Origin of the sequence: Paraburkholderia sp. RAU6.4a (assembly GCF_050435625.1) — a bacterium.
Taxonomy (GTDB): Bacteria; Pseudomonadota; Gammaproteobacteria; order Burkholderiales; family Burkholderiaceae; genus Paraburkholderia; species Paraburkholderia tuberum.
This window is the reverse complement of record NZ_JBNDKQ010000002.1, coordinates 3,840,648-3,898,318: the sequence shown is the minus strand read 5'-3', so window position 1 is coordinate 3,898,318 and position 57,671 is coordinate 3,840,648. Positions and strand designations below refer to the sequence as shown.

At 63.1% G+C, this 57,671-nt stretch carries 46 protein-coding genes and 4 pseudogenes (2 of these 50 cut by a window edge); 28 read left to right on the top strand and 22 right to left on the bottom strand.

Annotated features, from left to right (window positions below; translation table 11 throughout):
- Together OKW40_RS22850 and OKW40_RS22845 are read left to right on the top strand one after the other, a co-directional pair.
- Positions 1-208 carry the end of a PRC-barrel domain-containing protein gene (locus OKW40_RS22850; RefSeq protein WP_429491629.1) on the top strand. Its footprint begins 869 nt before the window's first position, so only the last 208 of its 1,077 coding nucleotides appear in the window; its start codon lies off the left edge, out of view; its stop codon occupies positions 206-208.
- On the top strand, positions 205-1,452 hold the full coding sequence (locus OKW40_RS22845; protein WP_184062097.1) for an MFS transporter: 1,248 nt from the start codon (positions 205-207) through the stop codon (positions 1,450-1,452). Before OKW40_RS22850 ends, OKW40_RS22845 begins: the two co-directional genes overlap by 4 nt.
- Before the next feature lie 105 nt (positions 1,453-1,557).
- Here the strand turns inward: OKW40_RS22845 and OKW40_RS22840 are convergent, their stop codons facing one another.
- Positions 1,558-2,697, bottom strand: coding sequence for a Gfo/Idh/MocA family protein (locus OKW40_RS22840; protein ID WP_429491627.1), 1,140 nt, complete (start codon positions 2,695-2,697; stop codon positions 1,558-1,560).
- Between the two features lie 3 nt (positions 2,698-2,700).
- The gene (locus OKW40_RS22835; protein ID WP_429491625.1) at positions 2,701-3,468 is read right to left on the bottom strand and encodes a sugar phosphate isomerase/epimerase family protein; all 768 of its coding nucleotides are present in this window, start codon (positions 3,466-3,468) and stop codon (positions 2,701-2,703) included.
- Between the two features lie 331 nt (positions 3,469-3,799).
- Here OKW40_RS22835 and OKW40_RS22830 point away from each other — a divergent pair, with 331 nt between their 5' ends.
- Positions 3,800-4,792 carry a LacI family DNA-binding transcriptional regulator gene (locus OKW40_RS22830; RefSeq protein ID WP_429491623.1) on the top strand — a complete coding sequence of 331 codons (993 nt, stop codon included), beginning with the start codon at positions 3,800-3,802 and terminating at the stop codon, positions 4,790-4,792.
- Positions 4,793-5,313: 521 nt separating this feature from the next.
- Here OKW40_RS22830 and OKW40_RS22825 read toward each other — a convergent pair.
- Positions 5,314-10,131, bottom strand: coding sequence for an autotransporter outer membrane beta-barrel domain-containing protein (locus OKW40_RS22825; protein WP_429491621.1), 4,818 nt, complete (start codon positions 10,129-10,131; stop codon positions 5,314-5,316).
- A gap of 568 nt (positions 10,132-10,699) precedes the next feature.
- On the opposite strand from OKW40_RS22825, the gene OKW40_RS22820 reads away from it, so the two are divergent.
- The 10 genes from OKW40_RS22820 (at position 10,700) to OKW40_RS22775 (ending at position 21,956) form a co-directional block, all read left to right on the top strand.
- Positions 10,700-12,280 (top strand): EAL domain-containing protein, encoded by a 1,581-nt coding sequence (locus OKW40_RS22820; protein WP_429491619.1) that lies wholly within the window; start codon positions 10,700-10,702, stop codon positions 12,278-12,280.
- 394 nt (positions 12,281-12,674) lie between these two features.
- A complete protein-coding gene (locus OKW40_RS22815) occupies positions 12,675-13,055 on the top strand; it encodes a DUF2946 domain-containing protein (protein WP_090803944.1) in 381 nt (126 codons plus the stop codon).
- 106 nt (positions 13,056-13,161) lie between these two features.
- Positions 13,162-14,055, top strand: a complete 894-nt coding sequence (locus OKW40_RS22810; protein WP_429491617.1) for a hypothetical protein — start codon at positions 13,162-13,164, stop codon at positions 14,053-14,055.
- Positions 14,056-14,073: 18 nt separating this feature from the next.
- Complete coding sequence (locus OKW40_RS22805; RefSeq protein ID WP_429491615.1) at positions 14,074-14,439, top strand: copper resistance CopC family protein; 366 nt, start codon at positions 14,074-14,076, stop codon at positions 14,437-14,439.
- A gap of 2 nt (positions 14,440-14,441) precedes the next feature.
- A complete protein-coding gene (locus tag OKW40_RS22800; RefSeq protein ID WP_429491614.1) occupies positions 14,442-15,347 on the top strand; it encodes a CopD family protein in 906 nt (301 codons plus the stop codon).
- 115 nt (positions 15,348-15,462) lie between these two features.
- Positions 15,463-15,909: a copper chaperone PCu(A)C gene (locus OKW40_RS22795; RefSeq protein ID WP_244145121.1), complete on the top strand. Its 447-nt coding sequence runs from the start codon at positions 15,463-15,465 to the stop codon at positions 15,907-15,909.
- Positions 15,910-16,491: 582 nt separating this feature from the next.
- Entirely contained in the window at positions 16,492-17,514 is a 1,023-nt protein-coding gene (locus OKW40_RS22790; RefSeq protein WP_429491612.1) for a hypothetical protein, read from the top strand.
- 971 nt (positions 17,515-18,485) lie between these two features.
- Complete coding sequence (locus tag OKW40_RS22785) at positions 18,486-19,943, top strand: NCS1 family nucleobase:cation symporter-1 (RefSeq protein WP_187611735.1); 1,458 nt, start codon at positions 18,486-18,488, stop codon at positions 19,941-19,943.
- 511 nt (positions 19,944-20,454) lie between these two features.
- Positions 20,455-20,724 (top strand): MoaD/ThiS family protein, encoded by a 270-nt coding sequence (locus OKW40_RS22780; protein ID WP_090803938.1) that lies wholly within the window; start codon positions 20,455-20,457, stop codon positions 20,722-20,724.
- A gap of 83 nt (positions 20,725-20,807) precedes the next feature.
- A complete protein-coding gene (locus OKW40_RS22775) occupies positions 20,808-21,956 on the top strand; it encodes a WD40/YVTN/BNR-like repeat-containing protein (RefSeq protein WP_429491610.1) in 1,149 nt (382 codons plus the stop codon).
- Positions 21,957-22,228: 272 nt separating this feature from the next.
- On the opposite strand, the gene OKW40_RS22770 is transcribed toward OKW40_RS22775, so the two are convergent.
- From OKW40_RS22770 to OKW40_RS22760, 3 genes and pseudogenes are all read right to left on the bottom strand, one after another.
- Positions 22,229-22,552: a hypothetical protein gene (locus tag OKW40_RS22770; protein ID WP_429491608.1), complete on the bottom strand. Its 324-nt coding sequence runs from the start codon at positions 22,550-22,552 to the stop codon at positions 22,229-22,231.
- A gap of 807 nt (positions 22,553-23,359) precedes the next feature.
- Positions 23,360-23,481: pseudogene (locus OKW40_RS22765) on the bottom strand (IS5/IS1182 family transposase); the annotation flags it as partial.
- Entirely contained in the window at positions 23,469-24,101 is a 633-nt protein-coding gene (locus tag OKW40_RS22760; RefSeq protein WP_429491606.1) for a TetR/AcrR family transcriptional regulator, read from the bottom strand. The pseudogene OKW40_RS22765 and the gene OKW40_RS22760, both read right to left, overlap by 13 nt.
- Before the next feature lie 285 nt (positions 24,102-24,386).
- On the opposite strand from OKW40_RS22760, the gene OKW40_RS22755 reads away from it, so the two are divergent.
- From OKW40_RS22755 to OKW40_RS22745, 3 genes are all read left to right on the top strand, one after another.
- Entirely contained in the window at positions 24,387-25,280 is an 894-nt protein-coding gene (locus OKW40_RS22755; protein WP_429491604.1) for an NAD(P)/FAD-dependent oxidoreductase, read from the top strand.
- Between the two features lie 95 nt (positions 25,281-25,375).
- Complete coding sequence (locus tag OKW40_RS22750; protein WP_429491602.1) at positions 25,376-26,239, top strand: class I SAM-dependent methyltransferase; 864 nt, start codon at positions 25,376-25,378, stop codon at positions 26,237-26,239.
- 282 nt (positions 26,240-26,521) lie between these two features.
- Positions 26,522-26,917 carry a VOC family protein gene (locus tag OKW40_RS22745; RefSeq protein WP_090803931.1) on the top strand — a complete coding sequence of 132 codons (396 nt, stop codon included), beginning with the start codon at positions 26,522-26,524 and terminating at the stop codon, positions 26,915-26,917.
- Between the two features lie 259 nt (positions 26,918-27,176).
- Here the strand turns inward: OKW40_RS22745 and OKW40_RS22740 are convergent, their stop codons facing one another.
- The 7 genes from OKW40_RS22740 to OKW40_RS22710 all read right to left on the bottom strand — a co-directional run bounded on the left by OKW40_RS22740 (position 27,177) and on the right by OKW40_RS22710 (position 34,466).
- Positions 27,177-27,551, bottom strand: coding sequence for a BON domain-containing protein (locus tag OKW40_RS22740; protein WP_429492027.1), 375 nt, complete (start codon positions 27,549-27,551; stop codon positions 27,177-27,179).
- A 124-nt stretch (positions 27,552-27,675) separates the two neighbouring features.
- Positions 27,676-28,800: a porin gene (locus OKW40_RS22735; protein WP_429491600.1), complete on the bottom strand. Its 1,125-nt coding sequence runs from the start codon at positions 28,798-28,800 to the stop codon at positions 27,676-27,678.
- A 91-nt stretch (positions 28,801-28,891) separates the two neighbouring features.
- A complete protein-coding gene (locus OKW40_RS22730) occupies positions 28,892-30,532 on the bottom strand; it encodes a 3-(methylthio)propionyl-CoA ligase (protein ID WP_429491598.1) in 1,641 nt (546 codons plus the stop codon).
- Between the two features lie 230 nt (positions 30,533-30,762).
- Positions 30,763-31,605: an SDR family NAD(P)-dependent oxidoreductase gene (locus tag OKW40_RS22725; protein WP_429491596.1), complete on the bottom strand. Its 843-nt coding sequence runs from the start codon at positions 31,603-31,605 to the stop codon at positions 30,763-30,765.
- Positions 31,605-32,879: an MFS transporter gene (locus OKW40_RS22720; RefSeq protein ID WP_429491594.1), complete on the bottom strand. Its 1,275-nt coding sequence runs from the start codon at positions 32,877-32,879 to the stop codon at positions 31,605-31,607. The genes OKW40_RS22725 and OKW40_RS22720 overlap by 1 nt, the downstream gene beginning before the upstream one ends.
- Positions 32,880-32,957: 78 nt before the next feature.
- On the bottom strand, positions 32,958-34,013 hold the full coding sequence (locus OKW40_RS22715) for a 3-keto-5-aminohexanoate cleavage protein (RefSeq protein ID WP_429491592.1): 1,056 nt from the start codon (positions 34,011-34,013) through the stop codon (positions 32,958-32,960).
- Positions 34,014-34,058: 45 nt separating this feature from the next.
- Positions 34,059-34,466, bottom strand: a complete 408-nt coding sequence (locus tag OKW40_RS22710; protein WP_429336093.1) for a carboxymuconolactone decarboxylase family protein — start codon at positions 34,464-34,466, stop codon at positions 34,059-34,061.
- 144 nt (positions 34,467-34,610) lie between these two features.
- On the opposite strand from OKW40_RS22710, the gene OKW40_RS22705 reads away from it, so the two are divergent.
- Positions 34,611-35,645 carry an AraC family transcriptional regulator gene (locus OKW40_RS22705; protein WP_429491590.1) on the top strand — a complete coding sequence of 345 codons (1,035 nt, stop codon included), beginning with the start codon at positions 34,611-34,613 and terminating at the stop codon, positions 35,643-35,645.
- A gap of 241 nt (positions 35,646-35,886) precedes the next feature.
- Here OKW40_RS22705 and OKW40_RS22700 read toward each other — a convergent pair whose 3' ends face one another.
- Complete coding sequence (locus OKW40_RS22700; protein ID WP_429491588.1) at positions 35,887-38,292, bottom strand: filamentous hemagglutinin N-terminal domain-containing protein; 2,406 nt, start codon at positions 38,290-38,292, stop codon at positions 35,887-35,889.
- Positions 38,293-38,708: 416 nt separating this feature from the next.
- Here OKW40_RS22700 and OKW40_RS22695 point away from each other — a divergent pair, with 416 nt between their 5' ends.
- The 4 genes and pseudogenes from OKW40_RS22695 (at position 38,709) to OKW40_RS22680 (ending at position 41,598) form a co-directional block, all read left to right on the top strand.
- Positions 38,709-39,530 (top strand): ATP-binding cassette domain-containing protein, encoded by an 822-nt coding sequence (locus OKW40_RS22695; RefSeq protein ID WP_221307813.1) that lies wholly within the window; start codon positions 38,709-38,711, stop codon positions 39,528-39,530.
- A 112-nt stretch (positions 39,531-39,642) separates the two neighbouring features.
- A pseudogene (locus OKW40_RS22690) lies at positions 39,643-39,774 on the top strand (ABC transporter permease); the annotation flags it as partial.
- Positions 39,775-39,847: 73 nt separating this feature from the next.
- Positions 39,848-40,564, top strand: coding sequence for an ABC transporter permease (locus OKW40_RS22685; RefSeq protein WP_429491586.1), 717 nt, complete (start codon positions 39,848-39,850; stop codon positions 40,562-40,564).
- A 29-nt stretch (positions 40,565-40,593) separates the two neighbouring features.
- Entirely contained in the window at positions 40,594-41,598 is a 1,005-nt protein-coding gene (locus OKW40_RS22680; protein WP_429491584.1) for a substrate-binding domain-containing protein, read from the top strand.
- A 50-nt stretch (positions 41,599-41,648) separates the two neighbouring features.
- Here OKW40_RS22680 and OKW40_RS22675 read toward each other — a convergent pair.
- Positions 41,649-43,095 (bottom strand): annotated as a pseudogene (locus OKW40_RS22675) (DEAD/DEAH box helicase).
- 92 nt (positions 43,096-43,187) lie between these two features.
- Here OKW40_RS22675 and OKW40_RS22670 point away from each other — a divergent pair.
- From OKW40_RS22670 to OKW40_RS22660, 3 genes are all read left to right on the top strand, one after another.
- Positions 43,188-43,796, top strand: a complete 609-nt coding sequence (locus tag OKW40_RS22670) for a TetR/AcrR family transcriptional regulator (RefSeq protein ID WP_429491583.1) — start codon at positions 43,188-43,190, stop codon at positions 43,794-43,796.
- Positions 43,797-43,905: 109 nt separating this feature from the next.
- On the top strand, positions 43,906-44,715 hold the full coding sequence (locus tag OKW40_RS22665) for an oxidoreductase (RefSeq protein ID WP_429491581.1): 810 nt from the start codon (positions 43,906-43,908) through the stop codon (positions 44,713-44,715).
- A gap of 95 nt (positions 44,716-44,810) precedes the next feature.
- On the top strand, positions 44,811-45,812 hold the full coding sequence (locus OKW40_RS22660; protein WP_429491579.1) for an NADP-dependent oxidoreductase: 1,002 nt from the start codon (positions 44,811-44,813) through the stop codon (positions 45,810-45,812).
- Positions 45,813-45,897: 85 nt separating this feature from the next.
- Here OKW40_RS22660 and OKW40_RS22655 read toward each other — a convergent pair whose 3' ends face one another.
- Together OKW40_RS22655 and OKW40_RS22650 are read right to left on the bottom strand one after the other, a co-directional pair.
- Positions 45,898-47,304: an MFS transporter gene (locus OKW40_RS22655; RefSeq protein ID WP_429491577.1), complete on the bottom strand. Its 1,407-nt coding sequence runs from the start codon at positions 47,302-47,304 to the stop codon at positions 45,898-45,900.
- Between the two features lie 60 nt (positions 47,305-47,364).
- Positions 47,365-48,537: a M20 aminoacylase family protein gene (locus OKW40_RS22650; protein WP_429491575.1), complete on the bottom strand. Its 1,173-nt coding sequence runs from the start codon at positions 48,535-48,537 to the stop codon at positions 47,365-47,367.
- A gap of 169 nt (positions 48,538-48,706) precedes the next feature.
- On the opposite strand from OKW40_RS22650, the gene OKW40_RS22645 reads away from it, so the two are divergent.
- The gene (locus OKW40_RS22645) at positions 48,707-49,657 is read left to right on the top strand and encodes a LysR substrate-binding domain-containing protein (RefSeq protein ID WP_429491573.1); all 951 of its coding nucleotides are present in this window, start codon (positions 48,707-48,709) and stop codon (positions 49,655-49,657) included.
- 37 nt (positions 49,658-49,694) lie between these two features.
- Here the strand turns inward: OKW40_RS22645 and OKW40_RS22640 are convergent, their stop codons facing one another.
- Positions 49,695-50,588, bottom strand: coding sequence for a LysR family transcriptional regulator ArgP (locus OKW40_RS22640; protein ID WP_429491571.1), 894 nt, complete (start codon positions 50,586-50,588; stop codon positions 49,695-49,697).
- Positions 50,589-50,705: 117 nt separating this feature from the next.
- On the opposite strand from OKW40_RS22640, the gene OKW40_RS22635 reads away from it, so the two are divergent.
- The 3 genes from OKW40_RS22635 (at position 50,706) to OKW40_RS22625 (ending at position 51,922) form a co-directional block, all read left to right on the top strand.
- Positions 50,706-51,335 (top strand): LysE/ArgO family amino acid transporter, encoded by a 630-nt coding sequence (locus OKW40_RS22635; RefSeq protein ID WP_184062125.1) that lies wholly within the window; start codon positions 50,706-50,708, stop codon positions 51,333-51,335.
- Positions 51,336-51,538: 203 nt separating this feature from the next.
- Positions 51,539-51,703 carry a hypothetical protein gene (locus tag OKW40_RS22630; RefSeq protein ID WP_184062126.1) on the top strand — a complete coding sequence of 55 codons (165 nt, stop codon included), beginning with the start codon at positions 51,539-51,541 and terminating at the stop codon, positions 51,701-51,703.
- Positions 51,704-51,760: 57 nt separating this feature from the next.
- Positions 51,761-51,922, top strand: a complete 162-nt coding sequence (locus OKW40_RS22625) for a DUF1328 domain-containing protein (RefSeq protein ID WP_013089029.1) — start codon at positions 51,761-51,763, stop codon at positions 51,920-51,922.
- Between the two features lie 216 nt (positions 51,923-52,138).
- On the opposite strand, the pseudogene OKW40_RS22620 reads toward OKW40_RS22625, so the two are convergent.
- The 4 genes and pseudogenes from OKW40_RS22620 to uvrA form a co-directional block, all read right to left on the bottom strand.
- Positions 52,139-52,477, bottom strand: a pseudogene (locus tag OKW40_RS22620) (GNAT family N-acetyltransferase); the annotation flags it as partial.
- 53 nt (positions 52,478-52,530) lie between these two features.
- Entirely contained in the window at positions 52,531-53,082 is a 552-nt protein-coding gene (rfbC, locus tag OKW40_RS22615) for a dTDP-4-dehydrorhamnose 3,5-epimerase (RefSeq protein WP_090803902.1), read from the bottom strand.
- Positions 53,083-53,198: 116 nt separating this feature from the next.
- Positions 53,199-54,191 (bottom strand): GlxA family transcriptional regulator, encoded by a 993-nt coding sequence (locus tag OKW40_RS22610; protein WP_187619734.1) that lies wholly within the window; start codon positions 54,189-54,191, stop codon positions 53,199-53,201.
- Between the two features lie 794 nt (positions 54,192-54,985).
- On the bottom strand, positions 54,986-57,671 hold the final stretch of the coding sequence (gene uvrA / locus OKW40_RS22605) for an excinuclease ABC subunit UvrA (RefSeq protein ID WP_429491568.1). The gene runs 3,263 nt beyond the window's last position; only the last 2,686 of its 5,949 coding nucleotides appear in the window; the start codon falls outside the window, past its right edge — the gene reads right to left on this strand; its stop codon occupies positions 54,986-54,988.

Sequence of the window (57,671 nt, the reverse complement as noted above, 5' to 3'; positions counted from 1 at the left end):
CGTCACGCGCGACAAGGAACTGCATCCGCAGATCGATCTGAGCGACGCGCAGATCAACGCGACGCCGCTCTACGCGAGCGACAAGCCGATTCGCGCGGTGTCGCCGGCGCCGCCCGCGCAGCCTGCCGCCAGCGCCGCGCCGGCGGCCTCGGCGCCGCCGGCCGCGTCGTCGGCCGTCGCGGTTTCCAACGCACGGGCGGTCCGATGACGGTCCGTACTATGGTCACGGCGCGAAGTCTGCGCGCGCTCGATTGGCTCAACTTCTTCGTCGCCAACGTGCAGACGGGCTTCGGGCCGTTCATCGCGTCCTACCTCGCATCGCACAAGTGGACCCAGGGCGAGATCGGCATGGTGCTGTCGGTCGGCACGATCAGCGCGATGGTCAGCCAGGTGCCCGGCGGCGCCGCGGTCGACGCGTTGCGCAACAAGAAAGCGGCGGCCGCGTGGGCGATCGGCGCGATCATCCTCAGCGCGATGCTGCTCGCGATCAGCCCGACCGTGCTGCCGGTGATCGCCGCCGAGGTGTTCCACGGCTTCGCGAGCTGCATGCTGACGCCGGCGCTCGCGGCGATCTCGTTCGCGCTGGTGGGTCGCGCGAATCTCGGCGACCGGCTCGGCCGCAATGCGCGCTGGGCGTCGATCGGCAGCGCGGTCGCGGCCGGTCTGATGGGACTGTTCGGCGAGTACTACTCGCCGCGCGCGGTGTTCGTCCTGACCGCGGGCCTCGCGGTTCCCGCGCTGATCGCGCTCGCGATGATCCAGCGCACCGACACGATCGAGCTGCCGCAAGCGGCGCCCACCCCCGAGCAGCTCGAGCGGCGCGAAAGCCTGCGCGAGCTGCTGCGCGACAAGCGCATGCTGCTGTTCGCCGCGTGCATCGTGCTGTTCCATCTGTCGAACGCGGCGATGCTGAACCTGGCCGCCGGCGAAGTGACGGCCGGCATGGGAGACAACGTGCAGCTCGTGATCGCGGCATGCATCATCGTGCCGCAGGCGATCGTCGCGATGATGTCGCCGTGGGTCGGGCGCTCGGCCGAACGCTGGGGCCGCCGGCCGATTCTGCTGCTCGGCTTCTCCGCGTTGCCGATCCGCGCGCTGCTGTTCGCGGGCATCAGCAGCCCCTATCTGCTCGTGCCGGTGCAGATGCTCGACGGCTTGAGCGCCGCGGTGTTCGGCGTGATGCTGCCGCTGATCGCCGCCGACGTCGCCGGCGACAAGGGCCGCTACAACCTGTGTATCGGCCTGTTCGGGCTCGCGGCCGGCATCGGCGCGACGTTGAGCACGACGGCGGCGGGCTTCGTCGCCGATCGTTTCGGCAACACGGTGAGCTTCTTCTGCCTCGCGGCGGCCGGTGCGCTCGCGGTGCTGCTGGTGTGGGCGGCGATGCCCGAGACGCGCGACGCGGCGACGGCCAGCAACGGCGACGGCGCGGCTGTGCCCGGTCGTGGGTAGTCGGCGGCGAGGTGAGTCGCGCGAGCTGTATGAGCCGAGGCGTGATCTGATGGTCGCAGTCGGATCACGTCGCAACCGGCTTGATCACTCCGGCAGTCAGGTGAGTCAGTCGGCGAGAAGCACCTCTTCGCCTCGACCCAATGGCACGACGACGGGTCGCTGCACGACGGTCTCGATATCGATGTGCCGCCCCTCGCGCGACGAGCGTTCGAAGGCATCCAGCACCTCCAGCACGTGTAACGCCAGTTCGCCGCTCGCGCGATGCGGCCGACCTCGACGCAACGCCATGGCCATGTCCAGCACGCCCACAGCGCGGTAATTGGCCACCCGCGCACCACTCCTCAACGTGAAGTTGTCGACGCCAAAAGCATGGACCTGTGTGTCGAGCGGCTTAAAGCCGCTATCACGTTCAGCCACGCGCGGACTCCCGCCAAAGAAATTGGGATCGACGCCCAACAGGCTACCTTCCGTGCCATAGATCTCGATAGGCGCACGCTGATGGGCCCACACGTCCCAGGAGGCGCTCATCACCACGTTGGCCCCACCCTCAAAATGCAGGATACCGTTGACCGTGGTGGGCACCTCGACCTCGATGACCTGGCCCCTCAGCGGCTCACTGGAGACGATGCGCTGGGAAAAACCGATGGTGGCGCAAGCAGACACGCGTGCCACCGGCCCAAGCAGGTTGACCAACTGCGTCACGTAATACGGGCCCATGTCGTGAATCGGGCCGCCGCCAGGCTTGAAAAAAAACTCAGGATTGGGATGCCAGGACTCCATGCCGCGGGACAACACGGCCACGGCCCCGCCAATGGCACGCCCAATGCGGCCCGCATCGAGCGCCGCGCGGCACGCCTGATGGGCCGCGCCGAAGAAGGTGTCCGGCGCGCAGCCCACGCGTAATCCCGAAGCCCCGGCTCGCGCCAGCATCGCGCGTGCGGACGCGAACTCGGTACCCAGGGGCTTTTCGAGGTAGACGTGCTTGCCCGCCTCCAGAATCTGCAGGCTTACCGGCACATGCGCGTGCGGCACCGTAAGGTTGATGACGATTTCGATGTCGGGGTCGGCCAGCAGCGCATCCACCGTCATCGCGGCAACGCCGTGCTGCGTGGCCTTGGCCCGGGCGGCCTCCGGACGCAAGTCGGCGCAGGCCTTGATGCGGACGAATTCCGAATTCGCCGCGCCGGTGAAATAGGCATCGCTGATGTTGCCGCAACCGATGATGCCGACCAAGACAGGTTTCATGGATCAGGCTCCGAGCTGGTGCAGATAGGCAAAGGCATTGCGGGCGAAGCGTTCGCCGTCGCTGGGATTGTCGTGCTCGGCGGCGAGGAAACGCGCGCCCGCTTCGCGGCAGGCGGCGGCCAGCGTGGGCCAATCCATGACGCCGTGACCGACGTCGGCCCAGCCGTCCTCGTCCAGTTTTTCACCCGCGGGCGCGAGGTCTTTCGCATGGGCCGAGACCACGCGGCCCGTATAACGACGAAGCCATGGCAGAGGATCGGCGCCGCCGCGCACGAGCCAGGCTACATCCACTTGCCAGCCGAGCGGGCTTGCCCCGGCGGACTCGAACAGCAGTTCCAGCGCCGTTGCGCCGTTCTCCTTGGCGCTGAGTTCCCAATCATGGTTGTGGTAAGCGAGGGCGATGCCCTGAGCGGCTAGCCGATGGGCGAGGCTGCCCAACTCGTTGCCGAGCGCCCGCCAGTATTCGGCGTCACTGTCGCGCTCGGCGGGCGGCACCGCGGGCATGACCAACTGGGTGATACCAAGGGTCTCGCACGCCGCGCTCACTTCGTGCAAACGCTCACGCAGCATGGCCATGCTCAGGTGGCTGGAGGAGGCGCTAAGGCCGCGCGCCTGAAGCTTGTTCCGGGTGTCGGCCGCATTTTCGAGCAAGGACCCGATCAGCTCCACCTGGCGAAATCCGGCTTGGGCGGCAATGTCGAACTGCCGGTCGAGTTCGCCCGCATTACGCAGGCTGTAAATCTGGATGGAAATGGGCAAGGCTTGATTCATGGTCGTCAATCCAAAGAGTCAAGGTGGATGCGGCACGGATGGCCTACGGAGCTGGGCGCAAGTCAAAAGGTAAGCGCTTTCCCATTTACCTGGAACAGGGGCTTTACCCTATGCAGCAGGGACCGGCACAAACAGGAGTACGCGAGAAGCTTCGGATAAGCGGATTGCATAACGCTGCGGTTTGCAGCAACACCATGGATCCCCGCAAGCCGAGTCTGAATCCCCACTCAGTTTCGAGGTTCGATGACGCATGAGGGGAAAACCTTTTCCCGTGATGCTAAAATTGTTACCTTCCTGCTGGCGACAAACGCGCCGCTGCCTGAACGAACCAATGCGAAGCAAACCCTCCATCGAAGCCGTTGCCCGCGAGGCTGACGTTTCCATTGCCACGGTGTCGCGTGTGCTCAACGGGACGAAGGCCGTGACGGCGGCCACGCGTGAGCGGGTCGAGGCAGCCGTACGGGCACTGAACTACCGGGCCAATCCGTTCGGCCGCAGCCTGAGTACCGGTCAGAGTCGCATTCTGCTGATGCTCATGCCGGATTTCGCCAACCCCTACTACGCCGAGATCGTGCGCGGGGCCGGCGCGGTCAGTCGCCAGGCCGGTTACACGCTGCTTCCGGCGGACCTGGAAGCCTGGACTGGCACGGCGGACGCCTCGCTGCCGACGCTGGCCGGCAGTCTGAGCGACGGCGTCATCAATCTCGTGCCCATGTCCGACCCGGCAGCCCGGCGCGAGGCGGCGAACGGCAAGCCATGGGTCAATTGCTCGGAATTCTTGCCCGGTAGTGACGTGCCTTATGTCAGCATCGACCACCGCCAGGCCGGTACGGATGCCGTGCAGTACCTCATCAACAAGGGCCATCGGCGCATCGGCTTCATCACCAGCGACGAGCGCTTCCTGTATGCGCGTCAGCGCCGCGAGGGCTATCACGCGGCACTACTGCGCGCCGGTCTCGCGCCTGCGCCCGAGCTTGTCTGCGTTACTGGCGACAATAGTTACGCCGCCGGAAGCCAGGCGGCGGCAAAGCTGCTGGCGGTGGTGGATCCACCGAGCGCCGTGTTCGCCGTGTCGGACACGTTGGCCATCGGCGCGATCAAGGGCTTTAGCAAAGCCGGCCGGCGGGTGCCGCACGACGTGGCGGTAATGGGCTTCGACGACGTGCCCATCGCTGGCATCTTCGAGCCGGGGCTGACGACCGTGGCCCAGCCCATGGTCGAGCTGGGCGCCACGGCGGCCGAAATGCTGCTGGCGCTGCTCGACGGCCAACGCCCAGCGTCGCGCATCCTGCAGCATCAGTTGGTGCTGCGGGAGTCGGTTTGAGCGGTCGATCGGGAGAAGTAGAGATCTGCTTCGCCCACCGAGGTGGTTTGTAGCTGGCTCAGTTTTGGTGAGGCTGCCGACGCCGATGCATGTCGGCCACCTTGCTCCCACGGCTCATGAAATCGTTCGTTGAAGCTTTCGTGGTCGCCGCGGCTGGCGCCGTCGCTGTGGCGGTTTTGCTCAGTCGAGCCAGCCGAAGACCCATCAGCAAATAGCAGGTGCGGGCGCACGCGAGCGAATGGCTGGAGATGGGCCGGCTACCACCCGATGCGCTCGGCTGTTGTCGACCCTGAACGGTCATCGGTCGGCCGATTGTGACCGTCCGTTCCACAGTCGACAGAAGACGCACGCGGCAAACCGCAGAGCCATCTCCCTGAGGAGGGCCCGCATCGAAACTGCCGGTCTTGATCGGAACCAGGATGGAAGGGAAGCACATATCGGAACCGGGGGAACGTTCACACCTTCAACGTCTGGCAGCAATGTCCGTTTGCGTCGTCAGCCGTGCACTACATCCTTGCGGCTTACCAGGTATATTTCACGCCACCGCGCGCAGCGAACTGATAATAACTTTGCGCGCCCCATTCGCCGGACACATTGGCCCAGCCCGTCCAACGCTTGCCAAGATCAACATTCAGGCCCAGCTTGAGCTCAAATCGGTTCGACGGATAGAGACTGCCAACCGCTATCTGATTGAACGAGATGCTGCTGTTGGCCGTCGTATGCCACCAGTTGACCGTTGCATAGGGCTGTATCTTCCGGCCGTCGTCGTGCTGAAACATCCGCTGGAACCGCACGCCCAGCCGCGTGACCAGTCCGTTCGAATCGGCTCCGGTCACGCGCGTGCCATTAGGTTCGCTGATGTCGCCTTCGTTGTAGCTCACGTAAATGATTTGCGCTTGCGGCTCGATCACCCAGTCGTGGGGCAAGGGAATCGCATAGCCACCTTCACCGGAAATGGCCCATCCCTGAGCGTTGTAATTCACGGCGGGCAGTTCGTTCCCTTCGACCTGGTTGCTGAACCAGCCATACTGGAACCATGTATCGACGTAGGCGCCAAGCTTGTTCCTGTCGTTCTGATACCACGTCCCATAGGCGCCGAGGCTGAAGCCTTCCACCGTGCCGTGTGCACGCGCCGGATTTCCCGCGGCTTCAGCATTACTGCTGGAATAACCGTAGGTGGCCATCAGACCCACGTGAATCCGGTCAGCGTCAGTGGCGAACTTCCATTTCGCCAGTTCGGCCCCGCCCTGAAGCTGGAAGGTGTTGCTGTCGATCTGGAAGTTGCCATCCTGGCTGTGGCTTCCCTCCCAGTTCCCGACCACCCGTACCCACGCCGATTGCGGCTTGTCCTGCTCCGGGTCGAAGCCCTGGCCTTCGACGTACTGGGGCTCGCCCAGCCGGTCATGCAGGCTGTGCACGAACATCTGGCCGGCCAGATTCTGGTTGGCCAGATAAGCGGCAACCTCCGGACGGAAAAGCGCCTGCGCCTGCGGCTGCGACGGCGCCTGCGCCTGCGGCTGCGACGGCGGCTGCGACGGCGGCTGCGGCTGTGTGGAGCCGCTCGATGCTGAAGGGGGCAGGGGCTGCTCCGAGCGCAAATACCAGTTGTCGTCGGCCGGGTCCGGACTGGAACCTCTGAATAGCCGATACTCATACGCGCCCGCCACTGCCCGTCCAACCAGCGTAAAGGCCGTGGGCGCAGTTGTGCCGCCATTGACCGCATCCACCACCAGAATGCCATTACCCGTCGTGAATGCCCCCGCACCGCCCGCATTCGTGATGTGCAGCTTTGAACTGCCGGTGGCGGCACCCCCGTCGATCACAAGCCTGTCAGATGGGGAACCATCTCCCGCCAGCACGGTATAAAGCCCGATCGTGCCGCCCTGGCCGACCCAGTTGCTGGCCGTCAGGGTTCGTCCCGCACTCAGGGGCAGCGCGGCAGGCGCGGCAAAATTGATCGCACCCACCAGATTGACGCTGTCGACCTGGGAACTGGCCGTCATGTTCCAGGTGCTGGTCGCGTCGATGCTGACGGCTGTCGGGTCAATCCAGCCAGTCAGGACCGCACCGTTTTGCAGGCTCAGGCTGGTGCCGCTGGTGCCCGTGATGTTGCTGACCAGCTGCGCACCACCCATCACGCCATCGAGCACGAGCTCACCGCCTTCCAGCAGAGTGGCGCCCGTCCAGCCAGTCTGGCCGGTCAGGCTCAGACGGCCGGCGCCGCCCTTGACGAACTCGCCGGCGCCGCTGATCGCATTGGCCAGCGTCCAGTCGGTCGTGGTGTCGACATTGAGGGTGCCGGCATTGCTGATCGCCGCCGTACCCAGGTTGCTGGCGCTCGAGACGCTCAGGCGGGTGCCCGCCGTCGTGTTCCAGTTGCCCGACAGGGTGTTGCTGCCCGTTGCCGTCACGTCGGCGCCCGTGGTCAGGTTGACCGCGCCCGTGCCGGCAATGGCGTTGCCCAGCATGCCGGTAGCGCCATTGAGCACCAATGCGCCGTTATCCATGATCGTGCCGCTGCCCAGGCCGCCCACGTTGTTCAGACTGATGGTGGCGCCGCTGGCGATAGTGGTGCTGGCGCTCAGGCCCGTGTTGGCCCCTTGCACATCCAGCGTGCCGCCGCCGAGGTTCAACTGGCCGGCACCGGTCAGCGTGCCCGCTGAGGTGCCGCCGTTGCTCACGCCCAGCGTGCCGCCATGCAGGTCCAGGGTCGAATCCGCTGCGCCATTGAGCGAACCCACCGTCTGGGTCTTGCCGTTCAGGTTGAACCCGGTGGCTCCGGCCAGGTTGAGCGCGCTCGTCTGGCCCAGGGCCTGGTCGCTGTCCGCCCGCAGCGTGCCCGAACTCACACTCGTCTGGCCGCTGTAGTCGTTGCCTGAGTTCGACAGGGACAACGACCCCATGCCTGCATCGATAGCCAGACTGCCCGTGCCCGTGATCCTGGCCGACATGTCCGCCGCAGTGCCGGTCGCTCCGCTATCCTGGGCCAGCACCAGAGTCTGGCCCGCTTGCAGTTCCAGTTGCTTGAGGCCGTAGTTCAGGTACAGGCCGTCCGCCGCCGCGCCCGTGGTCAGCCGGTAGTCGTAGCTTCCCTTGGCCACCGTGTTGCCGTTCTGGCTGATGTCGATCTGGCGCCCGGCCGTGATGGCATCGCCATTCTGGTCCACAGGAACGAGCGCTCCGGCGCTGCCGGTCACCGTGCCCGCACTGACCAGTCGTACGCCAACATTCGCGTCATCCTGCCTCAGCAGGTTGAGCGCGTTGTTCGTGTCCGGGGGGCTGGCGACATAAGGCATGGGCAGATTGATGCCCACCGCGCCGGCATGACTGACGTCCAGCGAGTCAGCCGTGATCAGGCTGGCCGCCGACGCCTGATCGGGCGCCGTGGCATTGAACTGCACCGTGCCGCCATTGATGTTCAGGCCACGAATCGCCTGATTGCCATCGCCCACCCTGGTCACGTTGCCCATGCCCACCTCCAGCGCGGCACCCGTCACGGCCGTCGTGTTAGTGCCCGACAGGGCGAAAGTGTTGTTCGTCAGTCTGAGCGTGCCGGCGAAGCTGCCGCCTGCACCGGGGCCGAACGAGAACGCCTGGTTGCCGCTGGATACGTTCAGCGTGCCGGCACCGGTCAGGGCGTTGGCGAAGCTGAAGGCGCCCGTCGTCTGCACATTGACGGTGCCGGCGACATTGACCCCGCCGGTGCCGAGGTTGGCGGTACTGGTCGTGGCCGTGTTCGACACTGCCAGGGTGCCCGTCGCGGTCACGTTCCACTGGCCCGTGTAGGCGGCGCTGGCGCCCGTGATCGTGGCCTGTGCCCCACTCACCGTGGTCGCGCCCGCGCCCGCCAGCACGTTGCCGAAGGTGCCGGCCGATGTAAAGGCCAGCTCCAGGCCGGTCGTGCCGGCCGGCCTGGTGATGCTTACTCGGCCCGTGCCGGCGCTGCTGGCGTTGGTCAGCACGATCGAGCCGTTCGTGATCGTGCTGCCGCCGCTGTAGGTGCTGGCGCCGCTCAGCGTGACACGGTTGTTGGCGATCTGCTGCACCGAGCCGGGGCCGGAAATCGCGCCGGCGATGCTGATATTGTTGTTGGTGCCGGTGTTGAAGATGACCGCGCTGCCGGCGTTGTTGATGAAGATATCGCCGGCGAACGTAGTCCCTGGCACACCGTTGCCGATCCGCAGGGTGCCCGCGTCGATGAAGGTGCCGCCGGTGTAGGTATTGGCGCCCGACAGCGCGAGGACGAGGCCGGCGTTCGTCAGGCGAAGCGAGCCGGCGCCGGAAGTCGGTCCGGCTCGGACGACGGCGCCGGACCGGTTGTAGACCAGCGTGCCGTTGTCGACGGCGGCGGCATTCGCGCCGCTGCCCAGCTGGCCTGTGGCGCCGCCATTGCCTACCTGCACGGTCGTACCGGCCGAGATCGTCGTCGCGCCCTGGTAGTTATTGTTGGCGGTCACCACCAGAGTGCCGGGGCCGCTGGCGGTGAGAGACGCGCCATCGCCAGCGCTAGCGCTTGTAATCAGGCCGCTGAAGGTGGCGGTGACACCCGCTGCCACGTCGATGCCACCGCCGCCGCCCGTACCCGGACCCAGCAAGACGTTGCGGTTCGTCGTGAAGCCAGCGCCCGTGATCGCCAGCGTGCCCCTGCTCGTAGCGTCGCCCAACTGCAGACCGTTGGCCGACGCTGTGGGCGCCGCACCCAGATTGCTGTCGTTCGCCACCCGCAGTGTGCTGCCCTGGGTGACGATGGTGCTGCGGGTGACGAGGGCGCTGGTGAAGCTGCCGCCTGTGTTGGCGTAGGTATTGACGCCGCCCAGCACCACGGTGCCGCCGCCGTTGACGATGAGGGGGTTGCCGCTGCCGGCGATGACCGGGTTGATCGTCGCTGTGCTGCCGCTGCCCACGCTGATTACCCGGCCGACTGTTGCGGACGATGCGCCGTTGTTGATCGTCCCGCCCGAGAGCGTATAGCCGCCGACACTGAAATTCAGGTTCTGCACTGTCACCGGGGCAAGCAGGTTCACGGTCCCCGCGGCACCGCCGAATGTGGCATTGCGTCCCGCCGCGTTAGTCCACGGCGCGAGCGTCACGCCGTTGTACCAGGAACTGCTGGTGAGATCCCAGTTCCCGCTCCCCCCGGAATTCGCCCCCGAGGGGGACCAGCTGAACGCCTGGGCGTGAGCCTGTCCACAGCAGGCCAGCGCGATCACCGGTGGCAGCAGGGCCGCGCCGCGGCCGGCCTTCTCCCGCGTCTTCCTGCCGCCCGCTTTTGCCAGTTCGGATACGACCACCCAGGCCTGCGTGGCAACGCTCCAGATGATCCTGTATAAGCGGTTCATTTCCCCCCCCCCCCGGCCTTGGCCAGCTTGGCCGCGAAGCGCGTGTAGCGCTGCGTAGTGGGCGGCGGCTAGCGTTGAAACTGATCCGCGAGCTGAGGATTTCTGAAGCGAATCGGCTCGAGCGACCTGTTAGCTATCTTTACCGCCCACGATTCGCGCATCAGGTGGGAGGACCAGAGCGATGGCCTGGCGATTAACGATGTATGTGCGGGCCGCAGCATTTCCTCAGCTAATCGCACTTGTTCCTGTTTTTCGAATTGCTGGTCCGCATCGGCATGCAAAGGTAGTCCGCCACCCAGATCAGGCAGCACAACGACAACTCAATATGCGCAAGGGAATGTAAGGATCACGATACGTAAACCAGCGGCAGTTGGCAAGGCGAGAGCACCATGGGGCCAACCCTCCAGCGGAATATGAGCGGAAGAAGAGTAGATGGACGATGCGCTCAGGGATGAGTTGAAAAATGGGCGCCAGATACTACTCTTTAGCGTGGCATCGCAATTCCGAGCGTTCGCCCCTCCCGTCGGTGCAGGTCTTCCATGCGGACAGTTACCACGGAACTTGCGAGATGATAAAACGGTTGTCGCTCATTTCAGCTTCTGTCGCGCTGGGCTGTATTGCGACAATCCTGCCCGTGCTGACCAGCATCTATGTCGCAGACGAAGATGCCGAACGTCGCGAGCAGGACGATCTGCAGCAATTGGCCGCGAAAGCCGTGATACGCACGGAGCTTGTCACCTACCAGGCATTCGCCGCGATCGCCGACATGGAGGCTGTACCCGGCGGACCCTGCTCGCCCGGCTACATCGCTCAGCTTGCGCGCGTGATTTTCAATTATCGCTACGTGCAGGATGCGGGCGCTTACGGCGGCGGACAATACCTGTGCTCGCCGCTTATGGGCGACGTTCGGGCGCAGCATCTGACAATGCCGCCGCCCAGTTGGCGAAGCAACGATGGCTATCTGGTTTGGTTCCGGCAGAAGAACCCGCTCAGTGATGTACGTCAGGACATTCAGATCGGTCGCAATGGAAACTATGTCTCGATCGATCCGCAGTCCTATGTTGATCTTATCGACCTCGCCCGAAGACCGATTGCCGCGATCAATGTCGAGACAAACACCATATTGGCCTTGTCGTCCGGCGCGGATGGCAACGACATGCTCAACGCATGGAAACTTGCCGGGCACGTGAACAGCGAACAATGGTATTACGCTGTCGCCCGTTCGGCGACCCGCCCGCTCGGCGTGGTAGTCAAATCCCCACGTAGTAGCCTTCTGGGCAACTGGACCGGTGTGCTTGTGATGTGGCTATCGGTTGGTGTCATCGTTGGAGGCTTGCTCGGTTGGCTTGCATTCAGGCAGATCTCGCGACAGCTCTCCTTCCCCGCAACACTCGAATGGGCTATCTCGCGAAGAAGGATTGACGTGTATTTTCAACCGATCGTGAGCCTCACAAATGGCGAATGCGTGGGCGTCGAAGCACTGGTCAGATGGAATCTGAACGGACGTTACATCTCGCCGGAGATCTTTGTCGCAGTTGCCGAGCAGAACCGCCTCATCCAGCCGTTGACGGACCTCGTACTGGACAAGACGATTGACGAACTGTCGAAGCTCCTGCGCTCGCGTCCTTCGTTCTATGTTTCTATCAATGTGAGCAGCGAAGACCTACGGACACACCGCTTCCTCAATGTCCTCACTGCCCGACTGGGCGGAACGGGCATCCGCCCTGCCCAGATCAGAATCGAAGCGACGGAGCGAAGCTTCATGGACGCCGACGCAACGCGAGAAACAATAGCGGCGTTCAGGAATGCCGGTCACCCGATCTATATTGACGATTTTGGAACTGGATATTCCAGCCTTTCGTATCTGCAAACCTTCACGGTCGACGTCCTGAAAATCGACAAGTCATTTATCGACACCATCGCACAGGACGCAGCGTCGAGCGTCGTCGCGCCTCATATCATCGAGATGGCACACGAACTGGGGGTGGAAATCGTGGCCGAGGGTGTCGAGCGCGATGTCCAGGTCGAATATCTGGTACAGAGAGGCGTCCAGTATGGGCAGGGCTGGCTGTTCGCGAAGGCAATGCGTGTGAACGAACTCATCCTCTGGCTTAGTGAAAGCAGATCGACGCTTCAGCCGACAAACTAATACCCCGCGTACGCAATGAAACAGTGCGGCGCCGCGTATGCCAATACACATACGAACGTCAACTGGCTAACAACAGCATCGACTTGTCGAGGCTTCAAAAGCGATCGTCGTGTATGCGTCGAGCTGCGGACGTCCGCGCAATTTGTCTGGATGTCCGGAACTGGCCGTGTTCCGACCCATTCAATTTGCATACACAACGTCAACCTCGGGAGGCTGGGATCGGCAGCACACGACCCTCCGGAGTCAGTCAGGCGCGGCCTGCGAGCGTCTCATTCCAGCCCTACTTGAGACTTCCGGCAACGCGGCAAGCTGTCACAGGTCGATGCCTGCAAGTAACACATGGCATAATGCGCCGCATTCACCTTCACCAGACCAATATCGAATCGTCGGCCTTATGCTGAGCTGCTTCTGCCGGAAATTGGGCTCCTATCTGGGATTGCTGGCAATCCTGATGGCAACGCTCGCGCCGACGGTTTCGCACGCACTGGCTGACCGCAACGAGGCTGGGCTTCCTTCAGCCTCGCTCTGCTCCGCACATTCGACTCCAGGCAATCCGCCGGGCAACGAGGACACCTCCCACTCGCTGGCTGCTCACTGGCATGCTTGCGGCTACTGCAACCTGATTGCGCACACGCCCGTACTGCCGAGCGTCCAGCCTGAATTTGCGGTCACGGTCTGGGCCATCCAGCATCGCGTTGCGACGCGGTTCGAGAGCATCCGTCGCGTCGAACCGCTGGCATCCGCACAGCCGCGCGCGCCCCCCGTTTCATCCTGAATTGAGCCCTGGTGGCGATGCCGTGCACGAACGCATCGCCAGGCGTCGTCGTGTCTCTTCACAGACTCGCGGCGGCGTGATGACGACCTCGATCAATGGATGAAACATGAATACCAATACCTTGCGCCATGGGAAACCCTTCTTCGCCATGGCAACGATCTCGTTCGCCGCAACCGCGCTCCTGCTCGCCTCAACGCCAGCCGCTGCCCATGCCATCGCGGGCGACCGCGTCTTTCCGTCAACGTTGGCTGTCGATGATCCAGGTGTCGGCGATGAAGCTAACTTCGAATACGGGCATCAGCGTGTTCCTGGAGACAACGGCGATCAAAGCATCAATACGTTCAGCTTCGAGTACGACAAGCTGATCACGTCAAGGCTTGCCCTGTCCGTCGACGGCGCTTACGTGATGCAGAACAATCCGACTGCGCACGGGTTCGATAACTTTGGAGTCGGCCTGAAGTATCTGCTGTATGTGAACGCCCCGCACGAATTCATGACTTCAGTCGGGGTGCATGCGGAATTGGGTGGAACCGGCAGCCACGCGATTGCGGACAGCTTTTCGACCATCTCGCCGACGATCTACGTGGGCAAGGGTATGGGCGATCTGCCCGACTCACTGGCCTATCTCCGACCCGTTGCCATTACCGCCGAAGCTGGGCCTTCGTTGACCACCGGGGCCGGTCAGCCCAATTCTTTCGACTACGGTTTCACGGTCCAGTACAGCCTGCCCTATCTGCAGCAGCAGGTGCATGATTTCGGCTTGCCGCAGCCGCTCTCGAACATTGTTCCCATCGTCGAGTTTCCGCTATCGAGAAGTCAGGGCCAAACCACTGGCACGATCAATCCAGGGTTCATCTGGATCAACCGCTATGGCCAGTTCGGTGTCGAAGCCCAGATACCAATCAACAGCGCGAGCGGTTCGCATGTGGGCATCCTGGTACAGGCCCATCTTTTCTTCGACGATATTGCGCCGAAAACGCTCGGCAAGCCGCTGTTCTAACGTGTAAGGAGTCCTCTCATGAAACTGCACACGATTGCACGCGCGGCCATCGCCGCGCTGATGATCGCCGGCTGCAATCTCGCGCAGGCGCACGCCTACCCGACCCAGGAGGCGCCGGGGGCCGGTGCGACCGTCACGACCTCGCAGAAGGACGTGGCGATCGACTTCGACGATGGTCTGGAGCCCGCCTTCAGCTCGATCGCCGTCACCGACTCGCAAGGCAAGTCCGTGACGAGCAGCAAAGCTGCGGTTGACCCGTCGAACAGGAAGCATATGTCGGTAGGGCTAAATCCCCTCGTGCCGGGCGCCTATACCGTCTCGTGGGTCGCCGTTGCCGACGACGGCCATCGCACCCAGGGGCATTACACGTTCACGGTGAAGTAACGGTGGATCCGCTCGTCGTCGCCCAGATTGCACTGGCCGCGATGCAGGACATTCTGTTTGCCGTCGCTACCGGCGCTCTTGCATGCGGCGTCCTGGGCGCACGTAGCGGATTGCCAGGGCAAGACACGACGCGAGTCTGGCGGACCGTCGCGTCAGTCGCACTCGCTCTCACCGCCCTGGCGTACCTCTGGCTTCAGGCCGCAATCATGAGCGGTTCGCCGCTCGGTGAAGCTGGTTCGGCTATCGCCCCAGTACTGACGCAGTCCCACTTCGGTAAGGCATGGTCGATCGGCGTTGCCGGCGCGCTGCTCGCGGCGTTGAGTGGCCTCAAGAAAGAGCGCGGCTCAGCGCTCTTTGCTGCGGGGTTCGTCCTGTGGGTCGCGGGCAAGGCAGCCGCGAGCCATGCGGCCGACTCCGGCGACTTCTCGTGGCGTGAGGCGATCCACGTCGTCCACCTTTCCGCGACTGCGCTTTGGGCCGGCAGTGTCATCGTCGCCGCGATCCTGCTGCGCCGGCTCGAACGCGAACCAGGCCGTCCGCCCGGCCGGAGGGCTGCGTTCTGCTCGGCGCTGTCTCATCTGGCGACGACTGCGCTCGTGTTTGTTCTCGTCACCGGTTTCTACAACGCCGTTCAGGACACGGCGCAGGCCAGCGCGCCGCTGCTGCGCACACACTGGGGCCGGTTGCTCGCCGCAAAGCTTGCATGTGTGGTCCTGGCGACATTGCTCGGCGGCTGGAACCGGATGGCGATTCTGCCCGATCTGCTCGTGCTTGCCGAGCGGAACGATCCGGATTACCCCGCCGCGCAACGCCGCTTCGACGGCGTTCTCTCTGTCGAAGCGCTCGTCATGCTAGCCGTACTTGCGCTGGCTGCGGTGCTGGGCCATACGTCGCCGACGGGCGGATAGCGGAGCGACCATGTAGACATGCGACCGATATGACGATCGAGCCTTGCCTCGGTGCCGCGACGTAGGTCCCACCGGCCCATCACATTTTCCTTAACGTAGAACAGGAGGTTATGCCATGCACCACCCCTTCTTCCGCCTGGCTATCGCGCTGCCGCTCGCGGCTGCTTCGCTAACCGCTTTCGCCGCTTCGTCGGGCGCCATGATGGTGTCCGACTGCTGGATCCGCTCGATGCCGGGCGACGTGCCGTCCGGCGGCTACTTCAAGCTGATGAACATGGGAGACAAGCCCGTCGATCTCGAAGGTGTTAGCACCGATGCGTTCGGGATGTCCATGCTGCATCAGACGCAGACTACCGGGAGCACGTCGAAGATGGTCATGGTCGACAAGGTGACCGTCCCGGCCAACGGGACACTCGCATTCGCGCCGGGCGGCTATCACGTGATGTTCGAGAAGGAAAAGAAGCCGCTGACGGTCGGTTCGACGGTTCCCGTCACGTTCAAATTCAGTGACGGGGAGAGTATCGTCGGGCAATGCGCGGTGAAGAGCGCAACAGGCCAGTAATGACGCTTGCAGCCCGCGCGAAATCGATCGCGAGACTTGAGAGCGCGGGCTGCAACGATTCGGGCAACCGGCGGACGTTTGTATCTGGTCAATGATGCTCGATGCGCTCGGCGATGTGAAATGATGCTGCGCCGTGGCGACGAGCGAAAAATGCGTGGTTTTTACGCATCGCCGCGTACGGAAATTGAACATCGCTGTCCGAGGCGGAAGCCGACCTTTGCGCGCTCTGTGGCAAGGGCGGCTGTTGGCCGCGTGCCGCCTCATGCATTGGGCTGCGCAGCTTGAACCTCGCAAGACTGCGTTCGGCGGCACGCGACCCGTCTCTGCCGCTCGACCCCACACGACTTTAACGGCCGCTTCGAACGAGCGACGGTCGTAAGGGCAGTTGGGTCGGCGGCCATGTGACTCGGCGGCCTGAGCGGTAATTTACTTAGCGCAAATCTGGTCGGCGAATGTCAAGCTGAAGATGGCAGCAAAAAATCTATCGTCGTGTTCGAAATGACTTGACCACTACAACTCAAAAACCTATCGTTTTTTCACATTTATCTGACCACCACATTATTCAGGCAGTGCGGGGGCAGCATGAGCAAGCTGACGGACAGCATCAACACTTTCGTGACGGGCGACCTGGTGTTTACGCGCTACCCGCCCACCACCCGGCAGCCGATCCACGTCACCGTGTTCCTCGAGCCGCGCCACGGCCTCGGCCGGAGCTACGTTCACGCGGGCGCGCAGCAGCTGGAGATCGCGGACGTCGCGACCTACGCGGATGACAAGGGCGCCGGCGGATACCTGCACGCCCATCCGACGGATAACGTGCTGCGCTCCCGCACGGCCGAAATCGCGCAGATGTTCGCGCAAAACGTCAAGCGCACGCCCTACGGCAACTACCCTTCGTCGGCGGACTTCCAGCGCTTGCAGCTCCTCGTCGAGAGCCCGCACGCGAGCCGTTTCACGGGCATGGTGCGCACGACCGACTTCGGCCAAATCCCGTTCGAGTTCCCGGCGCTCGTGCGGCTGCTCAAATGGACGCTGCGCGCGATCGACAACGCGCCGCTCAGCGAGAACCGCGGCATCACCTGCGCAGCCTTTGTATCGATATGCCACCAGGTGGCGCGAATGCTCATCTTCTTCGACGACGTTGGCCTCACGTGGCAGCCCGAGAAGATCCGTAACTGCTTGCAGAAGCTCAACGGGCTCGTCGAGTCCAAGGCCTCGCTGCGCGCTGAACTCGAGAAGATCGGCGAGGACCCCACGCGGAACAACAAGCCCATCTACCGCAATCAGGCCTATCGCGAGCACTCCAACCGCAAGCTCACGCCAGCCGGCAAGAGCGAGCTCGCTAGCAAAAGGGCGAACGTCGCCTACGACAGCGTGCCCGACGAGGCGCGCAAGCGATTGAAGAAGAACGCCCCGTCGTCCGAACTCGAGGGATATTGGCTCGTCATCCAGACCGAATGGCTCGGCATGAATGCGGCTATCACGAAATCGCTGCAAGACATCCTTGGCGACTTCTTCTTCGACGCCAAGTACGTGAGCTCGCCCATCCTGTCGCAACGCGTGCAGACCATCGGCTGGCGCACGGTGGCTTTCAACGCCTACTGATCTCCGGGGCTCAGGGCTCAGGGCGCGGCGATGCCGGACGGCGTCCTCAAACAAGGCAGATCCGTCCCTCGAAGCGGCAAACGCTCGAGCATCGCGGTGCCCGTTCGTCGAACCGACGACCTAAACCGTCGCGCACCATCCAGGTTCCCGAGCGGCGAGCGACATCGATCGGAGTCGCTTGACATAGGAGCGTCCACGCGTTTGCCGAACGGTTCTTCCTGAACCGGAAAGTGGAACGTGTTTGGCAGCGCGAAACGGGTGCATGTCCCGCCACTGTCAGACTGGCAGAACGCTCCCAGTCTGACAGTATCTATCTATCGATGAAAGACGGGACGGACTACCTATAAATGGCCGACGACGCCACCGGACATGATCCACGCACGAACGTCCGGTGTCGGAGGCGGAGCCGACATGCGAATGTCCTTGTGAAACCGCGGGCCAATGGCCGTAGATGGCCGAACCCGGTCCGACAGCAAACTTCGGTGAGGGGGCTGAGCACCGCCGGTTGCGTTCGGCGGCACCCGATCCACTTCTACCATTTGAGATCGCATCTGAACTGACGAACGCCAGCTGTCGCCCGATGCGGGACCATCGGAGGTCAATCAAACACGGCATTTGAATCGGGCTGCCCTCACATCGAACCCTTCGACGAGGGGGGCCTCCGGCCATCTCCACATCAACGGCCCCATAGATTGCGAGCGGGACGCAGCAACGGTAAGCATCGCGCAATTTTATTGATTTGCGCGGTCACAATGGACAACAACGACGAACTTGCGATTGCGCTCATTGTGCGTGGGATCGGATTGTTGGCTTGCGCCGACATGCCTCTCGATTAGGGTTAACCCATTCAGAGCTGTGCCGCACAGTACATACAGTTCTTGCATACGAGCTTGCTTCAGACGCGGGGGCATCGCCGCCCAGGGTCGTCTGGCGGTGGTTCCTCATTTCCACGAACTCAAAGGAGACGACAGATGGAAATCCGCAACCCTTCCCCCGGCCTCTACAACGAAGATCTCGCACCTGCCAGGGTGCGCAACTGGGGTGCCTTTAGCATTTTCAACGTCTGGACCTCGGACGTGCACAGCCTCTGGGGCTACTACCTCGCCGCCAGCCTGTTCCTGCTGTGCGGCAGCTTTACCAACTTTGTGCTGGCGATCGGGCTCGGCTCACTCGTGATCTTCGCGCTGATGAATCTGATCGGCTACGCCGGCGAGAAGACCGGCGTGCCATACCCGGTGCTTGCGCGCGCCTCTTTCGGCGTGTGGGGCGCCAACCTCGCGGCGCTGGTGCGCGCCGTGGTGGCCTGCTTCTGGTACGGCGCGCAGACAGCAGCGGCTTCGAGCGCGATAGTCGCGCTGTTGATCCGCAGCACCAGCCTGATGGAGTTCCACAAGGGCACGCACTTTCTCGGCCACTCGGGGCTGGAAGTGATCTGCTACTTCATCGTCTGGGCGCTGCAGCTGCTCATCATTCAGAAGGGCATGGAAACGGTGCGCAAATTCCAGGACCTGGCCGGTCCGGCGGTGTGGATCGCGATGCTGATCCTGGCGATCGGCCTGTGCGTCAAGGCGGGCGGCTTCTCGTTCGAGCATGGCATTCCGATGGACGCGCTGCTCGAGAAGACCAAGGACGCCGGCGTCAGCGGCGAGCCCGGCTCGTTCTGGGCCCTGATGGCCGTAGGCGCGACCTGGATCACCTACTTCGCGGCGCTGTACCTGAACTTTTGCGACTTCTCGCGCTACGCGAAAAACCGCGACGCAGTCAAGAAAGGAAATCTGTGGGGCCTGCCGGTCAACCTGATTGCGTTCTCGCTGGTCGCCGGCGTCACCACCATCGCCGCCTTCAAGGTGTACGGCGAAGTGCTGCTGCACCCCGAGCAGATCTCAGCCAAGTTCGATAGCTGGATACTGGCACTCATCGCGGCGGTGACTTTCGCAGTCGCCACGCTAGGCATCAACGTGGTGGCCAATTTCGTCTCGGCGGCGTTCGACATCTCCAACACGTTCCCCAGGCAGATCAGCTTCAAGAAGGGCGGTTTCATCGCCGCAGCCATCGCGCTGGCGCTCTACCCGTTTGCGCCGTGGGAAGGCAACGCCGCGCACTTCGTCAACGCCATCGGCGCCACGATGGGCCCGCTGCTGGGAATCATCCTGGTGGACTACTATCTGGTGGCCAAGGGCAACGTCAACGTCGCGGCGCTCTACCAGGAGCACGGCGAGTATCGCTACGAAAGCGGCTGGAACGTCAACGCGCTGGCCGCGGCGGCGGTCGGCAGCGTGTTTTCGACCTTCCTGCCCAACTTCACTAACCTGCTGCCGGCCTGGTGGAATACATATGGCTGGTTCTTCGGCGTAGCGATCGGCGGCGGCATGTACCTGGTCATGGCGACGCTGCGGCCGCGTACCGCAATCGCCACTACCCGCGTTTAAGGCTCTTTCCATCCCGATCAGGTAGGGTCAAGCACTGGCACGGCACCGCCGGGTGCCTCCCGGAAGCGGGCGGTCGGTCACGATAGCCGCGTGCGACTCGCGAATCGCAGATTTGGCCGACGATCCGCCTGATGGCATCGTTCAAAGAATGGCACTTTCGGCCACAACTTGCCGTTCAGCGAGCCGGGAAATCTGCCGTTGGAGCGGCCGCATTACTCCGGAACCTGACGGACTGGCTCAGGGCGTGTTGCCGTCATTCGAGAATCGGCTTTGGTCAGGCAGCTGAGCGTCACTTTGCGGACATTCGCACCTCGGCGGTCGCGAGTGATCAGCCTCACTGAGACCGAACGCGTGCTTACGACCCCGAGCCGCCTTTCGGACTCGCGACACCGCAACGGCCGCTTCGGAGGCGCAACCTGTCGTCTGTTGTATGGCGATACCCCGAAGCACCCGGCGGATCGTCTAAACTGCAGAATCGACGACCAGGCCATTCCCGCTCGGCTACCCCGCCATGGCGCACATCTTCTTCGCTGCTTCGATTCAACGGCATATCGCAACGCCCGAGCGCGAGATCGACGCGCGCACGCTCGGCGAAGCACTGAAGGCCGTCTTCGCCGCGCAACCTCGACTGCGCGGCTACATCCTTGACGATCAGGGCTCACTGCGAAGACATCTCGCCGTGTTTGTCGACGGCCGGCCGGTGCGCGACCGACAACATCTGTCCGATGCGCTCGGCGAGGAAAGCCGCGTTTACGTCATACAGGCGTTGTCGGGCGGATAAGAAGGTTCCACTCTTACTCGAGCTTTGCATGGGACCAGAGTAAGCGCTAAAGCGCCAACTCTGGTCGACAGGAGACACTCCACATGAGCGATCGATTGCTTGTTGCAACCCGCAAGGGATTGTTCGTTCTGCAAGCCGACGGCGAGGGCGGCTGGACGCTCGGTGAGCCGTATTTCGTCGGCGAGCCGGTGAGCATGGTGCTGCCTGATCCGCGCGACGGTTCGCTGTATGCCGCGCTCAATCTCGGCCACTTCGGCGTGAAGCTGCATCGCCGGCGCGCGGGCATAGAGGATTGGGAAGAGTGCGCGGTCCCCGTCTACCCGCCGCAGCCTGCCGACGAGACGCATGCCGGTGACGGCGCGGACACGAGCGCGGACAATGCGAGCGCGGCCGTGCCCAGCCCGCCGGCTCCTCCCTGGACGCTCCAGCAAATCTGGTCGCTTGAAACCGGCGGCCCGGACGAGCCGGGCGTCCTGTGGGCCGGCACGATTCCCGGCGGGCTCTTCCGTTCCGACGATGGCGGCGATACATGGCTGCTCAACCGGGCGCTGTGGGATCGCCCGGAGCGCCGAGAATGGTTCGGAGGCGGCTACGACGCGCCGGGCATCCATTCCGTGATGGTCGATCCGCGCGACAGCCGGCACGTGACGATCGGCGTGTCGTGTGGCGGCGTCTGGCAAACCGCCGACGGCGGCGCGACCTGGCGCGTTAGTGCCGAAGGCATGGAGGCCGACTACATGCCGCCGGAGCGACGCGGCGATGCCAACGTGCAAGACCCGCACCGCGTCGTGCAATGCGCCGCAAATCCAGATGCGCTGTGGGCGCAGCATCACTGCGCGATCTTCCGCTCGACCGACGGCGCGGCGCACTGGCAGCGGATCGAAGCGCAGCCGTCGAGCTTCGGCTTCGCGGTTGCCGTGCATCCGCGCGAGCCGGACACCGCGTGGTTTGTGCCCGCCGTGAAAGACCAGTGCCGGATCCCGGTGGACGGCCAGTTCGTCGTCACGCGCACACGCGACGGCGGCCGCACGTTCGAGCGTTTCTCGAACGGGTTGCCGCCTGCACCGGCGTATGACCTCGTGTATCGGCACGGGCTCGCTGTAGATGACTCCGGCACGCGCCTCGCAATGGCGTCGACCACCGGCGCGCTATGGACGTCCGACGACGGCGGCGAAAGCTGGCATTTGATTTCAGCGCATTTGCCGCCTGCTTATTGTGTTCGGTTTGGATGAGGGCGCGGGGCGGGCTGGTGAGACATGAAACGCCTACATTGCCTTCATGCGCCGGACATAGCCTGAATGCGTGCATCGGCGTGATGGATCGATACTTCGAGCCGTACGCGCCGGCGAACCGCTTTGTGTAGCTCGGCTTGTCGCAAGAGACCTTTTGACACTTCGCCGAACGTCTGATCAGCACTAGGAGTCACGCGGACGCCCCTGCGCGAGAGACAGCTTTTGGCGAAGGACGCAGCTACTACAGCGTCAAGGCGCGCGAGTCTTCAGTGCTACTTTTCCGCCTTTTTCCCCTCGTCTGCTGTACGTAGTGCTGCGTTGGCTGTGACCAGCAGTTTCGCATCGTGGTCCTGGACTGCAGCGTCAACCGTGTCGAACGCTTTCTTCAGATCCTTTTGTGCCAGCTTTGTCGCGCTTCCATTTTCCAAAATGGTTTCCGCTTCCTTTCTCAGGCGCTTAACTAGTTTCGCGGCGCATCTGGTGTCGAGCGTCCCATTGATGACGAACTCACTGATGTAATTCGCCAGCGCGGCCAGCGTCGCAGCGGTCGACTCATTCGCGCCGCTCTTACCGCTCGTTTCGGACTTCTTGCTCATCAGGACTCTCCCGTTAGGACACGCTTCCGCGATGCAGGACCAACGCTACGCTCACGGTCCGTGTCGCATGAAATGGTGACAGACTTCGAGCGAAAATAAGACGGTTTTTTTGGATGAAGAGGCGCTGTCATATCGCAACGTTCGGATATCGGTCGATTGTTGCCGCGTGGGGCTATGGGCGCGGTACTGCGGGGTGAATTTTGGTTTGCTACAGAATTGCTACAACTGGAGTGAGCGGGTATATCTGGCGGGCCTTGGGTTTGTCATTCCACCCTCTGAACTATCGCCCACCTGAAGGGGCAAAGCAACTTTGAACGTCCCAGTTCCACTGGCGGATTCAACCGGTCGATGCAATAGTTCGATGGAACCGCTTGCCGGCCCGCAGCGGAGGATCGTCGCAAGTCGACCCGTTGCAGCCGGTCGAGCAGTCTCTGTTCTAAGGGTAGGTATCGGAGTGGAACGGTCATTCCGTGCCGTCGCCTGGGGGGCAAGTCATCGGCCTCTGCGGACGCTTAGACCCGTGAGTTGGTGAGGCGGCTTACGCCGTGCAAGGATGACGTCTTGCTCGACCCTCGAATTGCTCTCGAACTTAAGTTTGATTTCTCTATAAGCAATCAGCTTGTCGTTCACCAGATCGAAAGGAAGCGCCCGCAAGGTTAGGGATGGTGTTCAGAACTCGTTTTGCCGCACTGAGCCATCCACATAGGGCCGATGCGGTGGAAGCGGTGCGGCACCTGGCTCGAATGCAGCGCTACGTTCGGCATAAGGAAGGCGCCGATTGCCTGCCCGCGCGGGCGGCTTTTGCGCTCATGCAGCGGCCTCGCGCATCAGTCGTTCGCGCGTCATCCACAGATTGCTTAGAGCGAACAGCGTGTGCAACTCTGCGGGTTCTTCATCAAGCCGCGATAGCGCACCTTTAGATGCCACCGTGCGCGGCGATGAACATGGCGACGGCCGACCGGCAATAGGATTCGATTTCGTTGTCATCCTCTGCTCTCGCCTCATCGAAGCGTGCGACAAGCAGAAGATCGGATCCTTTGAAAAGCGCGGCAAACAAGCGGGCGGATCGGAGAGCATCGGGTACGTTCAGAATCGCTTTCGCGTGCAACTGACGCAACACGGCCTCGATTTGGGCGATGACATGGGCGGGCCCGGCTTCGTAATGGAGCTTGCTTAACGACTTTTGATTCGTCTTGTCGGCCAAAACCATGGCTTCGACACTGCGGACGTCCGGGCTCAACAGCGTGCGAAGCAGGGATGATCCCACCGCCATGAGCTGATCTTCGGCTGAACCGTCGACGCTTTCAGAAAGGGCCTGGGGTGCAAATTGATGGCAGTGGGCCACCATGGCCGCGCTGAACAGCGCCTCCTTGTTCTCGAAGTGCCGATAGATGCTGAGCTTGGATATCTTCGCCCGCTGCGCGACCTTGTTCATGGTCGTCGCTTGAAAACCCAATTCCACAAAGAGTTCGCAGGCGGCGTCGACGATCGTTTGGCGAAGCGCCTCGTTGGCGGGCCGGCCGCGCCGGCTCTGGCTGTTTTCGGTCACAACAATTCCAGTACTTGACAGTATTCAAATTCTTGCACTACGATACCACGCAGTATCTTAAATGTGCAAGCCAAGGACAGGTTTCAACCAGTTGCCCAAATCAGGTTTCCCCGGGGCGCCTGGCGATATCGAATGCGGGATTGTGGGGCCGATCAATACAGCCATCAGCAACTTTCTCGCCAATGCCGAAGCCCTACTCGCTGACCGTCTCAAGCGCGTATCGCTGGACGATATTGCACACCACGCCCAGCCCACCCCTCCAATCGCAACACGGAGCCCATCACCATGGATGACGTCATCATCGTCGGCGGCAGCTTTGCCGGCCTCGCCGCCGCCCTGCAGCTCGGCCGTGCCCGCCGCAAGGTCACGGTTCTCGATACCGGCCGGCCGCGCAACCGCTTTGCAGGCCACTCGCATGGCTTGCTCGGCCACGATCACAAGCCACCGCTGGACATCCTGGTCGAGGCGCGGCAGCAGTTGACGCGCTATCCAACGATCAGGCTGGTCGTTGCCCGGGCCGAGAGCGTGTCTGGCGCCATCGACGATTTCTGCGTCGTCACTGACGATAACGAAAGCCTGAGGGCGCACCGCCTGATCCTGAGCTATGGCGTCGCCGACCAGATGCCTGATGTTCCGGGCTTTGCCGAAAGCTGGGGCACGTCCATCGTGCCCTGCCCCTATTGCGACGGCTTTGAAGTCGCCGGCCAGCATTGGGGCCTCGTCTGGTCCAGCCCGCAGTCGCACCAGTCTGCCAGGCTGTTCCGCGATTGGACGGACAAGCTGACTGTCTTCGCCGATGGTCATGACATTGCGCCCGATATCCAAGTCGATCTGGCGCGTCGCAACATACCTGTCGTCGATGGCCGGATCGTCGAGATCGCCCATCACAAGGGCCATATCAACACCGTCAATCTCGATACCCGCCGCAATGTCGCGGTCGACGTCCTGTTCGCCCATCCGCGCAACAAGCCGTCCGCACGCCTGCATGAATCACTGGGCCTCGCCACGGTCGATACGCCCACCGGCATCGTCCTCAAAGTCGACGAGCGCCGCCAAACCAGCATGCCCGGCATCTACGCCGCTGGCGACCTCGCCACGCCCTTCTTGCCCTCGGTCACCCAGGCTTCATCGCAGGGCGCGATGGCGGGTATCTTCGCCCAGCAGTCGATGGTGGTTTGAGAGCACAGATCCCTGCTCTTGTTGCGTCGTCGCCTTCGAAAAGGTTGGCGTAAATCGACGCGGCGAAAGGCGGATCGTCGAGTCAAGGAGATGACATGGCAAAGCAAAGTGCTGATCAGGTGGGTGACTGGAATGGTCAAAGCGGGGAGCGCTGGGTCGCCAACCAGGCCCGGCTCGACGCTCTGGTGGCGGTGTTCGGCCAGGCCGCGATCGAAGCCGCCGCGCCCGCGACGGGTGAGCGCGTGCTGGACATCGGCTGCGGCGCGGGTGCGTCAAGTCTGGCTCTGGCCGCTCGCGTCGGCGCGGGGGGCCAAGTGCTGGGCGTGGACATATCCGAACCGCTGATCGATCGAGCGCGCGCGCTTGCGCGCCACGATACGCCGGCCCTGTTTCAGGTGGCCGACGCCAGCAGCGCAGAGCTGCCCGAAGCCGCGTTCGACATTCTGTTCTCGCGTTTCGGCGTGATGTTTTTCCCCGATCCGACAGCGGCGTTCGCCCATATGCGACGCGCGCTCCGGCCGGGCGGCCGGGTCGCTTTCGTCTGCTGGCGCGGTGCGGCCGAGAACGATTGGATGCGACTGCCGGTGGGCGCGCTCAAGGACATCGTCCCGCCGAGCGCGCTCCCCGATCCCGAAGCGCCCGGCCCGTTTTCGTTCGGCGACCGGGAGCACGTGGCGCGCATCCTGACGGCGGCCGGTTTCACCGAAATCGTTATCTCGCCCTTCGACGCGGCCGTCCCATTCGGCGAGGGCGAAACGCGGGACGCGGCGATCGACGACGCAGTGAGGATGTCGCTTGAGGTCGGCCCGCTGTCGCGTGCGCTCGCTGGTCAGCCCGACGACATCCGCGCCCGTGCCTCCGCCGCAGTTCGTGCCGCCTTCGCGAGCCTCCCCGGCGAGGGGTCGGTGATGATCAACGGCGCGGCATGGGTCGTCATGGCACGAAATCCGGCAAGCTGACAGGGATTAACAGGGGAGATGCCTCCGCTCGGTGGAACAGGGCGTCTTTGGCCGGCCAGATTGATGTCCCTTCTGGCCGCTGAACGAGCGCTCGCCTTGCGACAATCAGATGGCCGGTTGCGAAGCAGAGCCGACGCCTGAGCGGCCTTCCGGCGGCGCATGTGACCGGCAGTTTGTGGCCGAACCGAGCCAGATGCCGATTCGCCCGAGTTCGCCCCCCTTTGCGGACATCCGGCGCCCGGAGGACAATGCCCTTGCGAATCTCTTCCGAGGCTGCCCAACATGGCTAAATTTCAGCCCGATGGATGGCATACCGTCACGCCCCGAATCGTCGCACGGGATCCGGAAAACCTGATCACATTCATCAAGATGGTGTTTCAGGCACAGGGCGAATTCCGTCACGGGCGGCCTGCCGAACTCATGATCGGCGATTCCGTCGTGATGGTTAGCGGCGCAGACGGCCTTCGCGATCCGATGCCGGCATTTCTGTATGTCTACGTCGAGGACGCCGATTCGACCTACCAGCGAGCGATTGCGGCGAATGCGATCTCACTCGAAGTTCCGACCGACATGCCATACGGCGACAGGCGAGCAATGGTAAGAGATCCGTGGGGAAACACATGGCAGATTGCCACACATCAGCGCGACCTCTGTACTGCCGAGATTCGTTCAAGGTAGGACGTTACCGACAGCAGCACTTTTCTGTCGGTTCGTCTATTCGCTAAAGCTCAAGAACGGTGCGGCACGCTCGGTCGACGTTGGGTGTTTTGCCTCCCGACGAATGCCGTCACCCCTTCGACGAAACCGGGCTCATCTGCGCAATCGATCCATTTGCGCCGTCCGCCAACCAGATGCGCCGGCGGACTGACGTCGTAGGCAGAGCGGTGTCGCTTCGGTGCAAGCCTGGCAGCGGTCCGGACTTACTTAGGATGACCACTTACTGGCCGAATACGCGTTTGAGTGTCAGATTGTTTTTCACGGTTGTCACGCCCGGCACGGCTTCGGCAACCCCGGCCGCCCTGTCGATCTGCGCTGCATCGGGCACCGTGCCAAACAGCGTCACCGCGCCACCTCTCGCACGGACACTGATGTTTGAAGCACTGATCTCCTTGTCCTTCATGAGCGCAGCGCGTACCTTCCTGCCGAGCGCGCGATCAGCCTGTCTGGAACTCGCCGAAGCGCTGCTGCCCGGCGACGCCATGACGGTTGACGCTGGCGCACTGCCCGATTCGCCAGGCTGGGACCATGCATTGATCCATGTCGTCACGATCAGTGCGCCGACCGCCAGTTTGAGTGCCCTGATTACCTTCATTGCTTTCTCCAATCTTCCTGAGTCTTGTGGGATCCCCGTTGGAATCGCTGTTCTGCTACCGCGGGGCGAGCCGGCACGCTTCACCGGCCAGAGGTCTTCATTTCGAGCTCAATACGGAGGATCCCTAGAAGTAGTGGCGTATCCCGAGCATGACCGCCGTCGTCCCGAGGCCAGGCGCGACGGGCTGGCCGTACGTAATCGTCTGCGTCATATCTCCGTGGTTGTTCACCCAACCCACCTGGCCATAGAGCAAAGTGGCCTTGGACAGACTGTATTCGGCGCCTCCGGCGACCTCGAGCGATTTGTTGGCCGAATTGTTCGCGTCCTTCAGGTAATACACGCCACTGGTGAGCTTGAATGCCGGTGAGAACTGATAGCCGAGGCCGGCCGAATACAGGTCGAGGTTGACCAGATTCGCGTGCGCCGGATTCCTGCCGTTGGAATATGACGCGGAAATGGAGAAGGCGTGATAGGTGTACAGCGCCCCGAGGTAGTAGAGGCGGTTGTTGGCGAGTCCGGTGGGCACCGTCGTCGGTCCGGGATTGGTGTCGTGACCGTTGTAGTAGACGGCTCTCAGATTGAGGCCATAGTTCGAGTATTTGAGCACGGCGGACTCGCGCGTGCCGCCCTGGAAGCTGCCTGCCACACCGCCGGGCGCATATTCGAGCGCTGCGGACACGCCGGCGAATGTCGGCGACTCGTAGACGATCGCATTGCTGTCGTACAGCGCGCCGATCGGTCCATTGGTGCTGGTGCCGGACCAGCCTGCGGCCTGGTTCATGCCCAGCCATGCCGTCAGGATGCTGCCGAAATACTGGCCCGCCCGCACGTCGGTATCGGCCATCGCGTAGGCCATCGGCACGATCTGGCGACCGAAGTTCACCGTACCGAACGGTCCCGACACGCCGAGCGTCGCGAACTGGTTGAACTGCGCCACCGCGCCCGGCGTATCCGCCAGGCCGAACTTGCCGGTGCCGCTGTCGAACGACCCCTGCAGCTTGAAGTTGACGTGATAGCCGCCGCCGATATCCTCGGTCCCCTTCATGCCCCAGATGCTCGCGTAGATCCCGCCGTCCTTGTAGCGATAGACCTTCCCCAGATTCTTCGCCGTCGGGCTGAACGAGGCCGCCGAGGTACTTTGATATAGCAGACCGGAATCCACGACGCCGTACAGCGTCACCGACGACTGCGCATAGGCCGGACTTCCAAGGACGGCCACCGCGGCCGCAGCTACCCATTTCAGTTTCATTGCGTCTCCAGTTTTGTTGCTTTAATCCACCCGTAACGACGTACGTTCAAGACGTACGTTCAATACTCAACACGCCAGGCCACCTGCTTCCTTAAGTCGGCAACAGATAGTCCTGAAACGCTTCGCGCAGCTGGTTCTTCAGCACCTTGCCGGTAGCGCCAAGCGGCACCGCATCGACAAATACGACTGCATCCGGCGTCCACCATTTCGCGATCTTTCCTTCGAAGAACGCCAGCAATTCTTCGGCTGTGACCTGTGCACCGGGCTGTTTCACGGCGACAAGCAGTGGCCGCTCGTCCCACTTCATATGCTTCGCCGCAATGCAGGCCGCGCTCGCTATCGCGGGATGCGCGGCTGCGAGGTTCTCGATCTCGATCGAGCTGATCCACTCGCCGCCGGACTTGATCACGTCCTTGCTGCGATCGGTGATCTGCATGAAGCCGTCGGCGTCGATGGTCGCGATATCGCCGGTCGGGAACCAGCCATGCGCGTCGGCATCGATCCGCAGCGGGTTGCCACCTTCATTGCGGAAGTAGTTGCGCACCACCCATGGGCCACGCACCAGCAGATCGCCCGAGCTCACGCCGTCCCATGGCAGTTCCTGGCCGTTCTCATCGAGGATCTTCATATCGACGCCAAATACCGCGCGCCCCTGTTTGGATTGCAGGGCGCAACGGTCTTCCGGACCCAGTGCGAGGTGCCTTGCTTTCAACGCGCCGATGGTCCCGAGCGGACTCAGTTCGGTCATGCCCCATGCGTGCAGGACCTCGACGCCGTACCCATCCTGGAACGTGTGAAGCATTGCGGGCGGGCAGGCTGCGCCGCCAATGACGGTGCGCTTCAGGGTCGAGAAGTTCAGGCCACCTTGCTCGAGCCAGGTCAGCAGGCCTTGCCATACTGTCGGCACGCCAGCCGCGAAGGTGACCTGCTCGGCTTCGACGAGCTCGTAGAGCGCTTGGCCGTCCAACCCGGGGCCGGGGAAAACCAGCTTGGCCCCGACCATGCACGCGACATACGGAATGCCCCACGCATTGACATGGAACATCGGCACGACCGGCAGGATCACGTCGCGCGCCGAGCAGTTCAGCGCATCCGGCAGTGCGGCAGCGAACGTGTGAAGCAGCGACGAGCGATGCGAGTAGAGGACGCCCTTCGGGTTGCCGGTGGTACCGGACGTGTAGCACAGCGCACAGGCGGTATCCTCGTCAAAATTCGGCCACACGTAGGTCGACGAGCTGCGCTCGAGCAGATCTTCGTAGCACAGCAGGTTGGTAATGCCGGTATCCAGCGGCATATGCGCGCGATCGGTCATCGCGATAAACGCCTTGACAGTCCTGCAGCGGCCGGCAATGGCCTTGACCAGCGGCAGGAACGTCAGATCGAAGAACAGGACCTGATCTTCCGCATGGTCGACGATGTAGGCGATCTGGTCTGCGTGCAGGCGCGGATTGATCGTATGCATCACTGCGCCCATGCCGGATATGCCGTAGTACAGCTCCATGTGGCGATAGCCGTTCCAGGCGAGGGTGCCGACACGGTCGGACGGCCTGATGCCCAGACTCGTGAGCGCATTGGCCATCTGTCGCGCGCGCCGGTGACAGTCGCGGAAGGTGTAGCGATGGATGTCACCCTCTACCCGCCGCGACACGATCTCCGTATCCCCATGATGGCGATCGGCATGCACGATCAGCGAGGAAATCAGCAACTGCTTTTGCAGCATCAAACCGTTCATTTCGTCCGTCCATTCTTTAATGCAAAGTCACGAGCCGACATCGCCCGCGGCAGCATTCGAGCCATTGGGCGCCTGCGGTCTTTTACCGCCGGTCAGTCGTCTTTTGTCAAAGACCGATCTCCAGAAGCGCTCACAATCCTATTCGCAGAACTGATCGTTATGGCAGATGCTGAAGAGGTCGATGCAAGGATTTGCAGGCGTGATCGCTTCAGGTCACGCGGCGCACCCGGTCATATCACCACGCCGCCATTCGGGCTGATCACCTGGCCGACCAGGTAGTGGTCGCCGGCCAGATAGGTCACCGTCGAGGCGTATTCTTCCATCGTGCCCAGGCGTCCGGCCGGCACCACTTGCCAGAACTGGTTGCGCTTTTCCTCACCGGCGGCCTCGAAGTATTCCGTGAATTCGGGAGTGGCCACACCCCCAGGCGCCATCGCGTTGACGAAGATATTGGCGCCCGCGACTTCGGCTGCGACCGACTTCGTGAAGGCAACCACCGCGCCCTTGGTGGCGCTGTAGTGCGGGCTATGGGCGCTCATGGCCGAGATGCCCGCAATCGACGCGATGTTGATGATCCTGCCGTCGCGCTGCGGCTGCATCAGCCTGAGCGCTTCGCGGGTGCAGTAAAAGAGGCCGTGCACGTTGACGTCCCAGTAACGATGCCACTCCTCGTCGCTGATGCTGCTGGTGAAAGCCAGCGATTGGCGCTGCACGGGCGTGGTGAGATAGGCGTAATGCCTGTTGCGGCGTCCCGTATCGATCGGCGTGTTCGGCACGAGCGCGGCGTTGTTGACGAGAATGTGCAACGTCCCGAAACGCTCGACGATCGCGGCGAACAGGTTGGCGACTTCGCTGCTGGACGAGACGTCGCAGCGCAGCGCCAGACACGGCGCGCCGGCCGCTTGCACGGCAGCGCGCGTTTCTTCGAGAGCCGGCATGTCGATATCGCAGATCGCGACCCGTGCACCGGCGCGGGCCAGATCCACGGCGATGGCACCGCCCATCCCGCGACCGGCACCGGTGACGAGGGCGACACGCCCTTCCAGATTCCGACGTTGGTCTTGCATGTCCATTACCTCGCAGGTTGTATGTTTTGCAGCGCGAGCGCACGCTGCCTGCGCGAGGCGCGCGCCGCGAGGGCGAAAAACAGCGCCGAACTGATCGTCAGCACGTCAGTGGCGATCAGGACACCCGTCAGCGGAGCGGTGGCGCCAGCCTTGATGAAATGGTCGGCGGCCATCCCGATGACCACGGTGCCGATGGCAAGGGCGAATACGTTGATCGACAGCATCGTGAAACCGAAGATCGTCGAGCGCATCTTCTGGGGTGCCATGCTCATGATCGCCGCCGCCCCCGGGCCGTACACCGCCAGCGGCAGGAAGAATCCCGCGCACATGCCGATGTAGAACAGCGGCGAACTGACCGGGACGAAACGGCAGGCCAGCATCAACGGCGCGCAGATCACGACAAGGAGCGCCATGAAGCTGGCGTGTCCGCCGCGCAGTTTGCTCGCCACACGATCGCCCATGACGCCACCCATCACCGCGCCCAGCGTGCCGAACACCAGTTGTAGCGCGCCGATCCTGGTGGCAATGCCAGCCGCGTTCATGCCGCGTTCGTTGACGAGCCACAACTGCGAGAAGGAAAAGCTGGCAAAAACGAGGTGCACCAGTACGAAACCAACGATCACGAAGCCCAGCGCACGGTTGCTGCCGACGGTGCGCAACACCGCCAGCGCTTGCGGCAGGAACGGTGCGCCGCGTTCCTGCGGTGCGAGCTGGCTACGGTCTTCCTTGAGCAGCGCCAGCGGCAAGGCAACGGCGACGCCGACGATGCCAAGGACATAGAACGTGGTCCGCCAGCCATGCGTGGCGCCAAAGCTGCCGGCGAGCAGGAAACTGCAGCCGACGCCCATGGGTATCCCCATGAAGAACAGCCCCATTGCCGTGCCTCGTCGCTTCTCCGAGAAGAGTTCAGCCAGCAGGGCCACCGCGGCAGGTACCAGCGCCGCCTCGCCGCTGGCAACGAAAAAGCGCGCCACCACCATCTGCTCAAAGCTCTGGGCATGGCCCGAGGCCAGCGTGCAGGCGCTCCAGATCAGCACGCCGGCGGCGATGACCCGGGTGCGGCTGAAGCGGTCCGCAAGGGTGCCCATGAACATCGCCATCACGCCGAAGCTCAGCACCCATACCGCGCCGACCAGAAAGCCGTATTGCGTGTTGCTGAGCGCCAGATCTTTAATGATCTGCGGCGAGAAACCGAGCAGCATATTGCGGTCGATGTGGGCCAGCAGGTGGATCACCAGTAGCGATGCCAGAACCGCAGAGGGGCTTTTCTTCCAGAACATCATCTGTCTCCATGCCTGAGAGGGTTCAGAGCGAGGCGCAACGCCATACGCTGCCGCGTTGCGCCCCGTTATCCCCGCTCAGGCGACCTTGCGTGCCGGCACGTCGCGCCGGCCGGACGTGCGATTAGGTACCATGCGCAGGTTGTCCAGCGTCTCGTCGACCGAACCCCACCGGGTGCCGATCTGGTAGATGCGGTGGGCATCCTCGCCGCTCGCGATGTCGCGATTGAGCTCGCGCGCAATGCGCACCATCTGCTCGATCTGCTGCACTGAAGTCGCCCGCTCGCCGTTCGGGCCGAACAGCGTGTCTTCGATACCGACCCGTACATGCAGGCCCAGCGCAATCGCCAGCGTATTCATCGGCACCACGTTCCGGTTCAGCGTTTCGAACGTAAGCACCGCGCCCTCCGGGGTGCGGCGGGCAAACTCGATCATGTCGGCGGGATGCAACCCGGCCGCGCCGCCGCCAATTGCCACGTAATTGATATTCAGCGGACCGCTATACGCACCGTTGCGAATCAGACGCTCGACCGTTTCGAGTTGCGTCAGATTCCCCAGCATGAACTGCGGCTGGATGCCGTTGGCGACGAGACGCCTGATGTGTTCGACGTGCCATGAGGGATTGGACGGCACGATCATGTCGCGATAGGCAGCCTGCAGCGCCGGGTTCATGAGCGAGGTACCCGCGATGTCGGCCTCGGTCATCAACTCCATCACGTTCATCTGGCTGGTGTTGATTGCGACGGTGACCTGATCCGGACGGGGGTTCAACTCCGCGAGCATGTGACGTGTGTCATCGTTTTGCCATTGGGCCGCTTCGCCTTCATTCTCCGGCGCGAATGAGATCGAGCCGCCGACCTGCAGCACCATCTTCGGCACCGCATCGCGCAGACGGGCAAGCATGTCGTTGAACTTCGACAGGCGCTTGCTGCCCTTGCCGTCCTCCTCGCGCACGTGCACGTGCAGCACAGTCGCGCCTGCGTTGTAGCAGTCGACGGCTTTCTGGACCTGCTCGTCCAACGTGACCGGGATGTCGTCCGAATCGCTCGGGATCCATTGCGGCCCATAGGGCGCCACCTGGATCACGAGTTTTTCCTGGTTTTCAGGCAGCAGGGAGTCGTCCATGAAATGCATGGTCTGTGTTCCTCTTTGAAAATTAATGAAGTGACGGCGCTGACGTCAGGCAACGGCCTGCGCAGCGTCGACGTTTGCCTTCCCGAAGTCGGCCAGTTCTTCCAGCAGGATCGGCGCGCCGAGACTGGAGGAATGAATGCCAAGGACGCTAACCGCCTGTAAGACCGCAGCGATTTCTTCCCTGGTGGCGCCCAGTTCGAGCGCGCGGCGGATGTGACGGCGTGTGCCCGGCGCATACATATGAGTGCAGGACGCGTCGACCGCGATGGCGAGGAACTCGAACACCTTCGGTTCCAGCACACCCGACATCACGGTGTGCATGCCCATCGCCATGAATTTCTCGGCCCAGACAGGATCGAGTTCTGCAATCGCATCCCAGGCGGGATTCCAGTTGCCGGTTGCGCGCAGCTGATCGCAGACCGGGGTCGCGCTGCGGCTCGTCTCATTGCTCATTGTTTCGCCTCCTCTCGAACTTCTCGAATTTCCGTACGCGTTGGTCATTACGCGTCTCTGGAGGCAAGTATCGGACTACTGGCAAATAGCGGTTTGACAAATTGAGGCAAAAAATTTACATTTTGATGCACGAGGGAAAACCATATGTCCTATCTGCTTCGCAGTGCCTCCCTGACCAGTTACGTCGAAGTGGCCCGATCGGTGGGCCTTGATCCTTACCAGCAGTTAAGTGATGCCGGCATTGACCGTTCCGCGTTGCTGAACCCCGACATCATGATTCCGGCCGAGGCAGTGGCGCGGTTGCTGGAAACCTCCGCCCGGGCCGCTGCCGTCGAGGATTTCGCGCTGCGCATGGCCGAGACCCGCCACCTGTCCAACCTTGGCCCTCTCGGTTTTGCGATGCGGGAACAGCCGACACTGCGCCGCGCGCTCGAATCGATGGCGCACTATCTGCGCCTGCAGAACGAGGCGGTGGTGATGCGCGTCGAGGAGACGGCAGGACTCGCCATCATCCGCGAAGACCTCATGGGCGGCATGCCTGGCTCGATGCGCCAGGCAACGGAGTTGATACTGGGCGTCCTGTACCGGACACTGGGCCTGGTGCTGGGCGCCGCCTGGAAGCCGCGCACCATCTGTCTCACGTACAGCGCTCCAGCCAGCCTCGCCATGCATGCGCGTGTATTTGGCGCGCCCGTTGAGTTCAACCAGGATTTCGACGGCATCGTGTGCCTCGCAGCGGATCTCGACGCCGCGATTCCAGCTTACGATCCGGTCATGGCGCAGCAGGTGCGCCAGTATCTGGATTCGATGCTGCTTCAGTCCAACGCAACCATGTCCGACAAGGTCAGGAAACTGGTCATTGCGCTTTTGCCGTCTGGCACCTGCTCGGCCGACCGGATCGCGCAGCATCTGGGCGTGGATCGCACGACCGTGAATCGCCACCTCGCCCGTCGGGGTGACAGCTTTCTGTCGATTGTCGATGCGGTGCGGGTTGAACAGGTGATGCGGTATGTCAGTAGCGGCGACCGGCCGCTGTCTGAAGTGGCCACGCTGGTAGGCTTCTCATCGCTGAGCGCGTTTTCCCGCTGGTTCAACGGCCGCTTCGGCTGCAGCGTTTCGACGTGGCGCCGCAAAAATGCACAACGAAGTGCTGGGGCCCGCGATGCATCGCCTGGCTAGCCATCGCGTTGGGCCGCTGATTCTCTACCCTTGCGCCCCAGTGCCAGCGATCGTGACTATCGTTTGCGATTGCGCCCATGCCGCACAGGGCACGGCCAGAAGGATGATCCAGGCAGACTGGATAAGCCTCGCGCGAATGGAGCAATTGATCGCCGACCTCCCGGAGTTGTCCCGCCCAAATGATTTTCACGACAGCATCTGCGTCGTGTCGAGTTCCACCCTGTCGACAAGCCTTCGCCATCTACTGACCCAGTTGCCACCGCAGCACGGGGTGCGTTGCTCCGGCGGGCATGGCCCATACCCCGCCAGGTCCGAAGTCGTATGTGGGACCGAAGCTGACGGGGTTGCTCATCTGAGCGGTGGTCAGGCCCTGGGCGTTGCCAACCTGGGCGCCATGAGCCACACTCACTACAGCGACGGTGGCGCCGGTCGTCTGTGTATTCCAGAACACGTCGCTGCTTATGGTCACTGGCCCGTAGTTGAAGCCCGCGATGCCACCTCCGCCTCCCTGCCCTTGAACGCTGCCAGTGGCAAATGATTGCTCAACACTGCTATATAGATTCACTCCCACTAGCGCTCCCGCGGCTGCATCAGTCGCGCTGACTGCACCCGTCGCGTACGACTGCGTGATCGTTCCTGCGTTTTGACCGGCCAGCCCGCCGGCATAGGCCGAAGTGCCCACAACGCTCCCCGATGCGAAAGACTGCCTGATGACTCCCCCGTTGTAGCCGACGAGTCCACCATCGGAGAAACCTTGAGACGACGACACGTCAGCATTGCTGGAGGACCGTGTGATAGTGCCATCGGACCAGCCGACGAGGCCGCCCGCCTCTTGAGCGTTCTCGACCGCGACCGTACCACTGGTGTGGACGGACGCAATGGTGCTGGTGTTGAGCCCAGTTTCCAACAGGCCGGCCAGAATCCCATAGTAGCCGGCGTTAGCCGTGCCACTGACCTCGCCTTGCACCGTCAGGTCGCGTACGACACCGCCAGATCCTATGGCGGAAAACAAACCTACGCCCGGGTCGATGTCCGACGGTGATGCCTGAATCTTGAGGTTGGATATCGTATGGCCCATGCCATCGAACTGTCCGGTGAAAGGACTCGCTGGGAAAGCGCCAATCGGCGCATTGAACGTGCCCGACGGCGGCGTTGCATCCACGTCCTTGCCTAGCGCGTAGATGCCCGAAAGGTCCTGGTTGATTTTCTGGAGATCGGCGAGCGAGTTGATAAGTTCATAGGCGGTCGACTGCGTGACGAGACCGCTGTCAGGTGGCGCCGTCCACGCCTGATTCAACAGAATGGTTCCCGCGCTGTAGTTGCCCCCGATGTCGTACAGCGCACTGACGATACCCGTGCTTGCCGACCAGTCGATGATGCCGTTATTCGCGATGCTGCCTCCATTGTCGCTGCCCGTTGCGTCGGCGCGCACGGTCAGATTGCCGGTACCGCGGTTCGCTATCGTCGTGCCAGTCGTCACGGAGACGTTGTGGTACGCGGCAAGCGTCAGCGAAGCCGCTCCCTCCCAGATAAGGCTGGATGCAATGCTCAGGTCGCCCGTTGCGCCATTGACGCCCGTCGTCGTGACCGCGACCGATGTGCCCGAATTCAGGCTCTGCTGCAACGCCCGGGTGGCCGCACTATCGATTGTGAATGTGGGTGTCAACAGGTTCCATTGGCCCGCGTGAACGGCTGCATGCCTGCCGAATGCGAGTTGTGCCGCTTGCGTGTCGACCGTTCCGCCGCTGCCGTCGGCGTTGCTTGCGGCGACCTTGCCGAGTTGACTGACACGGCCGCCATCGGCGACGAGCCACACGTGACCGTCACGATCCGCCGTGCCCGTCGCGCGGATGCGCGTGCCGCCGCCAGCAAGCGCATAGACGTTCCCATCGGCGGCCTGCAGGCTGATCTGCGCGGCGTTTATGCGCCCTTTGTTGACCACGGTACCCTGGCCGCCCGTCTGCACGAACACCTGTCTGCTGCTGCCCGAATCCTGTAACAACACCTGTTCGCCTGCAGCCAGTTCGGCCGTACCGTTGGGCGCTGTGATAGTGCCCGCGTTGATCACGGCGTGTCGCGCAATCAGGAACACATCGCCGCTGCTCGAACTGATCTTGCCGAGGTTGATCACGCTTGCGTTCGGGTCGCCCGACAACGTGAGGGAACCACCGCCCTGCATGAACGCGTCGTTGCAGACATCGAGCGTTGACGCGACGAAACGGCCACCGGTGCTGATCACGCCCGATGGCCCCACGACGATGCCTTGCGGATTGATCACATACAGGCTGCCCGTTGCACTGAGCCTGCCGAAGATGGCGGACGGCGAGCCGCCCGTCACGCGGTTCAGCGTCGCGCCCGAGCCGTTGTCGAACGTCACGCTGTTGTTCCTGCCGATCGAAAAACTGTTCCACTCGATCACGCCGCGCGTCGACCCCGGTTGCGTGATCACGAGGCCGTTGGCCTGGCTTGCTATCGCGCCCGTGCCGGCCACGTAAGTGCCGCCTTGTGGAAGAGTGCCCGCCGCGAGCGTCGCATGGGCAAAGCACAGTCCGGTGAGCGCGCTGCCGATGACGAGCCACCGGCGTCCGGCTGACTGCCGACGACGCAGCGCGCGTCGCGCGGGCCGAGGTAGTTCTGGACGTGACATACCCCCCCTTTCCGCGTGGGGCGCGGAATGGCTGACGACGACCCGCAGAGCCGGCCTGAACCGCGTTAGTCGTAGCGTCTGAAGAATAGCCGCTGGAGTGGCGGATGCATGCCGATACCTCTGCTTTTTGCGCCTTTTTGACCGGGCGTTTGTGGCCGCTCGTCCTGTGGGGGCCCTTCTGACGCGCTTCTTCTATCCCTCAGGCTGTGCGTTGTTCAAGTGCCCAAGACTAATATTTTCCCGATGAAATATAAGCGCTCTCGTAAGCGATTCTTGAACTGGACTCTAAGGCTTGCTAAATTTCAGGGACATTTCCAATGTAAGTTGATGCGGCGATCGATAAGCAAAGGGGAAAGATCTATGGCTGTCGTCGTTCACAACATCGCTGTGGGTCATTCGAGCTGGAGCGTGGCGTGATGCCGAACCAGGCAGCGCCCGGTACGTGCGCCTATCAGCATATCGTGCGCGCCCAAGGTATCAGCCTGTCCTACGGCAAGATACGGGCGCTGTCCGGCATCGATCTGGCCATTGGGCGGAACGAGATCGTCGGCCTGATCGGTGATAACGGCGCGGGTAAGTCGACGCTCATCAAGGTACTGACTGGTGTCGTGCGGCCGAGCACGGGCAAGCTGTTCATCCGCGACGAGGAGGTCGACTGGAACCGCTTTTCGGTGCGCGAGGCGCACCGACTGCGCTTCGAGACGGTCTATCAGGAAAAATCGCTGGGCGAGAAGCAGCCGCTGTGGCGTAATTTTTTTGTCGGCCGGCAGATCACCAACCGGTTCGGCTTCATCAAAGTTGCCGAACAGCGGCGCATTGCCAACGATATTTTGAAGCGCCAGCTCGGTTTCCGCGGCGTGGGGATCGACGCGGATTCGCTGATTGCGAAACTCTCCGGTGGCGAGCGCCAGGGCATCGCGATCGGACGGGCGATGTATTTCGACAGCGATCTGATCATTCTCGATGAACCCACGGTTGCGCTTGCCATTAGCGAGGTACGTAAGGTTCTCGACTTCGTACGGTCGATCAAGGAGTCCGGCCGCGCCTGCATCTACATCGAACATAACCTCGCCCATGTGCACGAGCTCGCCGATCGGCTCGTCGTGCTCGATCGTGGCCGGATCGTCGCGGATATGAAGTCGGGTGAGATGAGCCTCGAGGAACTCACCCGGTTCCTGATTTCGCTACAGCAGAGCGGGCACGGGCCGGCGCTGGCTGCGGGGCAAGGACGTGAGTGATCCGATAAAAGACGAACAGCCGGCGCGGCTGGTGCGTTTTCGCCTGCCGGATTTCGCACGCATCGAGGGAGTGCCGAGCCTGGTCGTGTTCGCGTTGGTGGTCGGCCTGTTCATGGCAACCGCACCGCGCGTCTTTTTAGGCTGGCCAATCTACTTCTCGTTCCTGACCACCGTGCCACCGCTGGCGGTGTTGGCGATCGGGCTCACTCTGGTGGTTGCGGCGGGGGAAATTGATCTGTCCTTCCCCTCCGTGATGGCATTCTCGGGCTTCCTGTTCGCCTGGTGCGTGAACACCACCGGATCAGCCTGGCGTAGCCGTGATCGCGGCATTGGCGGGCGGCGCGCTGGTCGGCGTGGTGAACGGGGTGCTGGTCGCGGTGGTCGGAGTGCCTTCGATCATCGTGACAATCGGCACGCAGTTCCTCTGGGCTGGGGTTGCTTCGATCCTGTCCGGCGGGCTCTCCAATGCGCTACAGGAGCTCGCCAACGGTTCAGCCTATGCAGTATTCGCGGGCACGTTGTTCGGTGTGGTCCCGATGCAAGCGCTCTGGGCGCTCGGGCTCGCAGTGTTCATGTGGTTCATCCTCAATCGTCACCGTTTTGGCGAGCACCTGCTGTTCATCGGAGACAACCGAAACGTGGCGAAGGTCGTGGGCATCAATGTCGTGCGTGAGACGGTGAAATTGTTCACGCTGATGGGTGTGCTGGCCGGTTTCGCCACGGTGCTGCTCACGCTCGAGAATTTGAACTATTTTTCGACCCAGGGGCAGGGCTATCTGCTGCCGGCGCTGGCCGGCGTGTTCATCGGCGGAACCTCGGTGTTTGGTGGCACGGCGACGATCGTGGGTACCTTCTTCGGCACTTTCGTGATAGGCATGCTGGAGGCCGGAATCGTTGCGACAGGTATCGCCGGCTTCTGGGTACAGGCGATCGAAGGGGTGGTGTTCATCGTCGCTGTGACGCTGCATCTGTTGGTAGAGAATCCCGCCAAGCTGCGCGTGTTGCGCGAAAGATTCAGGCTTGGGGGGCGATAAAGCCGTTAAATCAGGAGAAAGGAGCAGAAATGATCAAGATCATGACGGGATCCCTCCTGGGGGCGAGTATTCTCGCGTTTGGCCTCGCGCAGACGGCCGGTGCCACTGAGCCGACCACGACGGGGCCGCTCGGCGCCGGTATGACAATGTATATGCAGATGGGCGGAAACCCTGGCGACGGCGCGACGCTGCCACGTCAGACCGGGGCTGCGGACGCGGCGCATGCCTTAGGCATCAAGGTGATCGAGCAGTTCTCGGCCTGGAGCCCGGAGACAATGCTTGCGCAGTTTCGCCAGGCGATGGCGGCGCATCCGACGTGCATCGGCATCATGGGCCATCCGGGCGATCCAGCCTTCGCGCCACTGATCAAGCAGGCGGTAGACCAGGGCATCATCGTTACCGTCGGCAACACGCCGCTACCCGAGAACCAGAAACTTTACGACGCGAAGGGCTTCGGCTACGCCGGCGTCGAACTCTACGTCGGCGGGCAGATCACCGCGCAGGCGATGCTCAACGCTGGGATCAAGAAGGGCGACGAGGCGCTGGAATACGGTGTGTTCAACGAGAGTGTGCGCAGTCAGTCTGACCGTGGCCTTGCCGAAACGCTGGAGAAGGCCGGCGTAAAGGTGACCAGGCTCAATATCTCACCTCAGGTGGATTCCGATTCATCGCTCGCCGTGCCGATCCTGGTCGCCTTTATCCAGGCGCACCCTAATCTGAAGGCGATTGGAACTCAGCACGGCGGTGTAACCGGGTTCATTCCGCAGGCGCTCCAGCAGGCTGGCAAGAAGCCGGGGCAAATCATCATTGGTGGCATCGATCTGGCACCGGCCACGATTTCGGGGCTGCAGAGCAAATACATCACCGCGACGCTCGACCAGCAACTTTATCTGCAAGGCTTCCTGCCGGTCACGCAATGCGTGCTCTCGGCTGCTTATCATTTCGCGGGACTGACCATCAACACCGGCGCAGGTGTCCAAACACCTGCGACGATCGACTCGCTCATTCCGTTGATCAAACGCGGAATCCGCTGAGGTCGGATGATGCGAGATGGAATGGCGTGTGCGTTGCCGTCACACACGGATCAGGGTTGGCGTTTGCCGCGACCACCAGCGGGTTTGCCAGCCGGCTTACGTGAACCCGCAGCTGGCTTGCTGGCGGGTTTGCTGCGTGGCTTTTGCACGCTGAATGGGCTACCGCTGGACAAGCTTGTGCCTTTACCCGCGGCCACAGCGCGTTGCGCTGCAGGCTTGCGTTTGTTTTCGCCACTTTGCGGGCGCGGTTTTTTGCTGAGCACCTGCATGGCGCCCGGCGCAGCTTGCGGCACTTTGGGCTTCTTGGGCTTTTTGGGTTTCTTGATGATCTGGCCCGTGGCGCTAGTTTGCGGCACGCGGTGTTCGGCTTCAAAACCCGGCTCTTCTTCACGGCGCAGCGTTTGCCGGATCAGCGCTTCAATCGCGGCCAGTTGCGGGGCTTCATCGGCGCACACAAGGGACACCGCCACGCCGCTGGCGCCCGCTCGGCCGGTACGGCCAATACGGTGCACATAGTCTTGCGCCACGATCGGCAGATCAACGTTGATCACCAGCGGCAGATCGTCGATATCCAGCCCGCGCGCAGCCACATCGGTAGCGACCAGCATATGTACTTCGCCCGTCTTGAAGCGCTCCAGCGCACGCAGGCGCGCGGGTTGCGGTTTGTCGCCGTGGATGGTGTCGACCGCATAGCCCGCTTCATCCAGCATGGCCGCCAGGTAATCCACGCCATTGCGGGTTTTGGACGAACACCAGCGCGTGCTTCCAGTCGTTCTCAGCCACAAGATGCATGAAGAGGTCGGGCTTGTTCTTTTTATCCACCGGCACCACCCACTGCTTGATCTTACTGGCCGTGGCATTGGGCGGGCTGACGCTGATATTGACCGGGCCGCGCAGAATGCCCGCCGCCATGGCGCGGATCTCATCGGTAAACGTGGCAGAGAACAGCAGGGTCTGGCGCTGAGCGGGCAAGGCAGCAAAGACGGCGTTGAGCTCGCGCGCAAAGCCCAGATCCAGCATGCGGTCGGCTTCATCCAGCACCAGCGTTTGTACCTGATCAAACTGCACTGCGTTCTGGCGATGGAGATCTAGCAAACGGCCCGGCGTGGCGACGAGCAGATCCACGCCTTTGCGCAACTTCATCATCTGCGGGTTGATGCTCACACCGCCGTAGGCGGCCAGAAATCGTAAGTCGAGGCCTTTGCCGTAAGCGATAAAGCTTTGCAGCACTTGTTCGGCCAGTTCACGCGTGGGCACCAGCACCAGAACACGCGCGCGGTTGCTGGACACCGCAGGGCCCTGTTGCACCAGCCGTTGCAACAGCGGCAGCGCAAAACCCGCCGTTTTGCCAGTGCCGGTCTGTGCCGCGGCCATGACGTCCTTGCCACTGAGCACAGCAGGAATCGCCTTGGCCTGCACCGGCGTAGGTGTCTGGTAATTGAGGTCCTGCACATTGCGCAGCAAGGGATCGATCAGGCCAAGCGAGGCAAAAGACATTGGCGTATTCCGGGCTAAAGCCGCAATTCTAGCGGTTACCGCCTGAACCGTCGGTCTCTGGATGGCCCCTGCAAATCCCGCCGAAATGATATATGATGGTCGTCATGAAAAATCCATCCATCACCCGGAAGCCAGCCAGCCGCAAGGAAATCACGCACGAGCGCATCGTCGGGGTCGCCGCACGCGCGATTCGGCGCAGCGGCTACGACGGCACGGGCGTGGCTGACATCATGAAGGAGGCAGGTCTGACGCATGGCGGCTTCTATGCCCATTTCCCGTCGCGCGAGGTGCTGCTTGCCGAAGCCGCTGACCGCGCCGGAGCTGAATCCGTGGCGCTGTCGGAGCGTATCGCCGCGTCCGTGCCGCCGGAACAGGCGTTGCCGGCGATGATGCGCGCCTATCTGTCGAAGGAGCATTGCGAGAGCATCGAGACAGGTTGCCCGATCTCTGCCCTCGGCTCGGAGATGCCGCGCCAGGCGCCGGCCGTACGGCGCGCGGCCACCCGCCGCATCAAGGAGATGATCGATGTCGTTGCGCGCCAATTGCCCGATTGGGGTCAGCCAGGCGCGCACGAACAGGCGCTTTTGATGGTCGCCACAATGGTTGGCACGATGGTGATGGCGCGTGCCGTCGACGACCCCAAACTATCGGAGAGTTTTCTTGAAGCGGCATTGAAAAAACTCGCACCGACTGATGCGTAAATACGCCGGCCCTGTGCCGGTTTTCGTTGGACCGAAAATATGACTGTCATCATATTTTAGTGAAACGAATGCTCAACCAACCACGCAAAGACATCTTGGGAAGAACATCATGCAAACCAAAATAGCGCTCGTGACGGGCGCCTCGTCAGGAATCGGCGAAGCCACGGCAAAGCGGCTTGCGAAGGCCGGATACAAGGTCTACGGCACCAGTCGGCGCGGCCAACGAGCCGGCCAACAGTCGTTCGACATGCTGCCGCTCGATGTGACCAGCGATGCATCCGTTGCAGCCGCCGTCAGCGAAGTGCTGCGCCTGCAGGGCCGCATCGACCTGCTGGTGAACAATGCCGGTTTCGGCGTCGCCCCTGCCGCCGCGGAAGAGAGTTCGATCGACCAGGCACGCACGATCTTCGATACGAACTTCTTCGGGATCATCCGCATGACGCGTGCTGTCGTGCCTCATATGCGGCGACAACGCAGCGGCCACATCATCAACATCGGTTCCGTGCTCGGTTTTCTGCCCATGCCCTATATGGCGCTGTATTCCGCCACCAAGCACGCGGTGGAAGGTTATTCGGAGTCGCTCGACCATGAGTTGCGTACGCTGGGCATTCGCGTATCGGTCATTGAACCTGCCTACATCAAGACGCCTTTCGACGCGAACTTGATCGCGCCCGACGCCCCTCTCGACGAATACCGCGAGGTGCGCTCGGCCGTGGACAAGCGAGTGAAGGAAGTGGTCGAGGGCGCCGACGGTCCCGAGGTCGTGGCTGAAACCGTACTGCAGGCCGCCATCGCGGCTCGTCCGAAACTCCGCTATACCGCTGGCGGACTCGCCGCCCGTCTGCGATTGCTGCGCAGATTTGCGCCCGCTGGACTGGTGGACGCCGGTATCCGCAAAGATCTGCGGCTGGCAACGTAGACGACGTGACTGTCTCCTCCCTGTTCAAAGGCTCTGCATCCGTGCTATTGCCAGCGAAACAACCAGACTTAACGAGCCACTGACAAGGAACCATGATGCAAGCATTCGTCGTCGATCGATATGGACGCAAGAATGGCTTACGATCCGGCGATATGCCGGCTCCAGAGCCGCGCGAGGACGACGTATTGATCCAGATCCACGCCGCGGGCGTGAACCCGCTCGATGCCAAAATCAGAGACGGAGAGTTCAAGCTCATTTTGCCCTATCGTTTGCCGCTGATTTTGGGCAACGATCTGGCAGGGGTTGTCGTGCGCGTCGGCTCGCGCGTGCGGCGATTCAAGCCCGGCGACGAGGTCTACGCGCGCCCGCACAAGGATCGCATCGGCACTTTCGCGGAATTCATCGCGGTCAAAGAGGATGGCGTGGCCCTCAAGCCGACAGCACTCACGATGGAGGAAGCGGCTTCAATCCCGCTGGTGGGATTGACCGCCTGGCAGGCGCTGATCGAAAAAGGGCAATTGAAGAAAGGGCAGAAAGTGCTGATACATGCCGGCTCGGGCGGTGTCGGCAGCTTCGCCATTCAACTGGCGAAGCATGTGGGCGCGACCGTCGCGACAACAGCGAGCGCGCGGAATCTCGAACTGGTGAAGCAACTCGGCGCGGATATCGTCATCGATTACACGAAAGACGACTTTGCGACCATCCTGAAGGACTACGACCTGGTACTGGATACGCAAGGCGGCAATGCGATCGAGAAGTCGCTGCGTGTGCTCAAGGCCGGCGGCAAACTCATCGGGATCGCCGGTCCGCCTGATGCCGAATTTGCGAAAGAGATCGGTGCGTCGTGGTTCCTGAAAACGGTGATGCGCTTTCTGAGTTATCGCATCAGGAAGGCCGCGAAACGTCATGACGTCAGCTATACATTTCTCTTTATGCGGGCCAGCGGAGAACAGCTCAGCCGGATTGCCGCACTGATCGACGCGCGAGCGATACGACCCGTCATCGATCGGGTCTTTCCGTTTGAGTCGACCCAGGAGGCTTTGGCTTATGTCGAAACCGGACGTACCAAGGGTAAGGTTGTCATCAAGATCCGATAGTCAGCGTGAAGCAGGGCAAATGGCAAAAGAGGCGCGATCGAAAGGATCGCGCCTCTTTTTTCAGCGGACCCCGATCGCCATCACGTCAATCGATCGCCCTACCCGCGGTCTCTCGCATGAACGGCAACGGCAGCAACGACACGACGCTGCAACCGATCAGATACCACGCCGGCGCGAGATTGCTGCCCGAAATCTGGATCAGCCAGGTCGCGAAAAACTGCGCGAAGCCGCCGAAGATCGACACGCCGAGGCAGTACACGATCGACATGCCGGTCGCGCGGATCGCGCGCGGAAACAGCTCGGGCAGCATCACGATATTGGGCACCGCGGTGAACGTGACGAGCAGCGCGAGGCCCGCGACCACTGCAAGCAGCACCGGCACCGTCGGCGACGCGTTGATCGTCATGAAGGCCGGGTAGACGGCGAGAATCAGCAGCACGCGCGATACCCACAGCACGCGCTTGCGGCCGACCCGATCCGACAGCGCGCCCGCGAACGGCGAGCAGATCACCGTGACCACCGCGCCGGTCCACGCGGCCCACAGCGCGGTCGCCATCGGCAGATGCAGGATGCGGATCGCGTACGTCGACAGGTAGAACAGCACGATGTAGTTCGCCGCGGTGCCGCCGATCGTCGTCAGCACGCCGGTCGTGATCGAGCGCGCGTGGTCGCGGAACAGGTCGCGCACAGGTAGCGACGGAACTTGCGCAGCGGGCTTCGCAACGGTATCCGAAGCAGCCTGCGCAACAGCGCCGCCAGACGCTGCCGTGCCATCTTCAACACCCGGCAGCGTCTCGTCGAGATGCCGCCGGATATAGATGCCGACCGGCCCCATCGCCATGCCGATCACGAACGGCACGCGCCAGCCCCAGCTTTCGAGCGCGGCCGGCGACAGCGTCGCGGCCAGGGCGACGCCGAGCAACGAGCCCACCACCGTGTTCATCCCCTGGCTCACGAACTGCCAGCTGCCGTAGAAGCCGCGCGTGCGATCGCTGCCGTATTCGAGCAGCAGCGCCGTCGATGCGCCCACCTCGCCGCCCAGCGCGAAACCCTGGATCAGCCGCGCGAGAATCACGAGCAGCGGCGCCGCGACGCCGATCGCCGCATAGGTCGGCGCGAACGCGATGATCGCGGAACCGAGCGTCATCAGCCACAGCGTCAGGCTCATCGCGGCCTTGCGTCCGGCGCGGTCCGCGTAGCCCCCCAGCACGATGCCGCCCACCGGCCGCATGATGAAGCCGACGCCGAACGTGCCGACCGCGAGCATCAGCTGCACGAGCTGACCTTCGACCGGGAAATACAGCTTGCCGATGATCGTCGCGAAGAAGCTGTAGATCGTGAAGTCGAAAAACTCGAGGCCGTTGCCGAGCGTGATCGCGGCGATCGCCTTCGCGTGGCCGACGCGCTTTTGAGGTTCATCGGCGAGGCGCTGCGCATCGAGCGCATCGAGCCCATTGGCGCTCGCGGACCGCGGTGTGGCTGAATAGTCCATCTGTGTCTCCGTCATTATCTTGTGGCTGCTACGGCAAGGCGCTCGCGCACCGCCGCCGCGTCAAACGAGGAACGTCTGCGCGAGCTTGGTCCAGTAGGCCGCGCCGGTCGCGAGGCAAGCGTCGTTGAAGTCGTAGCCGGGGTTGTGGACCATGCAACCGCCCTCGCCGTCGCCATTGCCGATGATCAGATAGCTGCCCGCGCAGCGTTCGAGCAGGAACGCGAAGTCCTCGCTGCCGGTCAGCGGTTGCATGTCGTGAATCAGCCCGTCGACGCCCAGCCAGTCGAGCGCGACCTGGCGCGCGAGCGCGGTCATGGCCGCATCGTTGACGAGCACCGGGTAGCGGCGCTGATAGTCGACCTCGGCACGCGCGCCGAACACGGCCGCCTGCCCGGTCGCGACCTCGGTGATGCGCTGCTGCAGATGGTCACGCACCTCGGGCCGCAGCGCGCGCACCGACAGGCGCATCTCGGCGGTTTCGGGAATCACGTTGGGCGCTTCGCCCGCGTGAATCGCGCCGACCGTGATGATCGACATATCGAGCGGCGCGATGTTGCGCGACACGATCGACTGCAGCGCGAGCACGATCTGCGCGCACACGACGACCGGATCGATCGCCTTGTGCGGCACCGCGCCATGGCCGCCGCGGCCGATCACCTTGATGATCACCGTATCCGACGACGCCATGAACGACCCCGGCATGAAGCCCAGCTTGGCCGTAGGAAAGCCCGGCATGTTGTGCATCGCGAACACGGCGTCGCAGGGAAACTGTTCGAACAGGCCGTCGTCGAGCATTTTCTTCGCGCCGGCGAGCCCTTCCTCGGCCGGCTGGAAGATCAGATTCAGCGTGCCGTCGAAGCTTTTTTCGCGCGCCAGATGCCTGGCGGCGGCGAGCAGCATCGCCGTATGGCCGTCGTGACCGCATGCGTGCATCTTGCCGGGCAGCTTGCTCGCGTACGGCAGGCCAGTGGTTTCGTGGATCGGCAGCGCGTCCATGTCAGCGCGCAGGCCGAGCCGGCGCGTGCCGTGGCCGAGCTTCAGTTGCCCGACCACGCCGGTCTGCCCCAAGCCGCGATGGACGCTGTAGCCCCACTCCCGCAGGCGGTCGGCGACCAGATCGCCGGTCGCGAACTCCTCGTAGGCCAGCTCCGGATGCGCGTGGATGCTGCGTCGCAGCGCGATCATTTCCTGTTCGACTTCGGCGATGCCCGCCGGAATGACCATCGTGTTCATGCCATCTCCTGTCGATCGGACCTGGCGCTTCAGCGCTTAGTCCGATCCCATGCAACTGGTTGCGCCCCTGTCAGCGTGAACCCAGCATAGCGGCGCCGATATTCGGGCGGCAGGCGTAGAATCGTTGCGGTGCCAACCCTTGGTTGCCCCCGTCACGCCTCTCATTCGAATGAAACTGCATCAGCTCAATACCTTGGCGGCGATCGCCGATACCGGAAGTATCCGGGCGGCCGCCCGCTCGCTGGGGCTTTCCCCGGCCGCCGTGACCAAGGCGATGCGCGAGCTCGAAGCCGATCTGCACGCGCCGCTCGTCGTGCGCAGCGCGAGCGGTGTCGCGTTCACCGAGTTCGGCCGCGCGCTCGTCGTGCATGCGCGGCTCGTGCTCGGCCAGTTGCAGCGCGCGCAAGCCGAGATCGAGGCGTTGCGCGGAGCCGCCGCCGGCAAGCTGTCGATCGGCGTCACGCCGTGGGTCGCGCTGACTTTTCTGCCGCCTGCCGTGCGGCGTTTTCGTGAGCGGATGCCGGAGGTGCAACTGGAATTTTTCGAAGGCCTGCTCGCGGTCGTGCAGCCGCGTCTGCGCGACGGCAGCCTCGATTTTTCGATCGGTCGGCCGCCGCCCGCGTCGCCGCAGTCGGAGTTTCAGAACGCGCCGCTCTTTTCGACGCATGCGGCGGTGGTCGCGCGGCGCGACCATCCGAAGGCCGGCTGCCGCACGCTGCTCGACCTTCAAGACGCGGAATGGATACTGAACTGGGACCCGGCGAGCCGCGAGTCGATGTCGAACAATCTGTTCGTCAAGCGCGGCATGCCGGTGCCGCACACGATCGTGCTCGCGCATTCGCTCGCGATCGTGCTGGGCCTGCTCGCGCACACGGACATGGTCAGCATCTTTCCGTGGCCGCTCGTCGAGGCGATACGCGCGAAGGAAAACCTGTGGGCGCTGCCGCTGCGTGAAACGCTGGACGAAACCATCATCAGCATCACGTCGCGGCGTGGCGCGCCCACGAGCCCGGCGGCCGCCTGCTTTCTCGACTGCCTGCGCGAGACGATCGACGAAGGCGCGCGCTCGCAGGACCCGGAACAGCGCCGCCTGTTTCATTCGATCGAGCTGTTGCTATAGCAACTGCCGCATTTCTGCATGCGGCACCGCCGCGTAGTCAATCGAGAAACTCGCCCGCCCGCTTTCTGAGCATCGTGCTGAAATCGTCGAGCCAGCCGATCGACAGACGCCAGCTCTGCCAGTACAGATCGACGTCGATATGCTTGCCCGGCGCGATCTCGACCAGTTCGCCGCGCTGCAGAGGCCCGGCGATCATCCGCTCGGGACACATGCCCCAGCCGAGGCTCATCACGCACGCGCGCAAAAAACCGGCGACGTGCGGAATCCAGTGCAGCGGCGGATCGAGCTCCGCGCGCGCAATGCGCCGCATAAAGCGCTTTTGCAGCTGATCCTTCGGATTGAAGTCGACGCACGGCGTGCGCCGCAGGCTGTCGCGCGTGACGCCGTCGGCGAAATAGCGCGCGAAAAACGCCGGCGAGCACACCGCCAGGTATCGCATGCGGCCGAGGCGCGTCGAGCGACAGCCCTGCACCGGTTCGGCCTGCGTCGTGATCGCGCCCTGCACGCTGCCGTCGCGAATGCGCTGCGCGGTGTAGTCCTGGTCTTCGATCACGAGGTCGAGCAGCATTTCGCGTTCGACGCAGAACGGCGCGACCGCGTCGATGAACCAGGTGCCGACGCTGTCGTCGTTGACCGCGACGCGCAGTGCCGGCCACTGCTCGACGAGCGCGCCGGGCAGTGCCGGCAGGCGGCCTTTCAGCTCCGCTTCGAGCAGTTGCACGCGTTCGGTATGGCGGCATAGCAGCGCGCCCGAGGTGGTCGCGACGCACGGCTGCCCACGCTTCACGAGCACGCTGCCGACGCGCTCCTCGAGCAGCTTGACCCGCTGCGACACCGCGGACGGCGTGATATTGAGCTCGCTTGCGGCACGGTCGAACGAGCCGTGGCGGACCACGGCGGCCAGTGCGTCGAGCAAGGCGTAGTCGAGCATTAGCGTTCCTTAATCTACATTAAGCAAATTAGCTTCTCTTATGAGATGCCAACCCGCAGACTAGCGCTGTTGGATTTTCCCGTCTATCCCCGCTGCTTTCCTTTTTCCGGACCATTTATGAACTGGTTGTCTTTTTCCCATGGCGCTGCGCTGTGCGCGTCGCTGATCGTTACGATCGGCGCGCAGAACGCGTTCGTGCTGCGGCAGGGCATCATGCGCTCGCATGTCGGCAAGATCGTGCTGTTGTGTACGTTGTCCGATTTCATTCTGATCGGCGCGGGCGTCGGCGGCGCCGCGGTGCTGATGGAGCGTTTCCCGCGCTTCGTGCACGCGATGCTCTATGTTGGGCTCGCGTATCTCGCCTGGTTCGGCATCAGCGCGCTGCGCCGCGCGGTGCGGCCCGGACACGCGGTGCTCGATGGCTCGGCCGGCGCATCCCGCGATCAGGCGCCGCCTGCGCAACGCGCGCTGCCGATGATCCTGATGACGCTTGCGTTCACGTGGCTCAACCCGCACGTCTATCTGGACACGTTTCTGTTGATCGGCACGGCCGGCGCGCGTGAACCGGAAGGCGCGCGGGTCGCCTTCGCGCTCGGCGCGATGACGGTCAGCGCGGTGTGGTTCGTCGCGCTCGGCTATGGCGCTCGCATGCTCGCGCCGCTGTTTCGCCGCGCAACTGCGTGGCGCGTGCTGGATGGCGCGATCGGCAGCATGGTGTTGCTGCTCGCGTTCACGCAATTGCGTTGAGCGTTCGACGCGGGCCTGATTTCAGCGCCGATTCTTGCGGCTCGCCTCGCGCGGCGGGCGCATCGGCTTCGTCGCGCGGCACGAGGTTCATCAGCCGCGCGAGCACCGGCCACTTCAGCGGCGACTGCTGGTCAGCCTCCTTCGCCTGGGCATCGGAATAGCGCCCCGTCTCGACCTCCGGCAGACGCAGCGCGAGGCCGCCGATGTCGTCGACGGGCCAGCCGCCGCGCGCGGCGGACCGCTGCGCTTGGCGGGCGGCGCTCGTCGGCTATCTGATCGTGAATCGCTGGAACGTCGGCGGCAATCAAGCGATGGCACATCTATTGCTGAAATCCGCTCGCCGGCATCTCACCCGTGAAGCCGCGTGACGTACGCAACGGGGCGCCGTTCAAACGTCATTTCAACAATCCACCGGTGGAGGCACCATGCTTCGATACGCTGTGATTTTCTTCATCATCGCCATCATCGCCGCGGTGTTCGGCTTTGGAGGCATTGCCGCGGGCGCAACCGAAATCGCCAAGGTGTTGTTCTTCATCTTCCTGGTGATCTTCCTCGTCACCCTGCTGATGGGCGTGATCCGACGCTGACGGCTGCATACAGCGTTCGGTGAATTCACGCCTCGCCCGATGCGAACTGGCCACGCTGCGTGGGTCCCGCGTCGAGGATTGCGCGGCCGCTGTCGCCGTTGCAATACTTGCCGCAGCATATTGCAATAGTTGCCGAAGCATCGGGCGCTTCAACTCTGCTTTCCTTCCGCCTCTTCTTTCCGTATCCCGGAGGCGTATGCGGCATCGCTTCAGGCCGCATACGCGATCTGCGGCGTCATGGAACGCGATCAGTAACGTGCCGATGCCGCGCCCCTGCCATGCGGGATCGACCGCGAACTGACGCAGGCTCGCGACATCGCCGTGCCGGTATAGCTCGCACGATGCTTCGCCATCCGAAGCATAAAGCGTCATCGTGCCGACGATGTGTCCTTCATACACCGCGACATGGCAATCGCCACGCAGCACACGGCCGCGGGTCATCTCGATGGTCTGATCCACGCACGTGCAATTGAGCCCCTGCGCGCCGAGCGGCGCAAACGCGCGACACACACAGCGGACCGGAACGGATTGCGGATGGCTTGCGCGACGCTTCACGTTGAGCACCTCGTACTGACTGGATGCCCGAAGTGTAGGGTTGGCCCCGTCGTTCACGAGATGTTTTCGGCCTCGTACAGACGACGGCCCGCCGCATCCTTGCTGCCGAGGATGGGCTGAAAGTCGATCGGCCACTGGATGCCGATGTCGGGATCGGACCACAGCAAGCAGCGCTCGAGCTCGGGGAACCAGTACTCGGTGGTCTTCCACATGCATTCGGCGACATCGGACAGCACGACGAAGCCGTGCGCGAAACCGGGCGGCACCCAGATCTGCCGATGGTTGGCTTCGCTCAGATACTCGCCGCTCCATTTGCCGAAGTTCGGTGAGTTCAGGCGCACGTCGACCGAGACGTCGAAGATCTCACCGCGCACGACGCGCAGCAGCCGCCCCTGGGGACGCTGCACCTGGTAGTGCAAGCCGCGCAGCACGCCATGCACGGCGCGCAGATGGCGGTCCTGCACGAAGTTGAAACCCTGCGCGACGTCGTCCGAAAACTCGTCCGCGCTGAAACTCTCGAAGCAGAAGCCGAACTCGTCGATGAACACTTCCGGCTCGATGAGTTTCACCTCCGGCAATGCCGTCGCCATGACCCTGTTGCCCATCGCCACTGTGCTCGTAAAAAGGCTGGCCAGCGAACATACGGCCGCTCTCGCGACCGCGTCCGACAGACGAGGCGCGCCCGCAAAGCGGGCGCCCAATCGCATGCTAAAGATACATGCTACGCCTCAGTGGCCGCCCGGCTGCGAGCGCGATACTCGGTTGGCGACAAAGCCATACGCTTGCGGAAAATTTTCGCGAGACGATCGCCGTTGCCGGTGCCGCTGCGACGCGCGATCTTGTCGACCGGCAATTCGGTCTCGGTCAGGAAGTTGCACGCGATACGCAGCCGCACCTGCAGCAGGTAGTCCGACGGCGTGATCTGCATCTCGTGCTTGAAACGGCGCAGGAAATTGCGCTCGCTCATTGCGGCGACCTGCGCGGCATCGGCGACCGAGACCGGACGGTCGCAGTTGGCCTCCATCCAGCGCGCGGCCGCGCGAATCTTTTCGGCGACGCTCAGCGTGCCGCCCTCGGCCGGCAGCGGCACCCACGTCGCAGCCATGCCGGGCATCACGCGATCGGCGACGCTGCGCGCAAGCTCGGCGCCCAGGTCACGCTTGATGAACATCAGCGCGCTGCGGGCGCAGTCGTGACGGTCGTTGGCCGCGCTGAACGCGCCTTCGCTCGCGCTCGCGCCCGGATAGCGGCTCATCAGGCCGTCATGCTCGGTCGGGCCGGCCGCTTCGAGCACGAGGCGCCCCTCGCCGATCGTTTCGATCGCGCGTGTGCGCGATTGCACGGCGCGCAGCCAGTTCAGCAGGCGTTCGTCGCGCGCGGCCACGTGGGCGCCGTAGCCGCCAGCGATGAACAGCACGTCGAAACCGCCGCCAAAGCGCGTGTCGATGTGGTCAGTCCAGATGCGCGCCGACGACGAACTGGCGACATTGCCGCCGTCCATCGACAGGAACTGCACTTCGTAGGGCGGATCTTCGCCTGCTCGCGTGCCCGCGAACTCATTGGCGGTCTGGAACATTTCCACGACGGTACCGGGGCCGAGCAGCCAGAAGCCGTCGAACAGCAGAATGCCGATTCGCCGCGCTGCAGTACGGACGTTCAAAGCGGGCGTGTGTAGCCACGTAATTCTCGTTGTATCAAGGTGCATGTGCGGCATGATCTTCCCCAAACGGTCATACGTTGCGGACCCCGATTTGCCCCGCCATCAGACGGAACGAGAGAATGCGTTATTACGGCGAAAAAACAGACACACGCCGCATAAAGGATTAAGCGTGATGTTAGCGGAATGGATCGCTATAGTAAATTTGAAAAACGAGTTTCATCAGGACAGCCCATGTCTGAGGAAAAGCGGTTATTGAGCGATTGATATGAGCGCGCGACACGCCGGGCAACTATGCAAGCCGCGCGAAGAGCTTGAGGAGATCTTACCGCAAAGCCTTGATGGACGGCACTCTCACGCATTCGGACAAAGTTGCCGATAATGCGAAGCCCGGCCATTGCGCGTTACCGAGTACGTTTCTTGCGCGGTTCGAAAATGTTTCAATTGTGAACTGCTTATCGACCTATTATGTCCGGGCAATTCGGTAGTTTATTCGCAAAGCGTAAATTTATCGCCCGCGGCATTAGGCATTTCCGTGGCATTCGCTCCGCACCACAAATTAATATCCAAATGCTGATTTATCAGGGAATCTAAAAATGTTTCTATTTTGAAACATCGCTGACCTCTTTCGTATGATTTAAACGCGCGCATGCGCCACGTTGATCGAACCTCGGATGATTGGATGCAGCGCAGCAATCATGTGTGGCGGACACGCGACGAGGCGCCGGCCGTTGCAACCTGCGAAGTTGCAACGGCATCCCTGATGCGCGCGTCTGGGAATGCGAGCAAACAGTCGGCTGGGGAACGGCATCGCGGCGCGCAACGGCCGCGCCACCGCTCGTCACCGTGCCTCAGCCATTCGTCCCTTCGCCGGCCAGCGTCGACGTAGCGGCCGTGCGCGCGAGCACCGGCCGCAGAGCCGCGCCCGTGTGACTCGCGGCCACGCGCGACAGGCTTTCCGGATCCGTTGCTGCAACGATCGTACCGCCGCCCACGCCGCCCTCCGGACCGAGGTCGATGATCCAGTCCGCTTCGGCGATCACGTCGAGATCGTGCTCGATGACGACGACGCTATGCCCGCCATCCACGAGCCGGTGCAGCACGCGAATCAGCTTCGCGACGTCCGCCATGTGCAGGCCAACCGTTGGCTCGTCGAGCACGTACAGCGTGTGCGGCGGCTTCTGGCCACGCCGCGTGATGTCGTCGCGCACCTTGCTCAGCTCGGTGACGAGCTTGATGCGCTGCGCCTCGCCGCCCGACAGCGTCGGCGATGGCTGGCCGAGCGTCAGATAGCCGAGCCCGACGTCTTTCATCAGTTGCAGCGGATGCCCGATGTTCGTAATCGACGCGAAGAACTCGACCGCTTCGTCGATTTCCATGGTCAGCACGTCGCCGATGTTCTTGCCGCGCCACGTGACCGCGAGTGTCTCCGGATTGAAGCGCTGGCCGTGGCAGACGTCACACGGCACCTTCACGTCGGGCAGGAAGCTCATGCCGATCGTGCGCACGCCCTGGCCCTCGCATGCGGGGCAGCGGCCCTCGCCCGTGTTGAACGAGAAACGCGACGCGGTATAGCCGCGCGCGCGCGCCTCCAGCGTGCCCGCGAACAGCTTGCGGATCGCATCCCACACGCCGATGTAGGTGGCGGGACACGAACGCGGCGTCTTGCCGATCGGCGTCTGATCGACTTCCAGCACGCGGTCGATGCTCTCCCAGCCGGTGACCGAATCGCAGCCCTGCCATATGTGCGTGACGTTCAGCGGCGCGCGCGGCGCCGAGCGCGCGAGCACGCTCGAACGCCGGTTCGCGGCCGGCTTCTCCTGGGCGGCCGCACGCGCGCGGCGCGTGGCCGGCGACGACAGCACCGAGCGCCCGACCGCATCGAGCAGATTGGTCATCAGCACGTCGCGCGCGAGCGTCGATTTGCCGGAGCCGCTGACGCCCGTCACCGCGACGAGCCGCGCGAGCGGAATGCCGACCGTCACGTCGCGCAGGTTATGCAGCTTGCCGCCATGCACGGTCAGCCAGTTCTCCGGCACCGCGGCCGCACGCTTGCCCGGCGCGATGACCTCGCGGCGCGGCTGCAGCGGATGCACGATCGGCTGTGCGAGGAAACGCCCGGTCAGCGAATCGGGCTGCGCGGACAGGTCCGCGACGCTGCCCTGCGCGATCAGCGTGCCGCCGCGCTTGCCCGCGCCCGGCCCGATATCGATGATGTGATCCGCGCGCCGGATCGTATCTTCGTCATGCTCGACGACGACGAGCGTATTGCCCTTGTCGCCGAGCTTGCGCAGCGCGTTCAGCAGAATCTGGTTGTCGCGCGGATGCAGACCGATGGTCGGCTCGTCGAGCACGTAACACACGCCCTGCAGATTGCTGCCGAGCTGCGCGGCGAGCCGGATGCGCTGCGCTTCGCCGCCCGACAAACTCGGCGCCGCGCGATCGAGGCTCAGATAGCCGAGCCCGACTTCTTCGAGGAACTGCAGCCGGCTGCCGATTTCGCTGACCACGTCGCGCGCGATTTCGGCGTCGCGGCCCGTCATGCGCAGCGTATCGATCCACGCGCGCGTGTCGGACACGGTCCATTGCGCGACGTCGACGATCGCCTGCGAGTCGAACGTGACCGCGCGCGCGACCGGATTCAGACGCGTGCCCGCGCAATCCGGACACGGCTCGTCGACGAGTCCTTCCGGTTCCTGCTCCTCCGAGGGCAGGCTCTGCTCGCGACCGCGATTGTCGTCGTCGACGATCGTGTCGTCGTACGCGGCCCGCTGCTCGCGCGTCAGCGACAGCCCCGTGCCGACGCAGCTCGTGCACCAGCCATGCTTGCTGTTGTACGAGAACATGCGCGGATCGAGCTCGGGGTAGCTCGTGCCACACGCCGGACACGCGCGCTTGGTCGACAGCACCTTCACGTCGCCGAGCTTCGCGGTGGACTCGCCGCCGTTGAGCGCGTCGTGCAGACCGTCGAGCGGCGCGAGCAGATGCATGATGCCTTTACCGATGTCGAGCGTCTGATCGAGCGCTTCGCGCAGCTCCGCTTCGTGATCGGCCGAGATGACGAGGTCAGCGACCGGCAGCTCGATCGTGTGCTCGCGGAAACGGTCGAGCTTCGGCCACGGATCGACCGGCACGAATTCGCCGTCCACACGCAGATGCGTATTGCCGCGCGCTTTTGCCCATTTCGCGAGGTCCGTATAGACGCCCTTGCGGTTTACGACGAGCGGCGCGAGGAAGCCGACGTGCTGGCCCTTGTGATCGCGCAGCAACTGCGCCGCGATCGATTCGGCGCTTTGCGACGTGACCGGCGTGCCGTCGTGAATGCAGTGCTGCAAGCCGAGCTTCACGTACAGCAGACGCAGGAAGTGCCACACCTCCGAGGTCGTGGCGACGGTACTCTTGCGACCGCCGCGCGAGAGCCGCTGCTCGATCGCGACGGTCGGTGGAATGCCGTACACCGCGTCGACTTCGGGCCGTCCGGCTGGCTGCACGATCGAGCGCGCGTACGCGTTCAACGATTCGAGGTAGCGCCGCTGA

Bases quoted from the DNA above. Each gene is read 5' to 3' on its own strand.
- OKW40_RS22670 (WP_429491583.1), top strand. From the start codon at position 43,188: ATGATGGTCGTCATGAAAAATCCATCCATCACCCGGAAGCCAGCCAGC.
- OKW40_RS22805 (WP_429491615.1), top strand. From the start codon at position 14,074: ATGAAACTGCACACGATTGCACGCGCGGCCATCGCCGCGCTGATGATC.
- OKW40_RS22735 (WP_429491600.1), bottom strand. From the start codon at position 28,800: ATGAAACTGAAATGGGTAGCTGCGGCCGCGGTGGCCGTCCTTGGAAGT.
- OKW40_RS22775 (WP_429491610.1), top strand. From the start codon at position 20,808: ATGAGCGATCGATTGCTTGTTGCAACCCGCAAGGGATTGTTCGTTCTG.
- OKW40_RS22630 (WP_184062126.1), top strand. From the start codon at position 51,539: ATGTCGTCGACGGGCCAGCCGCCGCGCGCGGCGGACCGCTGCGCTTGG.
- OKW40_RS22610 (WP_187619734.1), bottom strand. From the start codon at position 54,191: ATGCCGCACATGCACCTTGATACAACGAGAATTACGTGGCTACACACG.
- OKW40_RS22635 (WP_184062125.1), top strand. From the start codon at position 50,706: ATGAACTGGTTGTCTTTTTCCCATGGCGCTGCGCTGTGCGCGTCGCTG.
- OKW40_RS22645 (WP_429491573.1), top strand. From the start codon at position 48,707: ATGAAACTGCATCAGCTCAATACCTTGGCGGCGATCGCCGATACCGGA.
- OKW40_RS22810 (WP_429491617.1), top strand. From the start codon at position 13,162: ATGAATACCAATACCTTGCGCCATGGGAAACCCTTCTTCGCCATGGCA.
- OKW40_RS22815 (WP_090803944.1), top strand. From the start codon at position 12,675: ATGCTGAGCTGCTTCTGCCGGAAATTGGGCTCCTATCTGGGATTGCTG.
- OKW40_RS22710 (WP_429336093.1), bottom strand. From the start codon at position 34,466: ATGAGCAATGAGACGAGCCGCAGCGCGACCCCGGTCTGCGATCAGCTG.
- rfbC (WP_090803902.1), bottom strand. From the start codon at position 53,082: ATGGGCAACAGGGTCATGGCGACGGCATTGCCGGAGGTGAAACTCATC.
- OKW40_RS22640 (WP_429491571.1), bottom strand. From the start codon at position 50,588: ATGCTCGACTACGCCTTGCTCGACGCACTGGCCGCCGTGGTCCGCCAC.
- OKW40_RS22785 (WP_187611735.1), top strand. From the start codon at position 18,486: ATGGAAATCCGCAACCCTTCCCCCGGCCTCTACAACGAAGATCTCGCA.
- OKW40_RS22700 (WP_429491588.1), bottom strand. From the start codon at position 38,292: ATGTCACGTCCAGAACTACCTCGGCCCGCGCGACGCGCGCTGCGTCGT.
- OKW40_RS22715 (WP_429491592.1), bottom strand. From the start codon at position 34,013: ATGCATTTCATGGACGACTCCCTGCTGCCTGAAAACCAGGAAAAACTC.
- OKW40_RS22750 (WP_429491602.1), top strand. From the start codon at position 25,376: ATGGCAAAGCAAAGTGCTGATCAGGTGGGTGACTGGAATGGTCAAAGC.
- OKW40_RS22625 (WP_013089029.1), top strand. From the start codon at position 51,761: ATGCTTCGATACGCTGTGATTTTCTTCATCATCGCCATCATCGCCGCG.
- OKW40_RS22830 (WP_429491623.1), top strand. From the start codon at position 3,800: ATGCGAAGCAAACCCTCCATCGAAGCCGTTGCCCGCGAGGCTGACGTT.
- OKW40_RS22720 (WP_429491594.1), bottom strand. From the start codon at position 32,879: ATGTTCTGGAAGAAAAGCCCCTCTGCGGTTCTGGCATCGCTACTGGTG.
- OKW40_RS22680 (WP_429491584.1), top strand. From the start codon at position 40,594: ATGATCAAGATCATGACGGGATCCCTCCTGGGGGCGAGTATTCTCGCG.
- OKW40_RS22825 (WP_429491621.1), bottom strand. From the start codon at position 10,131: ATGAACCGCTTATACAGGATCATCTGGAGCGTTGCCACGCAGGCCTGG.
- OKW40_RS22835 (WP_429491625.1), bottom strand. From the start codon at position 3,468: ATGAATCAAGCCTTGCCCATTTCCATCCAGATTTACAGCCTGCGTAAT.
- OKW40_RS22795 (WP_244145121.1), top strand. From the start codon at position 15,463: ATGCACCACCCCTTCTTCCGCCTGGCTATCGCGCTGCCGCTCGCGGCT.
- OKW40_RS22705 (WP_429491590.1), top strand. From the start codon at position 34,611: ATGTCCTATCTGCTTCGCAGTGCCTCCCTGACCAGTTACGTCGAAGTG.
- OKW40_RS22770 (WP_429491608.1), bottom strand. From the start codon at position 22,552: ATGAGCAAGAAGTCCGAAACGAGCGGTAAGAGCGGCGCGAATGAGTCG.
- OKW40_RS22660 (WP_429491579.1), top strand. From the start codon at position 44,811: ATGCAAGCATTCGTCGTCGATCGATATGGACGCAAGAATGGCTTACGA.
- OKW40_RS22725 (WP_429491596.1), bottom strand. From the start codon at position 31,605: ATGGACATGCAAGACCAACGTCGGAATCTGGAAGGGCGTGTCGCCCTC.
- OKW40_RS22740 (WP_429492027.1), bottom strand. From the start codon at position 27,551: ATGAAGGTAATCAGGGCACTCAAACTGGCGGTCGGCGCACTGATCGTG.
- OKW40_RS22790 (WP_429491612.1), top strand. From the start codon at position 16,492: ATGAGCAAGCTGACGGACAGCATCAACACTTTCGTGACGGGCGACCTG.
- OKW40_RS22655 (WP_429491577.1), bottom strand. From the start codon at position 47,304: ATGGACTATTCAGCCACACCGCGGTCCGCGAGCGCCAATGGGCTCGAT.
- OKW40_RS22755 (WP_429491604.1), top strand. From the start codon at position 24,387: ATGGATGACGTCATCATCGTCGGCGGCAGCTTTGCCGGCCTCGCCGCC.
- OKW40_RS22665 (WP_429491581.1), top strand. From the start codon at position 43,906: ATGCAAACCAAAATAGCGCTCGTGACGGGCGCCTCGTCAGGAATCGGC.
- OKW40_RS22745 (WP_090803931.1), top strand. From the start codon at position 26,522: ATGGCTAAATTTCAGCCCGATGGATGGCATACCGTCACGCCCCGAATC.
- OKW40_RS22695 (WP_221307813.1), top strand. From the start codon at position 38,709: ATGCCGAACCAGGCAGCGCCCGGTACGTGCGCCTATCAGCATATCGTG.
- OKW40_RS22780 (WP_090803938.1), top strand. From the start codon at position 20,455: ATGGCGCACATCTTCTTCGCTGCTTCGATTCAACGGCATATCGCAACG.
- OKW40_RS22820 (WP_429491619.1), top strand. From the start codon at position 10,700: ATGATAAAACGGTTGTCGCTCATTTCAGCTTCTGTCGCGCTGGGCTGT.
- OKW40_RS22840 (WP_429491627.1), bottom strand. From the start codon at position 2,697: ATGAAACCTGTCTTGGTCGGCATCATCGGTTGCGGCAACATCAGCGAT.
- OKW40_RS22730 (WP_429491598.1), bottom strand. From the start codon at position 30,532: ATGAACGGTTTGATGCTGCAAAAGCAGTTGCTGATTTCCTCGCTGATC.
- OKW40_RS22650 (WP_429491575.1), bottom strand. From the start codon at position 48,537: ATGAACACGATGGTCATTCCGGCGGGCATCGCCGAAGTCGAACAGGAA.
- OKW40_RS22845 (WP_184062097.1), top strand. From the start codon at position 205: ATGACGGTCCGTACTATGGTCACGGCGCGAAGTCTGCGCGCGCTCGAT.